The sequence below is a fragment of the Acidovorax sp. SUPP950 genome, assembly GCF_030158935.1.
GTDB lineage: Bacteria > Pseudomonadota > Gammaproteobacteria > Burkholderiales > Burkholderiaceae_C > Paracidovorax.
This window is the reverse complement of sequence record NZ_BQXE01000001.1, coordinates 112,746-169,273: the sequence shown is the minus strand read 5'-3', so window position 1 is coordinate 169,273 and position 56,528 is coordinate 112,746. Positions and strand designations below refer to the sequence as shown.

At 65.4% G+C, this 56,528-nt stretch carries 52 protein-coding genes and 3 pseudogenes (2 of these 55 cut by a window edge); 42 read left to right on the top strand and 13 right to left on the bottom strand.

All coding sequences use genetic code 11. The features are described 5' to 3' along the window. Both AVME950_RS00855 and AVME950_RS00850 read left to right on the top strand, forming a co-directional pair. A protein-coding gene (locus tag AVME950_RS00855; RefSeq protein WP_284428393.1) for a carbon-nitrogen hydrolase family protein crosses the window boundary here: on the top strand, positions 1 to 366 show its end. Its footprint begins 441 nt before the window's first position; only the last 366 of its 807 coding nucleotides appear in the window; its start codon lies off the left edge, out of view; its stop codon occupies positions 364 to 366. Beyond that, on the top strand, positions 363 to 1,742 hold the full coding sequence (locus tag AVME950_RS00850) for a 3-deoxy-D-manno-octulosonic acid transferase (RefSeq protein WP_284428392.1): 1,380 nt from the start codon (positions 363 to 365) through the stop codon (positions 1,740 to 1,742). Before AVME950_RS00855 ends, AVME950_RS00850 begins: the two co-directional genes overlap by 4 nt. Before the next feature lie 255 nt (positions 1,743 to 1,997). On the opposite strand, the gene AVME950_RS00845 is transcribed toward AVME950_RS00850, so the two are convergent. Then, positions 1,998 to 3,854, bottom strand: a complete 1,857-nt coding sequence (locus tag AVME950_RS00845; RefSeq protein WP_284428391.1) for a hypothetical protein — start codon at positions 3,852 to 3,854, stop codon at positions 1,998 to 2,000. A gap of 200 nt (positions 3,855 to 4,054) precedes the next feature. On the opposite strand from AVME950_RS00845, the pseudogene AVME950_RS00840 reads away from it, so the two are divergent. From AVME950_RS00840 to xopAU, 6 genes and pseudogenes are all read left to right on the top strand, one after another. Continuing rightward, positions 4,055 to 4,877 (top strand): annotated as a pseudogene (locus AVME950_RS00840) (IS3 family transposase); the annotation flags it as partial. Between the two features lie 324 nt (positions 4,878 to 5,201). Then, positions 5,202 to 6,137 carry a hypothetical protein gene (locus AVME950_RS00835; RefSeq protein ID WP_284428390.1) on the top strand — a complete coding sequence of 312 codons (936 nt, stop codon included), beginning with the start codon at positions 5,202 to 5,204 and terminating at the stop codon, positions 6,135 to 6,137. Between the two features lie 8 nt (positions 6,138 to 6,145). Next, the gene (locus AVME950_RS00830) at positions 6,146 to 6,619 is read left to right on the top strand and encodes a hypothetical protein (RefSeq protein ID WP_284428389.1); all 474 of its coding nucleotides are present in this window, start codon (positions 6,146 to 6,148) and stop codon (positions 6,617 to 6,619) included. A 180-nt stretch (positions 6,620 to 6,799) separates the two neighbouring features. Next, complete coding sequence (locus AVME950_RS00825; protein ID WP_284428388.1) at positions 6,800 to 9,493, top strand: bifunctional acetate--CoA ligase family protein/GNAT family N-acetyltransferase; 2,694 nt, start codon at positions 6,800 to 6,802, stop codon at positions 9,491 to 9,493. 453 nt (positions 9,494 to 9,946) lie between these two features. Next, a complete protein-coding gene (locus AVME950_RS00820; RefSeq protein WP_284428387.1) occupies positions 9,947 to 10,345 on the top strand; it encodes a nuclear transport factor 2 family protein in 399 nt (132 codons plus the stop codon). Positions 10,346 to 10,507: 162 nt separating this feature from the next. Then, a complete protein-coding gene (gene xopAU / locus AVME950_RS00815) occupies positions 10,508 to 12,046 on the top strand; it encodes a serine/threonine protein kinase (protein ID WP_284428386.1) in 1,539 nt (512 codons plus the stop codon). A 74-nt stretch (positions 12,047 to 12,120) separates the two neighbouring features. On the opposite strand, the gene AVME950_RS00810 is transcribed toward xopAU, so the two are convergent. From AVME950_RS00810 to AVME950_RS00790, 5 genes are all read right to left on the bottom strand, one after another. After that, positions 12,121 to 13,716, bottom strand: a complete 1,596-nt coding sequence (locus tag AVME950_RS00810) for a hypothetical protein (protein WP_284428385.1) — start codon at positions 13,714 to 13,716, stop codon at positions 12,121 to 12,123. Positions 13,717 to 14,027: 311 nt separating this feature from the next. Next, positions 14,028 to 15,359 carry a TolC family outer membrane protein gene (locus AVME950_RS00805; protein WP_284428384.1) on the bottom strand — a complete coding sequence of 444 codons (1,332 nt, stop codon included), beginning with the start codon at positions 15,357 to 15,359 and terminating at the stop codon, positions 14,028 to 14,030. Between the two features lie 72 nt (positions 15,360 to 15,431). Then, complete coding sequence (locus AVME950_RS00800; protein WP_284428383.1) at positions 15,432 to 15,776, bottom strand: rhodanese-like domain-containing protein; 345 nt, start codon at positions 15,774 to 15,776, stop codon at positions 15,432 to 15,434. Between the two features lie 28 nt (positions 15,777 to 15,804). Continuing rightward, positions 15,805 to 16,515 (bottom strand): protein-L-isoaspartate O-methyltransferase family protein, encoded by a 711-nt coding sequence (locus AVME950_RS00795; RefSeq protein WP_284428382.1) that lies wholly within the window; start codon positions 16,513 to 16,515, stop codon positions 15,805 to 15,807. A 31-nt stretch (positions 16,516 to 16,546) separates the two neighbouring features. Beyond that, complete coding sequence (locus AVME950_RS00790; RefSeq protein ID WP_284428381.1) at positions 16,547 to 17,242, bottom strand: TetR/AcrR family transcriptional regulator; 696 nt, start codon at positions 17,240 to 17,242, stop codon at positions 16,547 to 16,549. A gap of 107 nt (positions 17,243 to 17,349) precedes the next feature. Here AVME950_RS00790 and msrA point away from each other — a divergent pair, with 107 nt between their 5' ends. The 11 genes from msrA to AVME950_RS00735 all read left to right on the top strand — a co-directional run bounded on the left by msrA (position 17,350) and on the right by AVME950_RS00735 (position 26,496). After that, a complete protein-coding gene (gene msrA / locus AVME950_RS00785) occupies positions 17,350 to 17,889 on the top strand; it encodes a peptide-methionine (S)-S-oxide reductase MsrA (RefSeq protein ID WP_284428380.1) in 540 nt (179 codons plus the stop codon). Between the two features lie 135 nt (positions 17,890 to 18,024). Further along, on the top strand, positions 18,025 to 18,483 hold the full coding sequence (locus AVME950_RS00780) for a hypothetical protein (RefSeq protein ID WP_284428379.1): 459 nt from the start codon (positions 18,025 to 18,027) through the stop codon (positions 18,481 to 18,483). A 5-nt stretch (positions 18,484 to 18,488) separates the two neighbouring features. Continuing rightward, the gene (locus AVME950_RS00775) at positions 18,489 to 18,689 is read left to right on the top strand and encodes a hypothetical protein (RefSeq protein ID WP_284428378.1); all 201 of its coding nucleotides are present in this window, start codon (positions 18,489 to 18,491) and stop codon (positions 18,687 to 18,689) included. A gap of 138 nt (positions 18,690 to 18,827) precedes the next feature. Beyond that, positions 18,828 to 19,310, top strand: a complete 483-nt coding sequence (locus tag AVME950_RS00770; protein ID WP_284413175.1) for a Fur family transcriptional regulator — start codon at positions 18,828 to 18,830, stop codon at positions 19,308 to 19,310. Continuing rightward, positions 19,307 to 19,978, top strand: a complete 672-nt coding sequence (locus AVME950_RS00765; RefSeq protein ID WP_284428377.1) for an ABC transporter ATP-binding protein — start codon at positions 19,307 to 19,309, stop codon at positions 19,976 to 19,978. The genes AVME950_RS00770 and AVME950_RS00765 overlap by 4 nt, the downstream gene beginning before the upstream one ends. Positions 19,979 to 19,989: 11 nt before the next feature. Then, on the top strand, positions 19,990 to 21,240 hold the full coding sequence (locus AVME950_RS00760; RefSeq protein WP_284428376.1) for an FtsX-like permease family protein: 1,251 nt from the start codon (positions 19,990 to 19,992) through the stop codon (positions 21,238 to 21,240). Between the two features lie 92 nt (positions 21,241 to 21,332). Beyond that, on the top strand, positions 21,333 to 21,593 hold the full coding sequence (locus AVME950_RS00755; RefSeq protein WP_284428375.1) for a hypothetical protein: 261 nt from the start codon (positions 21,333 to 21,335) through the stop codon (positions 21,591 to 21,593). Between the two features lie 109 nt (positions 21,594 to 21,702). Beyond that, entirely contained in the window at positions 21,703 to 22,236 is a 534-nt protein-coding gene (locus AVME950_RS00750; RefSeq protein ID WP_284413182.1) for a DUF3299 domain-containing protein, read from the top strand. Between the two features lie 51 nt (positions 22,237 to 22,287). Beyond that, positions 22,288 to 22,713 (top strand): hypothetical protein, encoded by a 426-nt coding sequence (locus AVME950_RS00745; RefSeq protein WP_284428374.1) that lies wholly within the window; start codon positions 22,288 to 22,290, stop codon positions 22,711 to 22,713. Positions 22,714 to 22,924: 211 nt separating this feature from the next. Then, on the top strand, positions 22,925 to 25,141 hold the full coding sequence (locus tag AVME950_RS00740; RefSeq protein ID WP_284428373.1) for a TonB-dependent receptor: 2,217 nt from the start codon (positions 22,925 to 22,927) through the stop codon (positions 25,139 to 25,141). Positions 25,142 to 25,542: 401 nt separating this feature from the next. Further along, positions 25,543 to 26,496, top strand: a complete 954-nt coding sequence (locus AVME950_RS00735; protein WP_284428372.1) for an AEC family transporter — start codon at positions 25,543 to 25,545, stop codon at positions 26,494 to 26,496. A gap of 51 nt (positions 26,497 to 26,547) precedes the next feature. Here the strand turns inward: AVME950_RS00735 and pdxH are convergent, their stop codons facing one another. Then, the gene (gene pdxH, locus AVME950_RS00730; protein WP_284428371.1) at positions 26,548 to 27,201 is read right to left on the bottom strand and encodes a pyridoxamine 5'-phosphate oxidase; all 654 of its coding nucleotides are present in this window, start codon (positions 27,199 to 27,201) and stop codon (positions 26,548 to 26,550) included. Positions 27,202 to 27,232: 31 nt separating this feature from the next. After that, complete coding sequence (locus tag AVME950_RS00725) at positions 27,233 to 27,829, bottom strand: gamma-glutamylcyclotransferase (RefSeq protein ID WP_284401998.1); 597 nt, start codon at positions 27,827 to 27,829, stop codon at positions 27,233 to 27,235. Positions 27,830 to 27,887: 58 nt separating this feature from the next. Between AVME950_RS00725 and AVME950_RS00720 the strand changes: the two genes are divergently transcribed. Then, positions 27,888 to 28,418: an OmpA family protein gene (locus tag AVME950_RS00720; protein ID WP_284428370.1), complete on the top strand. Its 531-nt coding sequence runs from the start codon at positions 27,888 to 27,890 to the stop codon at positions 28,416 to 28,418. Between the two features lie 101 nt (positions 28,419 to 28,519). On the opposite strand, the gene AVME950_RS00715 is transcribed toward AVME950_RS00720, so the two are convergent. Next, positions 28,520 to 29,488: a threonine ammonia-lyase gene (locus tag AVME950_RS00715; protein ID WP_284428369.1), complete on the bottom strand. Its 969-nt coding sequence runs from the start codon at positions 29,486 to 29,488 to the stop codon at positions 28,520 to 28,522. Positions 29,489 to 29,602: 114 nt separating this feature from the next. Between AVME950_RS00715 and AVME950_RS00710 the strand changes: the two genes are divergently transcribed. Then, the gene (locus AVME950_RS00710) at positions 29,603 to 30,076 is read left to right on the top strand and encodes an Lrp/AsnC family transcriptional regulator (protein ID WP_284427879.1); all 474 of its coding nucleotides are present in this window, start codon (positions 29,603 to 29,605) and stop codon (positions 30,074 to 30,076) included. Here AVME950_RS00710 and gntR read toward each other — a convergent pair whose 3' ends face one another. Further along, positions 30,077 to 31,105, bottom strand: coding sequence for an HTH-type transcriptional regulator GntR (gntR, locus tag AVME950_RS00705; RefSeq protein WP_284428368.1), 1,029 nt, complete (start codon positions 31,103 to 31,105; stop codon positions 30,077 to 30,079). A 161-nt stretch (positions 31,106 to 31,266) separates the two neighbouring features. On the opposite strand from gntR, the gene AVME950_RS00700 reads away from it, so the two are divergent. From AVME950_RS00700 to AVME950_RS00655, 10 genes and pseudogenes are all read left to right on the top strand, one after another. After that, the gene (locus tag AVME950_RS00700; RefSeq protein ID WP_502869341.1) at positions 31,267 to 31,845 is read left to right on the top strand and encodes a gluconokinase; all 579 of its coding nucleotides are present in this window, start codon (positions 31,267 to 31,269) and stop codon (positions 31,843 to 31,845) included. After that, positions 31,842 to 32,402, top strand: a complete 561-nt coding sequence (locus AVME950_RS00695) for a TRAP transporter small permease (protein WP_487090191.1) — start codon at positions 31,842 to 31,844, stop codon at positions 32,400 to 32,402. The genes AVME950_RS00700 and AVME950_RS00695 overlap by 4 nt, the downstream gene beginning before the upstream one ends. Before the next feature lie 10 nt (positions 32,403 to 32,412). Continuing rightward, positions 32,413 to 33,693, top strand: coding sequence for a TRAP transporter large permease (locus AVME950_RS00690; RefSeq protein ID WP_284428366.1), 1,281 nt, complete (start codon positions 32,413 to 32,415; stop codon positions 33,691 to 33,693). A gap of 74 nt (positions 33,694 to 33,767) precedes the next feature. Then, positions 33,768 to 34,778: a TRAP transporter substrate-binding protein gene (locus AVME950_RS00685; RefSeq protein ID WP_284402011.1), complete on the top strand. Its 1,011-nt coding sequence runs from the start codon at positions 33,768 to 33,770 to the stop codon at positions 34,776 to 34,778. Positions 34,779 to 34,907: 129 nt separating this feature from the next. Beyond that, positions 34,908 to 36,716, top strand: coding sequence for a phosphogluconate dehydratase (gene edd, locus AVME950_RS00680; RefSeq protein ID WP_284428365.1), 1,809 nt, complete (start codon positions 34,908 to 34,910; stop codon positions 36,714 to 36,716). Next, positions 36,713 to 37,387 (top strand): bifunctional 4-hydroxy-2-oxoglutarate aldolase/2-dehydro-3-deoxy-phosphogluconate aldolase, encoded by a 675-nt coding sequence (gene eda, locus AVME950_RS00675; RefSeq protein ID WP_284429541.1) that lies wholly within the window; start codon positions 36,713 to 36,715, stop codon positions 37,385 to 37,387. Before edd ends, eda begins: the two co-directional genes overlap by 4 nt. Positions 37,388 to 37,967: 580 nt before the next feature. Further along, the gene (locus AVME950_RS00670) at positions 37,968 to 38,738 is read left to right on the top strand and encodes a DUF6602 domain-containing protein (RefSeq protein ID WP_284428364.1); all 771 of its coding nucleotides are present in this window, start codon (positions 37,968 to 37,970) and stop codon (positions 38,736 to 38,738) included. An 11-nt stretch (positions 38,739 to 38,749) separates the two neighbouring features. After that, positions 38,750 to 42,058: a hypothetical protein gene (locus tag AVME950_RS00665; RefSeq protein ID WP_284428363.1), complete on the top strand. Its 3,309-nt coding sequence runs from the start codon at positions 38,750 to 38,752 to the stop codon at positions 42,056 to 42,058. A gap of 220 nt (positions 42,059 to 42,278) precedes the next feature. Then, positions 42,279 to 42,467, top strand: a pseudogene (locus AVME950_RS24350) (IS5/IS1182 family transposase); the annotation flags it as partial. Beyond that, positions 42,467 to 43,015 (top strand): annotated as a pseudogene (locus tag AVME950_RS00655) (transposase); the annotation flags it as partial. The pseudogenes AVME950_RS24350 and AVME950_RS00655, both read left to right, overlap by 1 nt. A 252-nt stretch (positions 43,016 to 43,267) precedes the next feature. Here AVME950_RS00655 and AVME950_RS00650 read toward each other — a convergent pair. Continuing rightward, the gene (locus AVME950_RS00650) at positions 43,268 to 44,227 is read right to left on the bottom strand and encodes a LysR family transcriptional regulator (RefSeq protein WP_284428362.1); all 960 of its coding nucleotides are present in this window, start codon (positions 44,225 to 44,227) and stop codon (positions 43,268 to 43,270) included. A 96-nt stretch (positions 44,228 to 44,323) separates the two neighbouring features. On the opposite strand from AVME950_RS00650, the gene AVME950_RS00645 reads away from it, so the two are divergent. Further along, positions 44,324 to 45,526 carry an MFS transporter gene (locus tag AVME950_RS00645; RefSeq protein WP_284428361.1) on the top strand — a complete coding sequence of 401 codons (1,203 nt, stop codon included), beginning with the start codon at positions 44,324 to 44,326 and terminating at the stop codon, positions 45,524 to 45,526. 177 nt (positions 45,527 to 45,703) lie between these two features. Here the strand turns inward: AVME950_RS00645 and gloA are convergent, their stop codons facing one another. Continuing rightward, positions 45,704 to 46,120: a lactoylglutathione lyase gene (gene gloA / locus AVME950_RS00640; RefSeq protein ID WP_284402030.1), complete on the bottom strand. Its 417-nt coding sequence runs from the start codon at positions 46,118 to 46,120 to the stop codon at positions 45,704 to 45,706. Next, positions 46,117 to 46,668, bottom strand: a complete 552-nt coding sequence (locus AVME950_RS00635) for a PaaI family thioesterase (protein WP_284428360.1) — start codon at positions 46,666 to 46,668, stop codon at positions 46,117 to 46,119. The genes gloA and AVME950_RS00635 overlap by 4 nt, the downstream gene beginning before the upstream one ends. A 51-nt stretch (positions 46,669 to 46,719) precedes the next feature. Between AVME950_RS00635 and AVME950_RS00630 the strand changes: the two genes are divergently transcribed. The 10 genes from AVME950_RS00630 to AVME950_RS00585 form a co-directional block, all read left to right on the top strand. Further along, positions 46,720 to 47,175 carry a MarR family winged helix-turn-helix transcriptional regulator gene (locus tag AVME950_RS00630; protein WP_284428359.1) on the top strand — a complete coding sequence of 152 codons (456 nt, stop codon included), beginning with the start codon at positions 46,720 to 46,722 and terminating at the stop codon, positions 47,173 to 47,175. 63 nt (positions 47,176 to 47,238) lie between these two features. Continuing rightward, on the top strand, positions 47,239 to 48,537 hold the full coding sequence (locus AVME950_RS00625) for an MFS transporter (RefSeq protein ID WP_284428358.1): 1,299 nt from the start codon (positions 47,239 to 47,241) through the stop codon (positions 48,535 to 48,537). Between the two features lie 98 nt (positions 48,538 to 48,635). Beyond that, a complete protein-coding gene (locus AVME950_RS00620; protein ID WP_284429540.1) occupies positions 48,636 to 50,006 on the top strand; it encodes an MATE family efflux transporter in 1,371 nt (456 codons plus the stop codon). Positions 50,007 to 50,188: 182 nt separating this feature from the next. Further along, positions 50,189 to 51,073 carry a ParA family protein gene (locus tag AVME950_RS00615; protein ID WP_284428357.1) on the top strand — a complete coding sequence of 295 codons (885 nt, stop codon included), beginning with the start codon at positions 50,189 to 50,191 and terminating at the stop codon, positions 51,071 to 51,073. A 21-nt stretch (positions 51,074 to 51,094) separates the two neighbouring features. Beyond that, positions 51,095 to 52,801, top strand: a complete 1,707-nt coding sequence (locus tag AVME950_RS00610) for a ParB N-terminal domain-containing protein (RefSeq protein WP_284428356.1) — start codon at positions 51,095 to 51,097, stop codon at positions 52,799 to 52,801. 30 nt (positions 52,802 to 52,831) lie between these two features. Continuing rightward, the gene (locus tag AVME950_RS00605) at positions 52,832 to 53,461 is read left to right on the top strand and encodes an STY4526/YPO1902 family pathogenicity island replication protein (protein ID WP_284428355.1); all 630 of its coding nucleotides are present in this window, start codon (positions 52,832 to 52,834) and stop codon (positions 53,459 to 53,461) included. Further along, positions 53,458 to 53,709 carry a hypothetical protein gene (locus AVME950_RS00600; RefSeq protein WP_284428354.1) on the top strand — a complete coding sequence of 84 codons (252 nt, stop codon included), beginning with the start codon at positions 53,458 to 53,460 and terminating at the stop codon, positions 53,707 to 53,709. The genes AVME950_RS00605 and AVME950_RS00600 overlap by 4 nt, the downstream gene beginning before the upstream one ends. 52 nt (positions 53,710 to 53,761) lie before the next feature. Beyond that, positions 53,762 to 54,241, top strand: a complete 480-nt coding sequence (locus tag AVME950_RS00595; protein ID WP_284428353.1) for a hypothetical protein — start codon at positions 53,762 to 53,764, stop codon at positions 54,239 to 54,241. Positions 54,242 to 54,305: 64 nt separating this feature from the next. After that, positions 54,306 to 55,961, top strand: a complete 1,656-nt coding sequence (locus tag AVME950_RS00590; protein ID WP_284428352.1) for a hypothetical protein — start codon at positions 54,306 to 54,308, stop codon at positions 55,959 to 55,961. 326 nt (positions 55,962 to 56,287) lie between these two features. After that, on the top strand, positions 56,288 to 56,528 hold the 5' portion of the coding sequence (locus AVME950_RS00585; RefSeq protein WP_284428351.1) for a hypothetical protein. Its footprint extends 194 nt past the window's final position; 241 of the gene's 435 nt are visible here — the first part of the coding sequence; its start codon is at positions 56,288 to 56,290; the stop codon falls past the right edge of the window.

Sequence of the window (56,528 nt, the reverse complement as noted above, 5' to 3'; positions counted from 1 at the left end):
GTGTGCGCCGACACCACGCACCCCGAACACGCCCGCGCCGCACGCGCAGGCGGCGCGGCCCTGTATGCCTGCGGCTCGGTGATCTCCGAAGGCGCCCATGCGCGCGAGACCGCGCAGCTGCAGGGCTACGCCGCCGAGTGGGGCATGGCCGTGCTGCTGGCCAACCACGGCGGGCCCACCGGCGGCTACGCCTGCGCGGGCCGCAGCGCCTTCTGGGCGCCGGGTGGCGCCTGCGTGGTGGCCGCCCCGGGCACGGGCACCTGCCTGGTCATCGCGGAGCGCGATGGCAACGGCGATGGGTGGCAGGGCCGCGTGCTCCCCACAGAACCCAGCCGGCCCGGCACCGCGGGCGTGGCAGGGCAGTGACCCCCGCCCGCGCCCTGTACTCGGCCATCACCTGGCTGGCCCAGCCGCTGCTGCGCGCCAAGCTGCGCCGCCGCGCCGCCACCGAACCCGGCTACGGCGTGGCCGTGGAAGAACGTTTCGGCCACTACCCGCAGGCGATGGACAGCCTGGCCCCCATCAGCACCACCGGCCTGGGCAACCCCTTCGTCTGGGTGCATGCCGTCTCGCTGGGCGAGACCCGGGCCGCCGCCATCCTGCTGGCCGAGCTGCGCCAGTTGCTGCCCGGCATGCGCCTGCTGCTCACCCATGGCACCGCCACCGGCCGCGCCGAAGGCGAAAAACTGCTGCAACCCGGCGACGTGCAGGTCTGGCAGCCGTGGGACACGCCCGGCGCGGTGCGGCGCTTTCTGCAGCAGTTCCGCCCCGAGATCGGCATCCTCATGGAAACCGAGATCTGGCCCAACCTGCTGGCCGGCTGCCGCCAGCGCGGCATTCCCGTGGTGCTGGCCAACGCCCGCCTCAACGCAAAATCGCTCGCCGGCGCACGCCGCCTGTCATGGCTGTCCCGCCCCGCCTACGCGGGCCTGGCCGCCGCCTGGGCCCAGACCGAGGCCGACGCCGAGCGCCTGCGCGCGGCCGGCGCCCGCGTGCAGGGCGTGTTCGGCAACCTCAAGTTCGACGTGGTGCCCGACGCCGCCCAACTGGCGCAAGGCCGCCAATGGCGCGACGCCACCGGCCGCCGCGTGGTCCTGCTGGCCAGCAGCCGCGAGGGCGAAGAAGCGATGTGGCTGGAGGCCTTGCAGTCAAAACGGCCTCCAGCGCAAATAACACCAGGGCATTCTGCTATCAATTCAGGAGTATCCGGCGCAGGGGCCTCGGCGGCAGCCCTGCCCGTGCAGTGGCTGGTGGTGCCACGCCACCCCCAGCGCTTCGCCCAGGTGCGGGAGCTGATCGAGGCCGCCGGCCTGACCGTGTCGCCCCGCAGCACCTGGGGCGCCGCACCCGGCACCGCCGACGTGTGGCTGGGCGACTCGCTGGGCGAGATGGCGCTGTACTACGGCCTCTCGCACGCGGCCCTGCTGGGCGGCAGCTACGCGCCGCTGGGCGGCCAGAACCTGATCGAGGCGGCAGCCTGCGGCTGCCCGGTCGTGACGGGGCCGCACACGTTCAACTTTGCCGAGGCGGCACGGTTGGCTTGCGAAGCGGGGGCGGCGCTGCGGGTGAAGAACATGGCCGAGGGGGTGGGTGTGGCGGAGGCGCTGGTGGGGGATGCGCCAAGGCTGGAGGACGCGCAGGGCAGGGCGGTGGCGTTTACCAGCGCGCACCGGGGGGCGGCGTTGGCGACGGCGCTGGCTGTGGCGCAGATGTTGCGGGTGCAGGTGGGTGCTCAGTTGTAGAACTAACTGGCGTTAGCGGTTGGCAGAGTGTCTGGCGGTGAGTCGATTGCCATTACTGGTTAGTTTGCCTTGTTGACTTCAGTAAATAAGGTTCGTAACGTGCAGAAAGCCCGCGGTCAAGCCATCTGCACGCAACTATTCGCTGATACCAGCTTTGCAGCAGGTGGGTCAGGTCATAGGCATACAGCGTTTTCGCGGCTCTCAGCGACCAGCCGAAAGCCACAAGTTCTCAATAGCCAGGTCGGTAAATATCAATTAATTTTTAACCGGCGCAAGCAGCTTCGAACTGATTTGAGCGCACCCGCCTAAGATCGGACTGCCGTAGTAGCCATCCTTGATGAGTTCCTCGTAATGGTTCTTCCAGTTTTCGTCAATTGCGAAGATATCAACTGATGCAAGTTTCGATATCTCACCAGCTGATCGTCGAGGGGACGCCACCCACACTCGGCCTTTCTCGTCAAGTAGCAAAAGGTCTCCCGGGTTGGTAGTCGGCAAAAAATGAGTTCCGCTCTCGTAAGTAAAACATCCCGCACTAACCATCCTTTTTGCAACGAACCTTTGAAGCTCGCGAAGGGATACGGCAGGATTATCTGTGGGAAAGGGCGGCCACTCGTCTTGCCCGGATGGAGCTGCGAACTGAATGTCTGAGTCGGCGCTGAGTTTTTTCATAAGGCGCTCCCTTTCCTCCAATCGAGGCTCTGTCACCGCTTTACGGAAGGCATCAAGGAAAGGTACGCCAGTCTCATGCCAAACACTGTAATTTGCATCTTCCGTTGCATATCGCTTTCTAGCGTCAGCATACTTAAATTTAGGGGGTTCAGCCTTCCAAATGGCTCTGATAGTCTGGAGGACTTGACCATGATCACCTGCGCAAGTATCGAGTTCTGTCTTATACCAACCAGATGCACGTGTCTTATCCATGGCCAGATATAGCGTCACTGCTCTATCTCCGAGAGAAAATCCAGCATTTCTCGTTCGGGCTATTAAAAGGTTACACGCATTCTTGACATCGTTAAGATCCTTTGCTTTCGACAAAGCCGTCAATTCTGGCTCGAGCAACTGACCCACTGTCGGCACACCTGCTTGATTTGGATGATTGAATACGCTAACGGGAGAAATATCAGTCGGACTTGGCAAACCAGTCTTATCATTCGGCACCCAGTCAAACGCTGTCGAATAATGACTGAAGCGCAATTCAATTGTGAATTCTGGGCTGCGGGGTCTTTGGTCATTTTGAAATTTTGGAATGGCTTGCGCATCGGATTCGCCCGAGCTGGCTATATCCGAAAAAATCGGGAAAACGATTTTATCAATACTACGCAGGGTCTTCCAGCCATAAGTATCTCCATATAATCCAGGAGTCACGCCACTGTTAGAGTTGTCCCATGTTCGCTCAATTTGTTTGAATGCAGGTTGAGCAAGTGCTGAAGTCAGGCCGGCGACAGTAGATGCTGCACCTCCCGTTGCAAAGACAGTAGCAACGCCTAATACCGCTTGAGCGGGCCCTACCAAATTGACTTTGCTTTCGCTTGTGGAGCGAACGGAAAGCTCTATTTTTGGAGAATGCACACTAGCAAGAGGGGGCTCCAAACGAGCCAAAGGAACCAAGGTCATCCCGCCATCGAGAATAGTAAATGGCAGACATCCCCCTGGGTTAGATCGGCCGTCCAGGATTGCGATGGGAATATCTCGCCCTTGAAGTGCAGATGAAATATTGGTCAGTCTTATAGAGACCGTGAGCTGCATTTCCTCTTTTGCAAAAATCTTTAGAAAGCCAGCATTTCCTAGCGGCACGCAGCCGTTCTTCAAGGAACTGATAACTTCTATCTTGACGTAGCCATCATCCCCGCCACCATTTTTAAGCCAAGCAGACTGGTTGGTAACGTCTAGCGGTATAGCGGTAGGTTTAGGTGTAGAAAAAAATATTTGCTTTGCTGAAGCAGGGAAAGAAGAGAAAACAGCTAATGTGATCAAGCAAGCAGCAAATATTACTCTAAAAAAGTCTTGTAGCAAACTTTGGATGATTTTTCGGATTTTCACAATCAAACTGTCGTTGAATAAGAATACTTTTGAATATTTTCGAATATGAATGTAATCCACGAAGTAAGTCATATACCCCCCTGTATAAAAAGTTGATTGAGTTTTTTGCGCCAGTCTCTCACGGCGTTACGAAATGTCAATAGATGTATGCGATCATGACTCGTGAACCTGGGCTTGCTTCAGCCTGACTTTGATACTGAATCGCCCAGAGTTTTCTAGACACCTCGAGCCTCAAACCTGAGGCTCGATAGGAGGTGCCATAGCAAGCAGATATCCCCGAAGAATTCAAAGCTGAAGCGGTCAAGCAGATCACCGAGCGCGGCCACAAAGTGGGCGACATGTCGGCCCAGTTGGGCGTGAGTCAGTACAGTCTTTATCAATGGATCAAGACCCCCCATGCCGGTCGGTGATCGGTAGGCACAGACCCCGCAGCCAGGCGAAACTGCGACGGCTGAAGGCCGAGCTTGAGCGTGTCACCGAAGAGAGCGATATCCCAAAAAAGGCCGCGGCGTCTGTGTCAAGCAGTCCGGGTGAGGTACGCGTTCATAGAGCGCTATGAACGCGAGCACAGCGTGCGCAGGCATTTGCAATGCCATGGCCGTTCATCCCAGCGGCTACTACGCCTGGAAGACCGAGCCGACGAGTCTTCGTGGCAAGGACGATCAACGTCTGTTGGACCTTCTCAAGCACGCTTGGCTGGAGAGTGGCGGCGTCTACGGCTACCGCAGGCTGACGATGAACATGTGCAATCTGGGCGATACATGCAGCAAACATTGCGTGCTCGTCTGCCCAAGCTCGGGGGGCTGCGTCCCAGACGGGCTACAGTCGACTGCCTGCAGATCGTAGAGGCAAGCCTGCTATGGTTGCGCTCGATCACCTGCAGCGACGCTTCATCGTCAGCGAGCCAACCAGTCTTGAGTCACAGACATTACCTAGATCTGCACCCACGAGGGCTGGCTGTACCGGAGCGTGGTGATTGAGTTGTTCTCTCACCACGTGTTCGAGCGGCACCATTTCCAATGGCTCAAAGTGTCTAGGGAAACCGGGGAGATTCAGATGGCTGCCTGTGTGACCCGCTGCTTCCAGCGTTGCCCGGACGACTGGCTGCGCGCTGATTCATTCCTCCACTGGCGCTCGGGGATTTCAGGTTGTCCGAAACACTGTTTTTAAGTACAGTCTTTCAAGTTCTCTCCCATCCTTCGTGGCGCTCTGACGACCTGGGCGGCGCATGGAGCCAGTTCGGCGTGAGACACCCCACCGTACCTCGGCCAACCCAGGCCGTACAAGGGCCGAAACACGTTTTCCACTCCACCGCGAAGCCAACTGTCCCGCCCCTTGGCTCCGCATCCATCGCCCGCCGCCTCACACCTGCCAAGGGGGACGCACGCTGGCCATGCAACCCTTTCAGGAGGCAAAGCAATGCGAGTCAAATTCATGGGATTCCGGTTTGTCCTTCAACCGCAAGGCCCCCTATCGCTGGAGACCTTCGCGCAGGCCCTTTCCGCCCGGGGCTACGATCCCAGCGCGCCCGCGGATGGGCAGCGCCTGTTCTTCCTGAACGATTCGGCGGACCCCGACTACCACGTGGGCGTGGTCATCACCGTCAAGGACCACAAGACCTATTGCGAACTCGTCCGGGCGCCCACCAACATCCTGGTGCGCGTGGCGCAGGTGCGCCGCGACGCCAGCCTGATGGATTTCAACTTCTTCGTGCTGCACAAGCGCACGGGGGCGGGCATGTACCAGTACTACCACCACTCCTGCAGCGTGAGCACCTTCTGCCATCTGGCTGGCACCCATTTCAACCAGTACAAGGAGCAGGCGATCGCCGAGAAAATCGCGGCGGCTGGTGGCAGTGAGTTGACCGAGGCGCGGCGCGTCAAAATCCGACGCGAGCACAATGCCCGCTTCTCCTGGGAAGTGCTGGTGCGGCAAGAGGCGCTGCAGTCCATGATCGAAGAACTGGAGAAGGTGAAGAGTTTCGAATACGTGGTCGCCACGCCCGAGGTGCCGCAGGCGCAGTTCAAGGCCCACACGGCCTACATCAAGAACCGCTCCAGCAAGATCACCTTCGTGGCGGGCACGCCCGGCAAAATGCTGGCGGCGGCCATCCAGGCGTGCGTGAGGGCGGAGCGCCCCCAGCGCGGCCGCATCGAAGGGGTGGATGCCCATGGCGTCGAGAAAGTGATTTCCATCTTGGACAACCCGGAAAATTTCGGCGAATACGACTACGACCAGCTGGCCTCCAGGCTCGACCAGCTGGACGTGACACGCTTTTCCACCGCCTGGGTGGTCGAGGAACTGCTGCGGCAGTGCCGCGAGCACCGCCACATTTTCGAGATGCCGATGCGATGAGGCGGTATGTGCTCCAGGCGCTGCTGTTCTCGGCCGCCGTGGTGGCCGGTGTGGTCTTTGGAGTGCCCGACGCCGATGGGGCCATGCAGTTCTATGGCGAGAAGATCCGCGCCAGCCTGTTCACGGGCCTGCTCACCACGGGCAGCTTCCTGCTGTCGCTCAAGATCTTCATCGTGGTCAAGTTCAAGGAGACGGTGTTCGACACGCCGGGCTACCGCGAGCTGTTCGCGCAGCTGAAAAAGATCGACCCGCGCATCCGGCGCTATGCGCAGGTGCGCAATGTGAGCAACCTGATTTTTGCGTCCATCGTCTCGGCGCTCATCGGGGCGGCGGCGCAGGTCACGCTGGGCCTGTTGGACGTTTTTGCCTGCTTTCTGGCCTGCGTGGCGATCGCCGCGTTCGCCGGGGCCATGCTGTTCCAGACACTGTGGCTGGTGCACGCGATCATCTCGGACTGGCTGGACCGCACGGAGGACCTGTAACGGCCGTTTGACGGCTGCCAGGAGCCACGGCGCGTGCCTGGCGGCGCACATCACCCAGCGCCGGGGCGCCCACGGTGGCCGCGATGCCGCAAAATGCCAGCCACTGGCGCCCATTCGTCCGTCCTGGCCGACCGATGCGATGGATTGCCCGTCTGTCTGCTTGCCCGCTGCCTGCCTGCCATGATCGAAAAACACTACCTTACCCCGCTCTTCGCCCCCAGCTCCATCGTGGTGCTGGCCGGCCGGGCCGATGCGCCCGAGTCGCTCACGCCGTGCGCCCGCGCGCTGCACACCGCGCTGCGGGCGCAGCGCTTCAGCGGCACGCTGCAGTTCCTGGACATCCACACCAGCGGCACGCTGGCCGATCTGGCGCAAACTCGGGCGGACCTGGCCCTGATCGCGCTGCCGCCCGAGGATGTGGTGGCGGCGCTGGAGGTGGCCGGGCGCATCGGCTGCCGCGCCGCGCTGGTGATGTCGCACGGCATGGACGCGGACCAGGCGGCGCGGCTCAAGCACATCGCCCGGCGCGAGGGCATGCACCTGCTGGGCCCCAACTCGCTGGGCCTGCAGCGCCCGCACCTGCAGCTCAACGCCAGCGCGGCCGGGCCGCTGGCGCGGGAGGGGTCGCTGGCGCTGGTGTGCCAGTCGGGAGCGCTCACCGCGTCCATCCTGGACTGGGGCACCAAGAACGCGGTGGGATTTTCCACGGTGGTGTCGCTGGGGCCGAACACCGACGTGGACATCGCCCAGGTGCTGGACTTCCTGGCCAACGACGCGCGCACCCAGAGCATCGTGGTGTACATGGAAGGCATCTCCAGCGCGCGCCGCTTCATGAGCGCGCTGCGCTCGGCGGCCAACGCCAAGCCGGTGGTGGTGCTCAAGGCCGGGCGCAAGCCGGCGGGCAACGAGGCGGCGCACACGCACAGCGGCGCCATCGTGGGCAGCGACGACGTGTTCGACGCGGCCCTGCGCCGCGCGGGCGCGGTGCGGGTGCGGTCGTTCGTGGAGCTGTTCTCCGCCGCCAAGTGCCTGGCCTCGCGCTACCGGCCGGTGGGCCGGCGGCTGGCCATCGTCACCAACGGCGGCGGGCCGGGCGTGCTGGCGGCCGACTGGGTGAACGAGATCCTGCTGCAGTTGGGCCGCCTGTCGCCGGCCTCGGCCGAGGCGCTGGCCCCGCAGCTGCCGCCGCTGGCGTCCCTGGCCGATCTGATCGACGTGTCGGAAGAGGCGGGACCGGAGCATTTTCGGCGTGCGGTGGAGGCGGCCGAGAAGGACCGCCAGATCGACGGCGTGCTGGCCATCTATTCGCCCAAGCCGGGCACCGATGCCGCCGCGGTCGCCACCGCGCTGGCCGAGACCAAGCGCCTGATGGGCAAGCCGCTGCTGGCGTGCTGGATGGGCGATGCCTCGGTGGGCCCGGCGCGCGAGGTGCTGCGCGCGGCCGCCATTCCCAGCTTCCGCACGCCCGAGGCGGCCGTGGGGGCCTTCGGTAATATTGCTTCGTTCTACCAGAACCAGCAGTTGCTGCAGCAGACGCCGCCGCCACTCACCTCGCTGACCAAGCCCGACATCGAGGGCGCGCGGCTGATGATCGAAAGCGTGCTGGCTGAGCGCCGGCACGTGCTGACCGAGATGGAGTCCAAGACGCTGCTGGCTGCGTTCAACGTGCCGGTTACCAAGACGCTGCTGGCGCGCAGCGCGCACGAGGCGATGATGATCGCCACGCAGCTGGGCTTTCCGGTGGCGCTCAAGATCGATTCGCCCGATGTGAGCCACAAGTCCGACGTGGGCGGCGTGGCGCTCGACATCCACACCGGGGCGGCGGCGCGCGATGCCTATACCGACATGGTGCAGCGCGTGGCCCGCCTGCAGCCGGGCGCGCGCATCCAGGGCGTGACGGTGCAGAAGATGGCGCGCGCCCGGCGCGGGCGCGAGATCTGCATCGGCCTGGTGACGGACGACCCGTTCGGCCCGGTGATCACCTTCGGCGCGGGCGGCACGATGATCGAGCTGATCGACGACCGCGCCATGGAGCTGCCGCCGCTCAACCAGTTCCTGGCACGCCGGCTCATCGAGCGCTCGCGCGTGGCCGAAACGCTGGGCGAGTGGCGCGGCGCCAGCGCGGCCAACCGCGAGGCGCTGGAGCAGGTGCTGCTGCGCGTGTCCGAAATGGTGTGCGCGCTGCCGCAATTGCGCGAGATGGACATCAATCCGCTGATCGTGGACGAGCAGGGCGCTGTCGCCGTGGACGCCCGCATCGTGGTCGGCCACGCCGCGCAGTCCATGGGCGGGCGCAGCGAGCATTACAGCCACCTGTCCATCCTGCCGTACCCGGCGCGCTACGAGCAGGTGTGGCCCCTGCGCGGCGGTGGCGAATACCTGGTGCGCCCGGTGCGGCCCGACGACGCGCAGATGCTGCAAAAGCTGGTCAAGGAACTGTCGCCCGAGAGCCGGTACTTTCGCTTCATCTCGCAGATCGCCGAGCTGCCGGCCTCGATGCTGGCGCGCTTCACGCTCATTGACTACGACCGCGAGATGGCGCTGGTGGCGGTGTACCGCGAACGCAGCGCGGGCGAGGACGGCGAGATCATCGGCACCGAGCGCATCGTGGGCGTGTCGCGCTACGTGACCAACCCCGACCAGTCCAGCTGCGAGTTCGCGCTGGTGGTGGCCGACGACTTCAACGGCCGCGGCCTGGGATCGCGCCTGATGCTCAGCATCATGGACGTGGCCCGCGACCGCGGCCTGTCCGAGGTCGACGGGCTGGTGCTGGCCAACAACCCCAGCATGCTCAAGCTGATGCGGCGCCTGGGCTTCGAGGTGAAGGCATACCCGGACGATCCGGATTTCAAGCTGGTGACGCACCAGCTTTGAGGCGCGCCGGCAGCGCCAGCGTGCCTCTCCGCATCACAGGGCCGGACGGGGCCGCGCCGGCCCGCACGCCGCCCGTCCCGCCCCGCGTTCTGGTGGTTCTGCCGGCCCCAGGCGATCAGGACCGGCATGGGCTGCAGAAACGAATGTCCCAACGGCGTGACCGCATCGTCGACCCGGGAATCAGCGCTTTCAGCGCGCTGCAGCGCAAGGTACCGCCGGCTCCCTGCTTGTTCCGCAAGAGCGGACCGGCGAACATCGCAGCACCCGGGCGGCACCCGGCACCCGGCACCCGGCGCTCTGCGATTGGCCCATGGCCCGTCCCTTCTCGCAACCCGTTACCCCAACCGATCCATGAAAACACAGCTCACCCACCTTCTGCTGGCGCTGGCCGCCTCCCTGCCGCTGGCCGCCGTGGCGCAGGTGCCCGTTCAGCCCGCGGCCGACTAGGCGCCGTTGCTGGCAAGCGCGGACCCGGCACTGCGCGCCAACAAGCGGTTGGTCTACGACTTCTGGCGCGAGGTGTTCGAGGCCGGGCAAGTGGCCCAGGCCGAGAAATACGTGGCCGAGTCGTATATCCAGCACAACCCGAACGTGCCCACCGGCCGCTCGGCCATGGTGGGTTTCATCCAGCGGCGGAACCCCACGCCGAAGCCCGTGGAGGATCGCATCAAGGCGCCGCTGGTCTCGATCGTCGCCGAACGCGACATGGTCATCCTGAGTTTCGTGCGCGAGTACGCCGAGCCGAAGGACCCGACGCGCCAGTACACCACCACCTGGTTCGACATGTTCCGCATCGAGAACGGCAAGATCGCCGAGCACTGGGATGGCGCGGTGAAGCCGTCAAACCCCTGAGAGGCGGCAGCAGGGGACAGTGGCCCGACCGTCGGCGCACCTGCTGGGTCCGGGAGATGCGTTCGCCATGCAGCGCATCGGTTCGCGCCGGCGCGGATGGCACCGGCCTGGCTGGGTTGTAGTCAAGGCCCCTGCCGCATCCCCTCCGCACGCTCCCCCTCCATGATCTCTCATCCGCTCTCTGCAAGCCCCCAACGCAGTGCGGCGGAGAGCCGAGAATCCGACAGCCAGGCGACCCCGCCCCCCGCCAACCTGGGCACTCCTGCCCCCGGGGCCAGCCACCCGTCGCTCCTGCTGGAGCGGAGGCGGCGGACACTGGGCGAGCGGGCCAGCGAAGGACTGCGGTTCAATGCGCAGCTTCCCGCGCTGGGCGACCGCATGGCCGGGTGGTTCAGTCCCCGCTCCTTGCCGGGGGTCGGCAGCCCGTTGTCGACGCCCCGGTCCAGCCCGGGCGCGAGGGCGTTCTCCAGCCCGCCTTCGATCCTCACGGCCCTCCTGGACCCACCCACGCCGGTGGCGCGGCACCGGGCGTCCGATTCCTGGAATGCTGCCCTGGCCCTGGGCCAGGAGAGACGGCTCCAGAGCGTGATGCGCTCGACCAGCCCGGGCGTGGTGCTCAGCCCGCGCCTGGTGCGCAAGCTCAGCCAGCAGTGCAGCGCGCCGGACCTGGTGGAAAGACTCGCGGCGATGAAACCGGGCGCGGCGGACATCGGCAACGGCTTCACCGCCGTCGCGCTGGAGCCTTCCGGCGACGGCACTTCCCATGCCGCACAGGGCCTGCGGCGACTGGGCGCAGGCGCCGCGGGCACGGCCTACGCGGTGCGGCTGTCCGAGAACTTCTGGCGCGATGGCAAGGATTGCGGGCGGGATTTCGTGTTCAAGGCCATGCTGAGCACCGATCCTGCCAACCCTGCCTCCCGCACGCTGTACGACACGCTGGGGGAGGGCGCGGACCCGACCGATGCCATCGCGCAGGAAAAGGCCAAGATCCACAAGGAATACCAGGTGGCGGCGGCGCTCGGCGACACCGCCCAGGTCATGCGGGTCTATGGCCTGGTCCAGATCGGCAGCCTGTTCGGGATCCTGGCGGAGAAGATCGAAGGCCCCAAGGTCAGCCAGGTGATCGACTTGTCCCGCCAGGCGCTGAACCAGGGGAACATCAAGCCGCTGGAGTACCTGGCCCTGGCCTGGGAGATGGTGGCCGACGTGCTCATCGGCGCCTCGCGTTTCGCCGACGAGGGGGTGGTGCACCAGGACATTTCGCACAACAACGTGCTCTACGACGAGCGCCAGAAGATGTTCCGGCTGATCGACATGGGCCTGGGGGTCGAGAAGGGCGAGCCCCTGCGCATGGGCACCTGGGGATACGTCGAAATGCGTGCCTCGGCCAGCCACCACAAGCGCGACGTCTACAGCGTGGCCCAGTTGCTCGTGCATTTCCTGAAATCGCCGGACTTCCCCATGGGCCTGATCGGCATCAGCAGCGCGTCTTCGGTAGAGACCTTTCCGTTCATGGATGCGTTGAGGACTTTGCCGGTAAAAAGCAAGGAGGACATCGTGCAGTTCTTCAACCGTATGGTCAACAGGCGGCTGGACGAGCGCGCCAGTGCAGAAGAACTGCTGCGTGCCCCGTTTTTCAGCGAACTGCCGCCACGAGACGAGGTCCATGCCATCTATCAGCGATCAAAGCGCGCGGCTTGAAAGCACACTGCCGAAAGCATTTCGGAAGATTCACTGCGCCAACGTGGGCCCGATACGGGATGGGATGGCCCCGGTCATGGCACTGTGGTGCACCGGCGGCGGCTGGCCAGCTGGCTGCCTGCCCGCCATGTCTGCAATTGCTCCGGCACCCCGTGCAGACGCTGGCTGCAGTACACGTCCAGCCAGCTTAGATGCGAATCGGAGGCAAAGATGGCAACCCCTTCCTCGCGCTGCAGCAGGCTGACGAAACCGCGTCCGGCCTGGTCCTCCTGCCGAGCGACGGTATCGGGAACCCAGGTGAACGCACCCAGCGAATACAACCGGTATCGCTCACGCACGGCGGCAGTGCTGAACGGCGGGTAGACCGCCTCGAACGGGAAGGCGGCGCCCCAGACCACAATCGATCCCGACGGCAGCGAATCCAGTTCTCTGCGCGCCTGTTCGTCCTTGTGCTGCAAGGCTTGCCAAAAGCCGACGGCCATCCAGGCGCCTACCATAGCAGCCACCATCACCGTGGCGAAGACGACGGGGCGCCGTCGATGGCGCCCACCACCGTTGAAGAGCAACGGCGCGACGGTCAGCAGGGCCATCAGCGGCACATACACGCGCAGGACGCCAGGCCGGCCGAGCAGCCCCATCATGAACACGGCAGCGATGCACAGCAACCAGGTCGCGGCCACCTTGCGATTCGGCAGCAGCAGGCCGAGCAAGAACGCTGCGGCCAGCGAGACCCGAAGATCCGGCTGCCACAGCGCGCGAACCCCTTCCCAGCCCGAGGCCAGCGCGTCGGTGCGCAGTGCCAAAAAGCCGACATCGGCCAGCATCGCCTTCAAGGCCATGGGATCGGCCAGGCGTGGGTCGGAGAAGAACCAGTTGCCTACCAAGGCCAGGTCGTTGGCCGTGTAGCCGTGCCGGTCCAGGATCTCGGGACGCGTGATGAGATGTTGTCCGGCGCCGAAATCGGTGAATGCCGCCCGCACCAGGTTCAGGTCGTTGAAATCCTTCCACTCCGGCGCCCTGTAGGCCTGCCAGTCCAGCCATGCGGCAGCCAGCAGGGCCAGGGCGAGCACGGCGAAAGCCCAGCGTGGCGCGTGGCCTCGTGCCAGCGCACGCCAGGGCAACAGGGGCAGGGCGACCAGCATGACCAGCATGCATTCATGGCTGCGCACCATGGCGCTGAGAAACAGCAGGCCGACGCTCAGCCACAGCACCGGCATCTGTCTCGCCTGGGCGAAAACGTTCAAGCAGATGACGGCGGCAACCGCCATCAAGCCCGCGTTGACCGTGAACTGGGGGAGCAGCAACGGCCGGACCAGCAGGAAAACGACCACGCTTCCCCCCAGCAACCAGCCGTGTCCGAGGCTCCGCAGGCCGTACAGCACGGCCGTGCCGACCGCAACGAGAACCGCGAACGTCGCCACCACATAGCCGCTGATGCCGCCCAGCGAAGGGATGAGGCGCACGGTGTGGCCCCAGACCACATTGGAAAAAATCAGGTTCGGCGAGCCGCTGGCGGCCATGCCGTAGCCGTGCGCCACCATCGCCATGCCGACGTCGTCATTGGTCTCCCAGCGTGGGGGATGGCTGGCGCACAGTGCCAGCACCGCCAGGGACACGGCCAGGAACGCGCCCAGCCACCAGCGGTGTGCGACGGGGAGCGGCTCAGCCACGGGCTTCGTTCGGCACGCACCAAGGCGTCCGTGGCAGGTCGGACAGCCGACCGCCCGGTGAACGCAGATGCAGACCTTTCAAACGCCGGGGATGCACCCATGGTGCGTTCCGCCAGGCACGTTGTCGATGCGCAGCGCGGCCGGTGCCACAGCACGCGGCGTTGGGTCGAAGCAGAAAAGTCATATTTTCTCAATGGTGGGGGCGGCACCGCCGATGCCTTCGAACGCCAATGTCCCAGACTCGGCAGCTGCCTTTCAACAGTCGCAATCGCAGGATGCGGACGGTGGACGGGCCAAGGGCCGGCAGCCTCTCAGCGCACCGTCAGCGCGTCGATGGCCAGCAGATCGTCCTGCGACAGCGTGCCCGCCGCCTGGCGCAGCTTGAGCGTGCCCAGCAGCACGTTGTAGCGGGCCTGGGCGAGGTCACGCTTGGTCTGGTAGAGCTGGCTTTGAGAGTTGAGCACGTCGATGTTGATGCGCACGCCTACCTGGTAGCCCAGCTGGTTGGCCTCCAGCGCGCTCTGGCTGGAGGCCTCGGCCGCCTCCAGGGCGCGCACCTGGCCCTGGCCGGACTGCACGCCGTAGAACGCGGCGCGCGTGGCCTGCGCCACGGTGCGGCGGGCATTGTCCAGGTCGGCCAGCGCCTTGTCTTCGAGCGACAGGGTTTCCTTCACGCGGTTCTGCACGGCAAAGCCTGCGAACAGCGGCAGCGTGAGCTGCACGCCCACGGTGGTGTTGTTGGTGCGGGAGTTGACGTTGGGAATCGTCGGCGTGCCCTTGGGGTTGCGCGAGACGCTGTAGCCGGCCTGCAGGTCCACGGTGGGCAGGTGGCCGGTTTCGGCCTTCTTCGTCTCCAGGCGGGCCACGTCGAGCGCGATGGCGGCCTGGCGCACCTGCGGCTGCAGCTCTTCGGCCGAGCGCACCCAGGTGCCCACGTCGGCAGGGGCGACCTCGGGCAACCGCACGGGCTGGGCCAGCGGCTGCGGCGCCACGCCAGGGCGGCCCACCACCTGGTCGAGCGCCAGCTGCTTCACGCGCAGGTCGTTGTCGGCGGCGATCTCCTGGGCGACGACCAGATCGAAGCGCGCCTGCGCCTCGCGCGAATCGGTCACCGTGGAGGTGCCCACCTCGAAGTTGCGCTTGGCCGATGCCAGTTGCTCGGCCACGGCGGCTTTCTGGGCCTGCACGAAGGTGAGGGTGTCGCGCGCGGCCAGCACGTCGAAATACGCCTGGCTGACCCGCACGATGAGGTCCTGGGCTACGCCTTCGAGCTGGGCCTGCGCGATGTCGATGCCGCGCTGGCCCTGCTCGAAGGTGATGCGGTTGGCCGGGCGGAACAGCGGCTGCGAGGCGGTCAGGCCCACGCTCTGGCTGGGGGCGCTCAGGTCCACCGGCGGGCGGTTGACTTCGGTCTTGGCGTAGTTGGCCCCGGCGGAGAGGCCGGCGCTGGGCAGCAGCCCGGCCCGGGCCTGCTCGGCGCGGCTGCCGGCGGCGTCGTACTGCGCCTTGGCGGCCTGGAAGGGCGCGTCATAGCCGCGCGCCATCTCCACCAGTTGGGACAGGCTCTGGGCCTGCGCGCCGAAACTGGCGAGCGCAGCGGCCACGGCCAGGGACAAGGGAATGCACCGAAGCAAGGTCGTCATGAACGTCTTTCAGGAAAAGGAAGGCGTGGCGCCCCACGCTGCCGGGCCCGATGCCGCGGCCACGGGGATCGATCAGTACCGGGGGACCGCCGCGTCGCGCTCGTGCGACCAGGCATCGATGCCGCCGCTGATGTTGGCCACGCGGTCGAAGCCCTGCTGGTCGAGGTAGTTCGCCACGCGCAGGCTGCGCACGCCGTGGTGGCACAGGCAGGCGGTGGGGCGATCGCGGTCCAGTTCGGCCAGGCGCGTGGGCAGCTCGCCCATCGGGATGGCGGCCACATCGAACCCGTCCTCGGCGGCGACGCTCGCGGTCTGCAGCTCCCACGGCTCGCGCACGTCCAGCACCAGCGGGCGGGCACCGACGGGGGTGGCGGCGAGCCACTCGGTGAGCTGGGCGGGGCGGACGTGGTCGATCATGCGGATTCCTGAGAAAGACGAAAAGGGATCAGAAGGTGAAGCGCGATGGCTCGGGGAAGTGCAGCAGGCGCGGGGCGATGGTGTCCCACGGCTGCGTGGTCTCGAAACGGTCGCCGGTGCGGCGGACGATGGTGGCGCGCATCATCGGCTCCTGGCCGACGATGGCGGCGAGCCGGCCGCCTTCGCTCAACTGGGACAGCAGGGCCTGCGGCACCTCGCTCACCGAGCCGCTGAGCACGATCACGTCGAAGGGGCCTTGCGCCGCCGCGCCCTGGGCACCGTCGGCCTGGCGCACTTCGGCGTTCAGCACGCCGGCGCTGCGCAGGTTCTCACGGGCGAACTCGACCAGGTCCGGCTCGATCTCCAGCGCCAGCACCTGCGCGGCCCGGTGGGCCAGCAGGGCCGCCATATAGCCCGAGCCGGCGCCGATCTCCAGCACCCGGTCGGTCGGCTTGACCTGCAGGTCCTGCAGCAGGCGGGCTTCCACGCGCGGGGCCAGCATGCACTGGCCCAGGCGCTGGGCCAGCTCGTTGGAGGCATTGAGGGGGATCTCCATGTCCATGAACGCCATGCTGCGGTAGGCGGGCGGCACGAATTCCTCGCGGCGCACCACGGACAGCAGGTCCAGCACGTCGGTGTCCAGCACGTTCCACGGGCGGATCTGCTGCTCGATCATGTTGTAGCGGGCCTGCAGGATGGGATCGCTGATGTTGGCGGACGTGTTCAGGGGCATGTTCATGGGGTTACTCCGGGCGGGATCGTGGATCGGGTCAACCCTCGATTTTAGGGGCCGCGGGCGGCGCGGCCACCGGCACGGAGAGCCCGCACAGGAGGTTGTCCACCTGCGCGGCGATGAAGCGCTCGGGAGAGAGCCGCTCCAGGTCGGGCATGCAGGCCGTGGAGTGCTTCCACATCGTCATGAAGATGAGCGGCGCCAGCACGATGTGGATGCCGCAATCCATGTCGGGCACGCGGAACTCGCCCCGGTCCACGCCGCGCTGCAGGATGCGGCCGATGAGCCGCTGGCCGGGCTCGACGACCTCGCTGCGGTAGAACGCCACGATGTCGGGAAAGTTGTTGGATTCGCCAAGCATCAGCTTGGTGATGCCGGAGGCGGGTGTGGCGCCGATGCGTTCCCACCACAGCTGGTAGGCGTAGCGCAGCAGTTCGGCGGTGCTGTGGGGGTACTGGTCGATCTCCAGGTCCCACTCGGGGAAGTGGCGGCCGATGCTCTGGCGCACGACTTCCTTGAAAAGGTCTTCCTTGCTCGGGAAGTACAGGAACAGCGTGCCCTTGGACACCCCGGCGCGGGCCGCGACCTCGTCCACCTTGGTGGCGGCGTAGCCCTTCTCGACGAAGAGTTCCAGCGCGGCGTCCAGCAGTTCGCCCGGCCGTGCCTCCTTGCGGCGCTCGCGCTTGGAGGCCTCGGTGGACGGCGGGGGGGCGGGGGAGGGAGACGAATTCATAATTAATGACTGACTGGTTAGTAATGTAGCAATCCCGCAGAGCAGCGTCAACGCGGCAGGACTTCCATAATGGCCCGATCGCCACTTCTTGCCTGTAAGACCATCCCATGACACTGCAAACCATCACCCTGGGCGGCGGCTGCTTCTGGTGCACCGAAGCCGTGTTCGACCGCGTTCGCGGCGTGACCGACGTGGAGAGCGGCTATGCCAACGGCCGCGCGCCCAACCCCACGTACGAGGACGTCTGCACCGGCACCACCGGCCATGCCGAGGTGGTGCGGCTGACTTTCGACCCCGCGGTGATCGCGCTGCGCGACCTGCTGGAGATCTTCTTCGCCACGCACGACCCCACCACGCTGAACCGCCAGGGCAACGACGTGGGCACGCAGTACCGCAGCGGCATCTACACCGAAAACCCCGAGCACCAGGCCGAAGCCGAGGCGATGGTGCGGCAGATGTCGCAGGACAAGCTGTTCGGCGCCCCCATCGTGACCGAGGTGGTGCCGCTCAAGGGCTACTGGCCGGCCGAGGATTACCACCAGGATTACTTTCTGAACCACCCCGGCCAGGGCTACTGCGCCTTCGTGGTGGGCCCCAAGGTGGAGAAATTCCGCAAGACGTTCACCCGGTTCCTGAAGCCGGACTGAGCCGGCGGCGCCCCGGTGGCCTGCGGTCGCGCGCCACCGATTCGACCAGTGGTTACGTAATTCATCGGCAAAATCCTTCGGTTTTTGTCTAGACTTGCGCCCTGTCAAAACAAGGACTCAGGCGGAGGTCGGACCGTGTCGGCAGGTGCAGAGAATGAACCCCGGTGGCTGGACTATTGGCGGGAGAACATGGAGGCGCTCGGGATTCCCGTGCCCGCCACCGCGTTCCCGAATGACGCGTTGATCGTGGGCACCATCAAGACCCTGGTGGACGCCGCCCGGGTGCATGGGCCGCGGGTGACGGTGGGCGAGCTGATCGTCGCCGGCACGCTGCCCGAGCGCCTGGCCATGCTGGGGGCATTGGGCGTGGCCTACTTCGCCGGGGCGGCGGTGGGCAGCGCGGCCGTGGCCACCGGCCGGGTGATCTCGGGCGGCACCGGCCTGTCGGACGTGCTGTTCTATGCGTCGCGCCACGGCTTTCTCAACCCGCAGGTGGGCACGGTGCTGCAGACCCACCCGCAGATCTACCAGCGCCAGCACGCGGGGCGGCTCACCCTGGCGCTGCCTCCGCAAAGCCTGCCTCGGCTGAGGTGAATCCCATGGCTCCATCCCCCTTCAAAGACGGAACGTACTTGCTGGTCACGGCATTGGCGTGCGCAGGCGCATCGTGGCTGGCATTCGCGTATTTCGGGCAGGCGGTGTTCTACGGACTCTTCGGCCTCTCCTGGCTGGTCCTCAGCCTGGACAACGTGCGGTTGCGGCGCCAGCTCCGGAAACTGCAGGACGGGCAGGCGCCGTAGCGGCCGGGTGGGGCAGGCGGGCAAACCGCCAGACCGCCGAATGGGAAGGGTGGCTTGGGGCAAAGCTGCCATAATGCAACCCGTTTGCGTTACCAAGCCATCCCCGGCGCCTTTTGCGCGCGCCGCCGGCCGCCCGCCATGCCCCGTTCTCCCCACCCCGATCCCTCCGCGCCCCGCGCCCTGCCGCCCGGCCTGCGTTCCACCCGCGCCACGCGCGCGCTGCTGGCGCTGATGTCCTCGCAGCCCTCCGTCGCGGTGTCCGGCGCGGAGGTGGAATCCGCCCTGGCACGCCGGGGCGTGGTGGTCAACCGCGTCACGGTCTACCGGCTGCTGGACCGGCTGGCCAGCGCCGGGCTGATGCGCCGGCACATCGATGCCCAGCGCGTGGCCCGCTACACCCTGGTGGGCCACAAGAGCGAGCCGGCCGCGCCGCATTTCGAGTGCAACGACTGCCACCGGCAGTTTCCCGTGACCGAAGGGGCGGCCCCGCTGCAGGCGGCCGCGCGCCAGATGCTGAAGGCCCTGGCCTCGGCCGGCCACGACCGCCTGGCGCTGGACGTCGCCGTGCGCGGCCGGTGCGCCGTGTGCGCGCAAACCGCGCACCCCGGGGACGGCGAGTGATCCGCACGCAGGCGCTGGCCTTCGCCCACGCCGGCACCGCACCGCTGCGGTTTCCCGATGTGGACCTGCCGCAGGGCGGCTGCCTGCTGCTGCAGGGCCGCTCCGGCTCGGGCAAATCGACGTGGCTGGCCCTGGTGGCCGGGCTGCGCCGCGCGAGCGCCGGCACGGTGGAGGTGGCGGGCCAGGCGCTGGACCGCCTGGGTGGCGCGGCGCGCGATGCCTGGCGGGCGCGCCACATCGGCTTCGTGCCGCAGACCCTGCACCTGAGCGCCGCGCTCACCGTGGCCGAGAACCTCGCGCTGCCGTACTTCGCCGCCGGGCTGCCGCGCGATGCCGCCGCCATCCACACCGCGCTCGACCGCCTGGGCGTGGCCCCCCTGGCGGGCCGACGGCCGCATCAACTGTCGGGCGGGCAGGCGCAGCGCGTGGCCCTGGCGCGGGCCGTGCTGCTGTCGCCCCGGGTGCTGCTGGCCGACGAGCCCACCGCCAGCCTGGACGACGAGGCCGCCGCCGATGCGCTGGCGCTGCTCACGGCCTGCGCCGAGGCGTGCGGCGCCAGCCTGGTGGTCGCCACGCACGACCGGCGCGCCGCGCAGGCGCTGGCGGGCCGGCCGGGCGCCCAGCACCTGGATCTGAATGAAATCGGCCTGCAGGGCAATCAACCCTAGGGCATATCGCTATGAAAAATATAGCAAACGTCCTGGGCCTTTCGTGGCGCTACCTGTGGTCGCGCCCGCTGCCGGCCGCGCTCAACCTGCTGCTGCTCGCGCTCGGCCTCGCCGCGGTCACGCTGGTGCTGCTGGTCAGCCGCCAGATCGACCAGGCGTTCGAGCGCGACGTGCAGGGCATCGACCTGGTGGTGGGGGCCAAGGGCAGCCCGCTGCAGCTGATCCTGGCGGGCGTGTTCCACATCGACGTGCCGCCCGGCAACATCGCCCTGGCCGACTTCGAGGCGCTGGCCCGCCAGCCGCTGGTGGCCGAGGCCATTCCGCTGAGCCTGGGCGACAGCTTCTCGGGCTACCGCATCGTGGGCACCACGCCCCAGTACCCCGCGCACTACGGCGCCGCGCTGGCCCAGGGCCGCCTGTGGCAGCAGCCCATGGAGGCCGTGCTGGGCGCCGCGGTGGCGCGCGCCATGGCCAGCGCCGCGCAGGATGCCGCGCCGGGGCAGGGCGATGCGCTGCTGGGCCGGCGGTTCGTGGGCAGCCATGGCCTGGCCGGTGGCGGGCACGCGCACGGCGACCACCCCTACACCGTGGCGGGCGTGCTCGCGCCCTGCGGCTGCGTGCTGGACCGGCTGGTGCTCACCGCCACCGAATCCGTGTGGAAGGTGCACGAAAGCGCGCAGGCCGACGACCCCGACGATCTGGAGGCGCTGCGCCAGGAGCGCGAGGTGACGCTGGCGCTGGTGCGCTACCGCAGCCCGCTCGCGGCCGTGACCCTGCCGCGCTACATCAATGCCAACACCCCCATGCAGGCCGCCGCGCCCGCCGTCGAGGTGACGCGCCTGCTGCGCCTGCTGGGCGTGGGCTCCGACTTGCTGCAGGCCTTCGGCGCGGTGCTGCTGGGCGTGGCGGCGCTGAGCGTCTTCATCGCGCTGTGGAACGCCGTGCGCGAGCGCCGCGCCGATCTGGCCATGCTGCGCATGCTGGGCGCCTCGCCCGCGCGCGTGGGCGGCCTGCTGCTGGCCGAGGCGCTGTGGCTGGCGCTGATCGCCTCGGGCCTGGGCCTGGCCGCCGGCCATGCGCTGGCGGCGGTGGTGGGCTGGATGCTGCAGGCGCAGCACGCCATGCCCGTCACCGGCGCGCTGTGGCTGCCCGAGGAATGGGCGGTGCCCGGCCTCGCGGTGGCCGTGGCGGCGGTGGCGGCGCTGCTGCCGGCCGTGCAGGCGTACCGGGTGGACGTGGCCGACCTGCTGGCGCGGCCCTGACCTGGAATGCCTGGATGCCTCGATGCCTGGACGTCCCCCGAACCCTTTCCCCTGTTTTTGTCACCCACCTCCTGAATGAAAGGACTTCTTCCATGACCGCCACCTCCCGACTCCGCGCCCTGGCGCTCGCACCGATCTTGCTGCTGGCCGCCGTTGCCGCCCAGGCGCAGCAGCATTCCGACGCCGATACCCAGGCCGACATCCAGCGCCACCGCGCCATGGCCGCCGCGCACGAGGCCGCCGCCAAGTGCCTGGAATCCGGCAAGGGCCACGACACCTGCGAGAAGGAACTGCAAGCGGCGTGCAAGGGCCTGGCCATCGGCAAGTTCTGCGGCATGAAGCACCAGCATTGATCGCGATTCGATCCGTCGCATGCGCCCCTGCCCGGCGGGGCGCTGCGACAATCGCACCGGCCGGGCAGGGCGCCCGGCCGCCGTTCGCCGCCTTTTTGAGGACCCCCGCATGAAAGCCATCCCCCTCGCATTCGCCTGCCTGCTGGCCTGCGGCGTGGCCGGCGCGCAGGCGCCGGACGGTGCCGGCGCGGCGCTGTCGTCCCCGCTGGGCGGCGGTGGGCTGCCCCCGGGCAACGGCGCGGGCTACCACAGCCCGCAAAGCCCGATCAAGCCGCTGCCCACGCGCAGCGACGTGGTCCCCTGGTCCACGCTGACCAACCTGCAAAAGAAAACCCTCAAGACCCGCATCGAGCCGGTCTTCAACCCCGAGCAGAAGGCGCTGAACCAAACCGTGCAGCGCGTGCAGGGCTTCATGGTGCCCATGACGGCCAAGCCGCAACAGCGGCACTTTTTGCTCACCTCGGTGCCGCTCACCTGCGCCTTCTGCATTCCCGGCGGGCCGGAGAGCATGGTCGAGGTGAAGGCCTCGTCCCCCGTCACGTATTCGCTCGAACCCGTGGTGGTCGAGGGCCGCTTCGAGACGCTGCGCAACGACGAGTACGGCCTGTTCTACCGCATGGTCGACGCCAGGCCCGTCCCGTGATGCGAGCGCTTCGCTGACACTGCGCCCCGACCCGCCGCCCCCACATTCCCCATGACACCCGCGCGCCCGCAGACACTGCCGCACCGCCGACGCATCGCCGTCTGGTGGATCGCGTTCGCGCTGCTGCTGGCGCCGTTGCTCGGCCGCATGCACCAGGTGGTGCACGGCGGGGCGCCGGGCCTGGCCTCGGCCTCCGTCTCCTGGGCGGCGGGCGTGGCGCACCATGCCACGGCGCCCACGGCGCCCGATGCGCGGCCAGGGCAGGGCGGCGACGCACTCCACGCGTTGTTCGCCGGCCACCATGGCGCCGACTGCCAGTTGCTGGACCAGCTGCTGCTCGGCGGCGCGCTCCTGGCGGCCCTGGTGCTGCCGGCGGCCCACGGCGCCGCGCAGGCACCGCTGCCGGAGCACCCCTCGCACACCGGCACGCGCCAGCGTTCGGCCTTTCTCGCCCGCGCGCCCCCTGCACAGGGCTGAAGCGCGCCCCCGTGCGGCCACCGGCCGCCATGCGGGGCTACTCCTTTTTTGATAGCTACCTGCCCTAGATGAATATGCGCTGGTGGCACTTTTTGGCCTGACTGCCTGCACAGCGATGGGGCCGTCCCGCCAGCCCGGGCGTGGTCCGGGCGGGCGCGGATGGAGCCGCACGTGCGGGCCGCCGCTCTCTTTTTTCGTGAAGCCTTTGTCCATGAACTCCCACACCTCCACCGCGCGCCCCCCCCGCACCGCCGCTTCGCGCCGTGCCACGTTGCGCCCCCTGGCCTGGGCCGCACTCCTTGCGCTGGGTGGCCCCGGCCTGGTGCCGGCCGGGCATGCCCAGTCGGCCGCCGCCATCGCCCAGGCACCTGCCGAACCCGCACCCGCGGGCGTCCCGGCTGCCAGCGCATCCACGCCCACGCCTACCGCCCGCCTGCCCGAGGTGACCGTCACCGGCAACCCGCTGGGCGCCGCCACCGTGATCGCGCCGGCCGCGCAGCTGTCGGGCGATGCGCTCACCCTGCGCACCCAGTCCACCCTGGGCGAGACGCTGGACGGCCTGCCGGGTGTGAGCAGCACCTACTTCGGCCCCAATGCCAGCCGCCCCATCATCCGCGGGCTGGACGGCGACCGCATCCGCATCCTGCAAAACAGCGGCGCCACGCTGGACGCCTCGGCCCTGAGCTTCGACCATGCCGTGCCCACCGAGGCGCTGGTGACCGAGCGCATCGAGGTCCTGCGCGGCCCGGCGGCGCTGCTGTACGGCGGCAGCGCCGTGGGCGGTGTGGTCAACGTGATCGACAACCGCATTCCCCGCGAGCCCATCAACGGCGTGGCCGGCAAGGCCGAGGCGGCGGCCGCCACGGGCAACGGCGAGCGCTCGGGCGGCGCGATGGTGGAGGGCGGCAACGACCGCTATGCGCTGCACGTGGACGTGTTCGACCGCGACACCGACGACGTGCGTGCCCCGGCCGACCTGGCCTGCGAAAAGCCCGGCTCGCCGGGCCTGGCGCGCCGCATCTGCAACTCCGCCAGCCACACGCGCGGCGGCGCGGTGGGCGGCACGGTGTTCTTCGACCGCGGCTACCTGGGCGCCTCGGCCAGCACCTACCGCAACGACTACGGCACCGTGGCCGAGGACGACGTGACCATCGGCATGCGCTCCAACCGCTACGCGCTGGACGGCGAGTGGCGCATCGACGCGGGCCCGCTGCAGAGCATCAAGATGCAGGCCAGCCACACCGACTACGTGCACACCGAATTCGAGGGCGGCGAGGCCGGCACCACCTTCCGCAACCGGGGCAACGACCTGCGGCTGGAGGCCAAGCACGCGCCGCTGGGCGCGCTGCAGGGCGTGATCGGCCTGCAGGCCGAATCGTCGCGCTTCTCGGCGGTGGGCGAAGAGGCCTTCGCGCCCTACAGCCGCAGCCGGTCCACCGCGCTGTTCGCGCACGAGGAACTGGCCACCGGCTGGGGCAAGCTGACCTTCGGCGCCCGCACCGAGCAGGTGAGCGTGGAATCGTTCGGCAGCGCCGACACCGACCGCTTCGACACCGGCAAGCACACCTTCCACCCGCACAGCGCGGCGGTGGGCGCGCTCGTGAACCTGGCGCCCGACTGGCAGCTGACCTCCAACCTGTCGTACACCCAGCGCGCGCCCAAGGACTACGAACTGTTCGCCAACGGCCCGCACATCGCCACCGGCGCCTGGGAGACGGGCGACAGCCGCCTGGGCCTGGAGAAGGCGACCAGCATCGACGTGGGCGCCGCCTGGAAGAGCGGGCCTCAGCGATTCGCCGTCACCGCGTTCTACAGCCGGTTCTCCAACTACATCGGCCTCACGCCCACGGGCGCCAGCCTGACGGAAGAGGGCGAGCGCGTGCCCGCCGGCACGGCCGATGCGCTGCCCGAGTACCGCTACCAGGGCGTGCGCGCCAAGTTTTACGGCCTGGAGGCGAGCGGCAGCGTGCGCCTGGTGGGCGAGAGCGGCCTGGCCAGCGCCACGCTGTTCGGCGACACGGCATCGACGCTCGACCTGCAACTGCGCGGCGACCTCGTGCGCGCCACCAACGAGGACACGGGCGAGCCGCTGCCGCGCATCGCGCCGCTGCGCCTGGGCAGCACGCTGGCCTGGGCCAGCGGCCCGTGGCGCGCCGGCGTGGGCTTTGACCACCTGGCCGCCCAGGACCGCGTGCCCAGCGACGGCACCCGCGCCACAGGCGCCTACACACTCTGGAACGCCTCGGTGGGCTACCACCAGCAGGTGCAGTTCGGCGCCACGCGCAGCAACCTGCTGTGGTATGCGCGCCTCGACAACATCACCGACAAGCTGGCCTACAGCGCCACCTCGATCCTGACCACCACGGCGTTCCCGAAGTCGCCGCTGCCGGGCCGCAGCCTGAAGGTGGGCGTGAAGGCAACGTTCTGAGCGGGCGCCGGGGCCGGGCCGCCGGGCGCCGTCGCACGCCCGGGCGGGCTCCGCCCGGGTCCTTGGGGCATTGGCGCCAGGAATTGCTATGGATTTAATAGCAATATGCCCTAGTGATGATTGCGCCGGAGCCCGTTTTGAAGTATGGCGCAAGGGTATGAGGGCGCCCCTTTCGCCAGTACCGACCGTCTGGGACTGGCGCGGGCCTGGACCATGCGCGCCGGGCCGGGGGCGTGTGCACGCCGCAGCGGCTCACCGGCGCGCGGGCGGCTGGACATCCGCCGGGACAGGACAGGCCGGTGCGTCGAGCCGCCACCCCACGGGACCCATCGGACGCGGCGGTGCGCAGGGCGCGATGCACCGCACCGATAATCGAAGGCTTTGTCCGCAGGATCGCCGCCGTGAACTCCCCCGTCTTCGCCTCCATGATCCCGGTGATCCTGTTCATCGCCATCGGCTTTCTCGCCGGGCGCCTGGGCTGGGTGCGGGCCTCGGCGGTCAAGGACCTGTCCAACCTGGTGTTCCTGGTGCTCACGCCCGCGCTGCTGTTTCGCACCATGGGCACGTCGCGCGTGCAGGACCTGAACTTCGAGCCGGTGGGCCTGTACTTTCTCGCGGCCGGGCTGGTGTTCGTGGTGTCGCTGGCGCTCATGGGGTTCTCCACCCGCTCGGCCGCGTTCGGGCTGGCCAGCATGTTCAGCAACACCATCATGATCGGCGTGCCGCTGGTCGGGCTGGTCTACGGCCAGGAAGGGCTGGTGACGCTGTTCACGCTGATCTCGCTGCACGCGCTCATCCTGCTCACGGCGGCCACGGTGGTGTTCGAGCTGGCGCAGGCGCATGAAAGCCAGCGCGACGGCCGCAGCGCGCCGCGCCCCATGCTGCACACGGTGCTGCAGGCCGTGCGCAACGGCATCCTGCACCCGGTGCCGCTGCCCATCCTGGCCGGCTTGCTGTTCGCGCAGACCGGCCTGCACCTGCCCGAGGTGGTGGACAAGCCGCTGCAGCTGCTGGGCATGGCGCTCGGCCCCATGGCCCTGCTGCTGGTGGGCGTGACGCTGGCGTTCAGCAAGGTGGGCCGCCATGCGCGCGACGCCCTGCGCATTTCGCTGGTCAAGAACCTGGCGCACCCGGTGCTGCTGCTGGCGCTGGCCTGGGCCTTCGGCCTGGGCGGCACCTCGACGGCGGTGATGTTCCTGGCCGCGTCGCTGCCGGTGGGGGCCAACGTGTTCCTGTTCACGCAGCGCTACGACACCATGCAGGACGAGGTGACGGCCAGCATCGCCGTGTCCACCGCGCTGGCGCTGGTGACGGTGCCGCTCATGCTGGTCGTCGCGCAGCGGTTCTTCCACTGAGGCCTGGCGCCCGGTCGGCCGGGCCGACGCGCCGGCGCACGGCGCGGGCGGTCAGGGCGCGAGGCGCTCGCGCACCCACTGGCCGCCATCGGCCCGGTAGCGCAGCCGGTCGTGCAGCCGGCTCTTGCGGCCCTGCCAGAACTCCCATTGCTCGGGCTTGAGGCGGTAGCCGCCCCAGTGCGGGGGCCGCGGCGGGCTGAGCAAAAACTGCGCGCCGTACCTGGCCGCGTTGGCCACCAGCACGCCGCGCCCGGGGATCACCTGGCTTTGCGGGCTGGCCCAGGCGCCGATGCGCGAGTCCAGCGGGCGGCTCTTGAAATAGGCGTCGCTCTCGGCGTCGTCCACCTTTTCCACGGTGCCTTCGATGCGCACCACGCGTTCCAGCTCCACCCAATGGAACTGCAGCGCCGCGAACGGGTTGCCCGCCAGTTGCCGGCCCTTGCGGCTGTCGTAGTTGGTGAACCAGACGATGCCGCGCTCGTCGTAGCCCTTGACCAGCACGATGCGCGTGCTGGGCCGCAGATCGGGCCCCACGGTGGCGAGGGTCATGGCGTTGGGCTCGGGCACCTGGGCGGCCAGGGCCTGCTGCAGCCACTGGTCGAACTGGGCCAGCGGATCGGCCAGGGAGGCGTCTTCGCTGAGTTCCGCGCGCTCGTAGCTCTTGCGCAGGTCGGCGATGGAGGAGGAAAGGGGGCTGCTGCTCATCGGGCGATTGTGCCCCGGCGCGCGCCGCGGGTCAGCGCTTGTGGCCGGGCGCCAGCGCCAGCAGCTTGCCCAGCGCCCGGTCGTGGATGCCCAGGCGGCGCAGTTCGTCGTAGGTGGCCTGGGCGTAGTCGCGGGTGGTGCCGTAGATGCCGGTGGCCTGCTCGAAGATGCGGCGGTATTCGTCGTCCGGCAGCACGCCGGCATGGCTCGGGCTGCGGCGCGACAGCGTGAAGGCGAGGGCGCGCACCGTGCCCTGGGGCGTCTGGCACGGCAGCCAGCGCGGGTCGTACACCGCCAGCGCCATCTCGCGCTGCCAGAGGTTGACCATGGTCTGGCGGGCGTGCTCGCGGTCCACGCGGAACACCATGCCGCGGCAGCTGCCGCCCGAGAGCATGCCGAACACCAGGCCGGGCCGCTCGGGCGTGCCGCGGTTGATGCGGCTCCACATCTTGAGGGCGCGGTGCCAGCCATGCACGCGGGCGGGGCGCTGCTCGGCGAAGTCGAAATCGGGCCGCCAGATCAGCGAGCCGTAGCCGAAGATCCACAGATCGTCCTGGCCGCCCCATTCGTCCAGGGTGCGCTGGAGCAGGGGGGCGGGGTCGCGCAAGGGGGCGGGCAGCGGCGTCATGACTCTACAATCGCGGGTTGTCTTCAGCCCCCATTATTTACTTTACGGAGTTCTTCCCATGGCCTTCAGCAGTTCCGATGACGACAGCCAGCAACGTTTTGCCCTCGGGTTCCTGTTCGCGTTGATTGCCCTGGTGGTGTCCTCGGTGGTGGGCGTGACGGTGTACAAGCAGCGCAGCCTGGCGCGCGCCCCGGTGGTCGAGCCCGCCGCCGTGGTGGTCGCACCCGCCGGCACGCTGGTGGTGGCCGAGGACGAAGTGGCCCGCGTGGTGGTGGATGGCGGCGTGGTCCGCTTCTACTTCGCCACGGGCCGTGCGGACCTGGCTCCCGGTGCCGCACCGGCCCTGGCCGACGTGTCGCGTGCCGTGGCCGAAGGCCGCTCGGTGGTGGTCTCCGGTTACCACGATGCAACGGGCGACGCCGCCGCCAACGCGCAGCTGGCCAAGGACCGCGCCCTGGCCGTGCGCGACGCGCTCAAGACGGCCGGCGTGCCCGAAGACAAGATCGACCTGCGCAAGCCCGCCGTCACGCAGGCCGGCGGCAGCAACGCCGAAGCCCGCCGCGTCGAGGTCACGCTGGCACCGCTTTGATCCGGGCGTGAGGGAGTGGCCGCCGGCCGCGTCCTCCGATCCCTCGACAGCAAGCCCGGTCCGCCGGGCTTTTTCTTTGGGCGCCGCGTTCCGAAATGACCTCAATGCAGCCACTGCACGATCTGCTGCGGGGTGAGGTTGCTGCCGCACAGCACGGTCGCCAGCTTCTGCGAGCGCAGCACGGGGTGTTCCATCACCGCGGCCACGCCGACGATGCCGGCGGGCTCGACCATCAAGCCGGCCGTCTGGAACACCAGATGCATCGCGCGCCGGATGGCCGCATCGCTCACCAGCAGCACGTCGTCCACCAGGCCTTGCATGTCGTCCAGCGCCTGGGGAACGGGCCGCCGGACCGCGATGCCATCGGCGATGGTCTGCGTGGCGGGCCGCTCGATCAGCCGGCGCGCCTTCCAGGAGGCGGCCATGGCATCCGCGCCTTCCGCGCAAACGCCGATCACCCGCGTGGCCGGCGCCTGGGCTTTCGTCCACAGGCCCATGCCATTGAGCAGGGCGCCATTGCCCAGCGGCACCAGCAGGGCATCGAAGGCATCGCGCGCCAGCAGTTCGCGGGCGATGGTGCCGGCGCCTTCGCTGATTTGGGTCTCCAGCCCATCCTCGACCAGCAGCGCGCCGGAGGACGCGCAAAAGCGCCGGGCCTCTTCCTTGGCGGTGTCGAAGTCGTCGCTGTGCAGGCGCACCTCCGCGCCCATCGCGCGCATCCGCTCGACCTTGAAGGCATTGGCCGTGGTGGCGGTATAGACCACCAGCGGCCAGCCGCGGGCGCGGCACGCATAGGCCATGGCCTGCCCCCAGTTGCCGGCCGTGGCGCAGACCAGGGGCCGGCCGGCCAGCGCCGCCGCGTTGTCCTTGAGGAAGAAGTCGGCGCCGCGCCCCTTGAACGAGCGCAGCGGGTTCAGCGTTTCGACCTTGAGCGTCAGGACGGCGCCCAGCGCCTGGCTGAGCGGCTCGCATTCGTACTGCGGGCTGTGGAGAAACACGGGGTCGATCAGGGAGGCCGCGCGCTCGATGTTGCGCAGCGAGAGGCGGTGGGGGGTGTCGATAATGGTCATGCCCAAAGTATGCAAACCGGGGCGGTGGGCCGGGCCGCGATCGCGCCCCCGCCAGCGCCGCCTCGCCGCATTGTGGGCGCCTTCCACGCGGCCTTCGTGCAACCCTCCGACGCCATGCCCCTCGACGCCTTCGACCGCCAGATCCTCGACCTCTACCAGCGGGACACCCGCGTGCCCAGCGAGCAGATCGGCGCGCGCGTCGGCCTGTCCGCCGCGGCGGTGCAACGGCGATTGAAGCGCCTGCGCGAGGCGGGCGTCATCCAGGCCGAGACCGCCCAGCTCGATTGCACCCGGCTGGGCCTGGGCATTACGGCCATCGTGCAGGTCGACCTGATCGACGAGTCGGCACGCGCCACGCGGGCCTTCCGCGAGACCGTGGGACAGCGCGGCGAGGTGCAGCAATGCTACGGCGTGGCCGGCAGCGTCGACTACGTGCTGATCGTCATCGTGCCCGACCTGGCGGCGTACGAGGCCTTCTGCGAGGCGTGCCTGCTGCACGACCCCAACGTGCGCAGCTTCACCACGCAGATCGTTCTGGATGCGCACCAGCGCGGCGCACCGCTGGCCATTCCCGCGCTGGATCGGTGATCAGGTGCTGCCGCGCACGACGAGTTCGTAGCCCAGCTCGACGCATCCCGGCCCGGTGGGCGCGCCGCGCATCAGCCCGAGCAGCATCGCCGCGCCGGCGCGCCCGACCTCGGCGCGCGGCGTGCGCACGGTGGTGAGCGGCGGCACCATCTGGTCGCTGCCCTCCAAGTCGTTGAATCCGGCCACCGCGATCCGCCCGGGCACCGCCACCCCCAGCCGGTTGGCCGCCAGCAGCCCGCCCTGGGCGATGTCGTCGTTGCAAAAGAAGATGGCATCCACGCCGGGCAGGCGGCGCACCACCTCTTCGAACAGCCGCGCGCCCAGTGCGACCGACGAGCGCTCCGGACTGAGCACCTCCAGCGCCGGGTCGTACAGGCCAGCCTCGCGCAGGCAGCGGCGGTAGCCCTCGGCGCGCTGCAGCGTGCGCGGGTCCAGCTGGGCGGCGCAGAAGGCGATGCGGCGGCGGCCCCGGTCCAGCAGGTGGCGGGTGATGGCCGCGCCCGCAGCGGTTTGCGAAAACCCCACGCAGGCGACGTTCGGCGCCGTGCTGGTCTCCATCAGGTGCACGCAGGGCACGCCGCTGCGGGCGATGAGCTGGCGGGCGGTTTCGCTGCGGTCGAACCCGGTGACCAGCAGGCCGGCGGGCCGGTGGGGCAGGTAGGTGCGCAGCAGCAGCTCTTCTTCGGTGGTGTCGTAGTGGGTCACGCCGATGAGCGGGTGAAAGCCCTCGGGAAACAGCGTGCGGTGCACCGCCTCCAGCAGATCGACGAAGAGCGTGTTGGACAGCATGGGCACCAGCACCAGCACCTGGGTGCTGCGCTGGGAGGCGAGGGCGCGCGCCGCCGGATCGGGCACGTAGCCCAGGCGGTCGGCCGAGGCGCGCACACGCTCGGCCAGTTGCGCGTCCACGCTGCGTTCGCCGCGCAGCACGCGCGAGACGGTGATCGGGCTCACGGCGGCATCGCGCGCCACGTCGTCGAGCGTGATGCGGCCGCTGGAACGGCGGGGGCGGCGGGTGGCGTCGGTCAAGGGTTAATCCGGAGCAGTCTGGGTGGCATTGTTTCCTAAGATAGCGCTATCTTTCACAGGGTAAACAAGCATGCGGCGACCGATGGCGCTGTAGCGTGCGGCAAACCCGGCCCAACCACCCGCGGTGCGGCGCCATGCCCCACCGCATTTCTTCGAATTCAATGGATAGCGCTATCTCAATGTTTCGCCCGCAGGCCATCGTCGTGATGGGCGTGTCGGGCTGCGGCAAATCCAGCGCCGGTGAGTCCTGCGCGCAGGCCCTGGGCTGGACGCTGCACGAAGGCGACGCCTACCACGCCCCTGAGAGCATCGCCAAGATGCGGGCCGGCACGCCGCTGACCGATGCCGACCGCGCCGGCTGGCTCGGCCGCCTGGCCCGGTTGCTGGACTCCAGCGAAGGCGGGCCGGGCGTGGTGCTGACCTGCTCCGCGCTGCGCCGCAAATACCGCGACCGCCTGCGCGAGGCGCACCCGGCGCTCGGCTTCGTCTTCCTGAAGCTGGGCTATGACGAAGCGCTGGTGCGCGTGCAGTCGCGGCCCGGCCACTTCTTTTCGCCCGCCCTGGTGGCCGACCAGTTCGCCACGCTGGAATCGCCCGAAGGCGAGCCCGGCGTGCTGACGCTCGATGCCACGCAGCCCATCGCCACGCTGGTGCAGGACGCCGTGGCCTGGGTGCGCGGCCCCGAGGCTTTCACCCCCGAAAAAACAGGCCGCGACACAGCGGCAGGAGACAACGCATGAGCAGTCCGCAGCCGCCGACGAGGGATCTGGCCGCCCCGTCCGCCCCGTCTTCTTCCCCGCACGCGCCACCCCGCCGCAAGCCGGCGCTGCAGCGGCTGGCCGAGCTGTTCATGGTGCTGGCGCTCGCCGGCATGGTGGTGGCGGTGTTCGTCAACGTGGTGCTGCGCTATGTGTTCCACACCAGCATCGTGTCGTACGAAGAGGTCTCGCGCCTGCTGTTCGTGTGGCTGGTGGCGGTGGGCTCCATCGTCGCGGCCTTCGAAGGCAAGCACCTGGGCTTCGACATGCTCACCTCGCGCGTGAAGGGCGGGGCGCGCAAGGGCCTGTTCTGGGTGAGCCAGTTGCTCGTGGCGGTGTGCATGGTGCTGCTGCTGAAGGGCTCGTGGGAGCAGGTGGTGGCCGGCATGAGCAGCTACAGCACGGTGCTCGGCTACCCGCTGGCGCTGGCCGCAGCCGCCACGCTGGTGCTGGCGGCAGGCCTGCTGGTGGCCCTGGTGTTCGACCTGCTGCGCGGCGAGCCGCCCACGCCGGCCGGCCCGGCGGGCGACATCGAATAAGGGGCCGGACATGATCGTGACCGCGATTTTTCTGCTGGTGCTCATCGGCGGCATGGTGATCGGCATGCCGATCGCCCACGCGCTGGTGCTGACGGGCGTGGCCCTGATGTGGCACCTGGACTTCTTCGACTCGCAGCTGCTCGCGCAGAACCTGCAAGCCGGCTTCGACAACTTTCCGCTGCTGGCGGTGCCGTTCTTCATCCTGGCGGGCGAGCTGATGAATGCGGGCGGGCTGTCGCGCCGCATCATCGACCTGGCGCGCGCTTTCGTGGGGCACATCCGCGGAGGCCTGGGCTTCGTGGCCATCGGCGCCGCGGTGCTGCTGGCCTCGATGAGCGGCTCGGCCATCGCCGACACCGCGGCCCTGGCCACCATCCTGCTGCCGATGATGCGCCAGCAGAACTACCCGCCCAGCTACAGCGCGGGCCTGCTGGCATCGGGCGGCATCATCGCGCCGATCATTCCGCCGTCGATGCCGTTCGTGATCTACGGGGTGACGACCAACACCTCCATCAGCAAGCTGTTCCTGGCGGGGGTGTTTCCGGGCCTGATGATGGGCATCTTCCTGATCCTGGCCTGGTGGTGGATCGCCCGCAAGCACCAGCTGCCGTCCATGGAGCGCGTGGAATGGGGTGCGCGCATGAAGGCGCTGGTCAACAGCTTCTGGGCCATGATGATGCCGGTCATCATCCTGGGCGGGCTCAAGGGCGGCATCTTCACGCCGACCGAAGCCGCCGTGGTGGCCGCGGTCTACGCCCTGTTCGTGTCGATGTTCGTCTACCGCGAACTCACCTGGGCCCAGTTGTACGAGGTGTTCCTGGCAGCGGGCAAGACCACCGCCGTGGTGATGTTCCTGTGCGGCGCGGCCACCGTGACGGCCTACATGATCACCCTGGCCGACCTGCCCGCCATGCTGGCGGACAGCTTCTCCGGGGTGATGGGCAATCCCATCGTGTTCATGGCGCTGATGATGCTGTTCCTGCTCGTCGTGGGCACGGCCATGGACCTGACGCCCACCATCCTGATCTTCGGGCCGGTGTGCCTGCCGCTGGCGGTGAAGGCCGGCATCGATCCGGTGTACTTCGGCTTCATGTTCATCTATGTGGGATCCCTCGGCCTCATCACGCCGCCCGTCGGCACGGTGCAGAACGTGGTGGCGGGGGTGGGTGGTCTGCGCATGGAGACCGTCATCAAGGGCACCACGCCGTTCCTGCTGATGTACGTGGTGCTGCTGGTGCTGTTCGTGCTGTTCCCGGTGCTGATCACCGGCCCGCTGCGCTGGCTGCACTGAGCCGCCGCCGGCCCCGATTTCCAATGGTTTCGTTTTCCCTCTCTCTTCAGCGCTTTCAATACAAGGAGACAAGCATGCGTATCCGTTTCGCTCTCGCCGGCCTGGTGGCCGCACTGGTGGCCGCCGGGGCCGCCCAGGCCCAGGACTTCAAGCCGCGCCTCGTGCGTTTCGGCTATGGCCTGGTCGACGATTCCAATCAGGGCCGCGCGGCGCGCCTGTTCGCGCAGGAGGTCGAGAAGGCCTCCGGCGGCAAGATGAAGGTGCGCACCATCGGCAACGCCGCCCTGGGCTCCGACACCCAGATGCAGCAGGCGCTGATCGGCGGCGCGCAGGAGATGATGGTGGGCTCCACCGCCACGCTGGTGGGCATCGCACCCGAGATGGCGGTGTGGGACACGCCGTTCCTCTTCAACAACGTGAAGGAGGCCGATGCCGTGCTCGACGGCCCGGTCGGCGAAAAGGTCAAGGCCAAGCTGGAGCCCAAGGGCATGGTCGGGCTGGTCTACTGGGAGAACGGCTTTCGCAACCTCACCAACAGCAAGCGCCCCGTCAACAAGCTGGAAGACCTGGGCGACATCAAGCTGCGCGTGATGCAGAACAACGTGTTCCTGGACAGCTTCAAGGCCCTGGGCGCCAACGCCGTGCCGCTGCCGTTCTCGGAACTGTTCACCGCCCTGGAAACGCGCGCGGTCGATGGGCAGGAGAACCCGTTCAACACGGTGGTGTCCAGCAAGTTCTACGAAGTGCAGAAGTACCTCACGGTGACCAACCACGTGTACAGCCCGTGGATCGTCACCGTCAGCAAGAAGTGGTGGGACACCCTCTCCGCCGCCGAAAAGAAGGTGCTGCAGGACGCCGCCGTCAAGAGCCGCGACTTCGAGCGCAAGGACACGCGCGAAGAAGCCGCCAAGGCCCTGGCCGACCTCAAGACCAAGGGCATGCAGGTCAACGAACTGCCCGGCTCGGAAGCCAACCGCATGCGCGAGAAGCTCGCCAGCGTGAACACCGGCATCGCCAAATCGGTCGGCCAGGAAACCTGGGACGCGGTGAACGCGGCCGTCAAGCAGGCGCGCGGCGCGCAGTAACCCGGCACGCATGGGCTCGCCCCGCGGCCACGGGCCGGGGCGGGCCGACACATGCCCTTTGCCTACAGACGGAGCGGCCTGCGGGTTTACCATGGGCGCTCCGCCAGCCCGTTGCCAACACCCGCCAGCATGCCCATCCACGACACCGTTGAAGCCGTTACCCGGCGCATCCGCGAGCGCAGCGCGCCCACCCGCGCCGCCTACCTTGCCCAGCTCGAAGCCCATGCACACCGCGACCGCGGTGCCGACCGACTGGGTTGCGCCAACGTGGCGCACGCCTTCGCCGGCATGCCCGGCAACGACAAGCTGCGCGTGGTGGCCCAGAAGGCACCCAACGTTGGCATCGTCAATGCCTACAACGACATGCTCTCGGCCCACGCGCCGCTGCAGCACTACCCCGATCTGATCAAGGACGAAGTCCGAAAGCACGGCGCCACCGCGCAGGTCGCCGGCGGGGTGCCCGCCATGTGCGACGGCGTCACGCAGGGCACGCCCGGCATGGAGCTGAGCCTGTTCAGCCGCGACGTGATCGCCATGGCCACGGCGGTGTCCCTGAGCCATGACGTGTTCGACGCCGCGCTCATGCTGGGCGTGTGCGACAAGATCGTGCCCGGCCTGCTCATCGGCGCGCTGCAGTTCGGCCACCTGCCCACCGTCTTCGTGCCGGCCGGCCCCATGACCTCGGGCCTGTCGAACAACGCCAAGGCCAAGGTGCGCGAGCAGGCCGCGCAAGGCCTGGTGGGCCGCGCCGAACTGTTGGCCGCCGAATCCGCCGCTTACCACAGCGAAGGCACCTGCACGTTCTACGGCACCGCCAACAGCAACCAGATGCTGCTGGAAGCCATGGGCCTGCACGTGCCCGGCACCGCCTTCATCAACCCCGGCCAGGCGCTGCGGCAGGAACTGACCCGCGAGGCGGCACGCACCGTGCTCGGCCCCGCGTGCCCGCCCATCGGCAAGGTGATCGACGAGCGCGCCATCGTCAACGCCATGTCGGCCTTGCTCGCCACGGGCGGCTCCACCAACCACCTCATCCACTGGGTGGCCGTGGCGCGTGCGGCCGGCATCGTCATCGACTGGGACGACTTCGCCGCGCTGTCGCACGCCGTGCCGCTGCTGGCCCGCGTGTACCCCAACGGTAGCGCCGACGTGAACCAGTTCCAGACCGCGGGAGGCCCGGGCTACGTGCTGCGCGAACTGCTCGATGCCGGCCTGATGCACGAAGACGTGCTCACCGTGCGGCCCGGCGGCATCCGCGAATACACCCGGCTGCCCCATGGCGACGCCGAAGGGCGCCTGGGCTGGACCGACATCGGCGCCAGCGGCGACGACGGCGTGCTGCGCCCGGCCACCGCGCCGTTCAGCGCCACCGGCGGCCTCAAGCTGCTGCAGGGCAACCTGGGGCGCAGCGTGATCAAGGTCTCTGCGGTGCCGGAAGACCGCCACGTGGTCGAGGCGCCCGCCGCCGTGTTCGGCTCGCAGGCCGAACTGCAGGCCGCCTTCCAGGCCGGGCAGCTGGACCGCGACGTGATCTGCGTGGTGCGCTGGCAAGGGCCGCAGGCCAACGGCATGCCCGAGCTGCACAAGCTGACCCCGCCCCTGGCCGTGCTGCAAGGCAAGGGCTACCGCGTGGCGCTGGTGACCGATGGCCGCATGAGCGGCGCATCGGGCAAGGTGCCCGCGGCCATCCACGTCTCGCCCGAAGCCAACGCCGGCGGCGCGCTGGCGCGGGTGCAGGACGGCGACATCATCCGGCTGGACGCCGTGGCGGGCACGCTCGACGTGCTGGTCGATGCCGCCACCTGGCAGGCCCGCCCGCCCGCCGTGCTGCCGCCCGCACAGGCCGAAGACAACGCCCACGGCTGGGGCCGTGAACTGTTTGCCGGATTCCGGCGCAACGCGCTCAGCGCAGAAGAGGGAGCCTGCTCGTGGCTGTGAACGACGACGACACCAACCAGCAGAACCACGGCAACGCGGCCTTCACCGCCGTACAGGTCATGCGCGACGCGCCGGTCATCCCGGTCATCGTGCTGAACGATGTGGCCCACGCCGTGCCCATGGCCCGCGCCCTGGTGGCTGGTGGCATCCGCATGCTGGAGGTGACGCTGCGCACCCCGCAGGCCCTGGCCTGCATGGAAGCCATCGCCCGCGACGTGCCCGAAGCGGTGGTCGGCGCCGGCACCGTGCGCAGCGCGGCCGACGCCCAGGCCGCCGCGCGCGCCGGGGCCCGCTTTGCGGTGAGCCCGGGCTTCACCCCCGCGGTCGGCCGCGCCTGCCGCGACCTGGGGCTGCCGCTGCTGCCCGGCGTGGCAACGGGCAGCGAAATCATGATGGCTCAGGAAGAAGGCTTCAACGCGCTGAAGTTCTTCCCCGCCGTTCAGGCCGGCGGCCTGGCCATGCTCAAGGCGTGGCAAGGGCCGTTCGGCGATGTGGTCTTCTGCCCCACGGGCGGGATCCAGCCGGGCAATGCGGCGGAGTTTCTGGCGCTGGGGAATGTGGCCTGCGTGGGCGGGTCGTGGCTGGTGCCAGGGGATGCGCTGGCGCAAGGGGATTGGGCGAGGGTGACCGAGTTGGCGCGGGGGGCCGTGGCGCTGCGCGCGAAGGTTTGATTCGAATGGGCTGCTGGCGCTTACGGGTAGGTGCTCGCCGCTGTCCCAAAAACAGTCGGAGGGTGGCGGTTTATTTTTGATCGCCGCAGCTATCTCCGTATCCGGCAAACAATTGCTACCACGACAGCGACCAGCTGGGAGCTAGCAATTGCCACGGCTTCTGATCAGCTGGTTTAGGTTGGACGCGGCTGTTCGTTCTCGTCCCAGCGAACAGGTACTATCCTCCTGCCAGCGAGCATTGAAGTATCGGTGGCAGAGCTCATATCCAGCCGATTTCATGCGACTGGGTCACCTTGGAGGTCGATGTGAAATCGCTCATAAACGTTATCCGGAAATTGCCGGATGCCCGCGACGAAGCCACGCTAGGTTTTGGACACACCCGCACTGGAAAGCTGACAGCGCCGGTCAGTTCCCGGCGCTTACGAAGGGGGAATAATGGAGCGTAGTGCGCGAGAGTTCGATAGCTACGGCTTTAAAAATGCGACCTGAATTTAGACTCGACCTGTAACTGTGAAGCTTGTCTAGCAAGGAAACGCTAGCACTCAGCCTCCGGCCTAAACAATCATCAAGAGGGGGAGCAATGCAAAAGGCATCTGCGCCGAGTGTTGGCGCTTACCTGGAGTCTTGGGGATTAGAACTGGCCGCAAGGCAAAACCGTGTGCGCCTTTTAATCGGAGATGCGCACTGGCTATCTGACGGGCACCACAAAGAAGAGATTCTGCGCGACTTCTTAAAGCGCTACCTACCTAGCGAGGTCGTGTGCTCGACTGGCTTTATACGGTCTGCGTCCGAAGACAGGCAATGCTCCCGCGAGGTGGACATTCTTGTCTACAGTGGCCGCATACATCTTCCCTATTTTGCTGAAGGCGGAATTAGCATTGTTGATCCGGCATCAGTACTTGCAACTCTAGAGATCAAGTCCAGCTACAGCACCGATGCCTTAAGGGATGCTTTGCAAAACACCAAAGAATCCCGAGCGCTCGCCATGCCTGAGAAGCCAGCGGCTGAGAATCTATGGAGTGGAATATTCTTCTACGATCTTGATGCGTCCAGAACTCTGGAATCTGCCGTCGCAACGCTGGCAAGCACATTGACTGAGATACTTGATCCAGACAAGGAACGAAATCTTTATCCCACCTGCGTAGTGCTGGGAAAGAACCTATTAGCATTTCCCACCTCCGACGGCACCAAAGTTCGAATCCGGGCATTCGAACGCACGGACTGGGGCTTCGCTTGCGCGATCTGCGATCTTTTCTCAAGCATCATCAGCCAGATTGATGGGCTCAAACTCTCGGGATTCGAAGAGTGGGGAGCCAGTGGAACGTTCAAGATGCACGAGAAAACTTTCTAAGAGGAACCGGTGTGAAAGAAATCGGCCTTGACCAATTTGGGGAGGAACTTGCTTCTCTTACTATGCGCCCAGGGCTGCTGTTTGGCCCTGGGGTAACCCGAGCGCCGGGTATCCTCGCAAACGAGTTTCATACGGTTTTTGACAAGCTCGGCTTGGTGGATCTATTGCCTAGAGACGCCAGCGATTCGGACTATCCTGCCGCTGTCGATGCGGCGTTTGAGAGAAGACCTGATAAACAAGAATTGATCAGGGATGAGCTAGTTTTAAAGATCAAAGGCATTGAGCCTTCCTTGGATCTTCGCCACCTTGTGCGTGCTGGTTGGTCTGCTTACGTGTCTTTGACTGAGGACTTACTGTTAGAGGAAGCGCTTAGAAACTACGCGGACTCTCAGCCCTCCTCAAGAGCGGTGACAATCATCGACCACACGTCGATTACTCCACCCGCGCGGTCTTATCCGATTTACAAGCTACTAGGTAATGCGACCAACGCAGCAGAAGACTCGTGTGTTTGCCTAAGCGACGTTGACCTCGCGCTCAGAAGGCAGGTGTGGCCGACTCTCATTCGGAGTATCGCTAACTACCTACGAGAAGCTCCTTTGGTAATTCTCGGATTCTCTTCAACAGTGCAGCGACTCCGCGATGCACTCGCATTACTCGCAGGCCAAGCCAGTCCACGTGTCACCAAGCTTAGGCTTTTGAAAAATGATCCATGTCTTCAAGATCCCACCATCAAGGGTCTATTAAAGAAATTCGATGTTGCGTTGATTGACGCTGACATACGCGATCTATCCGAACGTGTCGGACGTGCAAACCTCCCGGGATCAAAGCGCGCATCGATAGGTCAGCAAAAGAGTGCCCTCCGCGCAATGCAGGATGCCGCTTCTCGGTACGACTCCCCCATTGCAGTTGTACCTCCTGCTGGGATCGCGCCTTTAAGTTTAAGTCGCATGGAGCTGCCAGTCGCTATCGATAGCCTCTTCCGGCCAGCCGCTTTGGATTGGAAGCCTTTTGAAGCCGCACTCGATCTAAGGCGTGACTGCACTGATCAGATAGTTTCTGAAGTCCGGGCGCAAACAGATCTGTCCACCGTTGGGCATCCTCGCCTGTACATGCTAGTAGGTGAGGCTGGCGTCGGGAAAACCAGTATCGCGAAGCGTGTGGCGCTGGAAGTTGCTAGTGACTCGACGCTTGTGTGCTGGTGTCGTCGCATCGACGCAGGCGGATGGATCAAAACTTTCCGAGAATGGCTTCCGTCAGCATTTGCATTGCTCAACAAGGAGTACCAGGGCCATTACAAGAAGTTGGTGCTGATGTGTGATGACCCGTGGGGCCTTCGTATAGATGCATCTGATGCTCTTGTTGCTCTGGAAAAATCTCCGATTCCGGCCGTTCTGGTAGTCAGTCTGAGAAACACAGATCGCTATGTAATCGATCTTCGATCAACGGTAGCGACGGCGATGGCGCACAAAGAGATCGACATCCCGTTTGAGCTATCTGATGGGGAGTTGGATCGCCTTGCAGTGACGCTTCACAAGATTGATGCTGTAGCCACAATTGAGCGCGGTCATGAATTGGTTCGGACTGTCTACAGCAAGAATGCTCGCGACATCCTTTGTAGCCTCTGGTATCTCATTCCTGAGACCAAGTCACAGTTAGCAGAATCTCTGAAGAGTGAGTATTTCAGGCTTGGCGAGCTACTGCCCGTTGCCGATCTCGCCCAGCGAACTCACGTTAACGGAGTAGTCGCACACAAAGCTTATGAGTTCGTCACGGTGTGCAGCCGCCTCGATATCGGCCTACCCATCGAGATCTTGGTAAATGCATTGGGCATCGATTACTCTGAGTGGATCGGGTCTCTTGAGAAAGGCCGTCCTCTTTGGGGACTACTGTACGACACGATGTCTGAAGACGGCTCAACGGTTGTCTACTTCACGAGAAATGAAATCGTAACGCGAGTCCTTATTGATCTCGTGAACGGTGGTTTGCACGGACACAATGGCGAAGCTCGCGTCCTAAAGTCGCTAATTTCTGATTCAATCAATGCCGGAAAGTATCGGAACTTTGTGATTGATATTCTCGTTCGTGCAAGATCGAAGATCACGGATATCTTTACCTATGAGCAAGGACGCGATCTATATGAGGCTGCGTTGGCAGGCTTAGCGACCGAGGATCGGTTAATCGAGCATCATTTCGGTATCTGGATCCAAGACAAGGGCCCCAAGGATGGTACGGCATACAGGCAACTGGAGAAAGCCCTACATAGCTCAGCAGCCTCAGGATCAGATCGCGATGCGCCTAGAGAGCATATTCATGCATCTATGGCTGCTGCAACCCTCGCCCAGATTCGAGGCGGGATGCTCGATTGGAATCAAGGCGCCGAACGCGTTAGACACCATCTTCACCTAGCTTCAAGCCCCACTTTCTTCAATGCTCATGGTTCGCATGTTGCAGCCAACTTACTAGTTGAAGCCGCTCAATTGGCCGCGCAGAAGCAGGACCGTGAGACGGCAGATAAATTCACCATCGATGCTTTCGAGGAAATCGAAAAAGCTTATCAGACAGTAGGAGCAAAGGCGAGAGCTTCTTTTCAGTACAACAAAACGTTGGGAATGCTTGAGGATCTGCAGCGTAGGATCCTAGGACTGATTCCTGACGCAAGTCAGCTTAGAACCTTAGCTCAAGATATCTTTTCAAAAAGCGGTCGGCAGACTGGATTTGAGCTCGCTGCCCGCCGCCTTCTTGTAGAGGCAAGAACGAGTGGAAAGGGTAAAGACTTCAACGAGGTCAATGACTATCTCAACGAATGCATGGAGCAGATCGAGCAGGCCAAAGCCTATCCATCTGCGAGTCTATTGGCTGTCCGTATAGATCTGATGATCAGATGGAAATTGCACGGTCTCAAAAAAGTAAATTGGGAGGCATTTAGGGACGATTTGCTCGATGTTCTGAATAATCCGAAGTTTAGAGACGATGCACTGAGGAGGTTCTTTCTCGCAGTCGCATATTTTCATTTGGGCGAAAGCACCGAGTCGAACGCAGAATTTGCGCAATTGCGGCGCGACAGCGCAACAAATCACAAACCCAATGACATTCGCGCCTACTTCCAGGACAGCAATGGCAATGCACGGAGAGTTCAGGGAACCGCGAGGTATGTAAATAGCAAAGGGATGATTTCTATCCCTGAGCTGCAACTCGACGCCCCGCTACGTAACGGCTCTCGCGTCGGGACCGGGCTCACTCACGTCTACATCGGTTTTTCCTTCAACGGGCCTATTGCCGTTGGTGATGCCCCGGAGGAACAGGATCTGATACTCAATTGATGTGCGTCTTGCACGCCGTGCATACAAGTTCGCCTAAATGCGGCAGCTTGTTGCTGCTGTGCTTGAGTCGCGCGTGTGCCCGGCGGCTTGCTGATTTGTTGTGCACATTCATGCTGCCCGAGTACATGTCAGCAACCGCTAGAGGCTGTATGAAAACCCTTTTCGCGGCTTGCCGGATGGACCAGTAAAGTCTGTCGGCATCTTGGACACCGGTATCAATATGTCCAGATACATCGAGGGTCAGGACCGGCATCAGGTCACATTGCTGCCAGAGAGCCTGGATGACTTCATTGCACAGGACAACACGGTTCGAATCGTTGATGCCTTCATCAACGAGTTGGACCTGGCGGCCCTGGGGTTCCATGGTGCAACACCGGCTGCAACCGGCAGGCCCTCGTACCATCCCGCGCCGACCGTGGCTACTAAAGCGGCCCTGGACTCAAGACTTGCGAGGATGCTGGCGTTGCCGCGCTTGTTCCCAAGCCCATGACATCCAATGCCAGATTCGAAGGCCGGTTCGATAAAACCGACTTCATCTGTGTCGCTCGCGACGATGAGTACTAATGTCCAGCGGGCCAGCGAGCGATCCGCCGCTTCAGCCGAGAAGAAGCTGGATTGCAGATCAGCATCTACTGGTGCAGCGCCTGCCCCACCTGCGCCATGAAAGCGCAATGCACAACGAGTCAGTACAGGCGCATCAGGCGATGGGACACGAGGAGGAGGGTTCAGCAACGGTTGGACCGGATGCCTCACGCCATGACGGTGCGCAAAAGCACAGTCGAGCATGTCTTCGGCATCCTCAAGCACTGGATGGGCTGGACGCACTTCCTGACCCGAGGCATTGAGAACGTGACCACCGAAATGAGCCTGAGCGTGTTGGCGTACAACTTCAAACGCGCGCTCCGTATTCTAGGCTTCGAAAACACAATGAAGGCAATGCGCCTCTCGGGCGCATAGGAGTCCGAAAGGGTCTTTGTAAGCGGGAATCGGTGGCCCGAGGGCATCTCAAAGACCACTCAGACGAATCGCAGACTCGGCCAATTCGAGTAAACCACTGTGGGCCTCAAGTAGCGCTGCAGTGGGGCAAGTTCTCCGCGCGTTATCACACAGCCTCGCTGCGCAGCCGACAACCCACACGTCAAAGCTGAAAAGCGGTAGTGGGCCTAACCCCTCGTATTGCTCGAGACCGCTCCCCGCATGAATCCCATTTCAACGCACGCGCAACTGCTCCGCCAAGTGGCCCAGCAAGCTATCCACCTTCGGCAGCAGCCGCTTGCTGCGCGGCCACACGATGTGCAGCGGTAATCCCTCCAGATCGTAGTCCGGCAGGATCGGCACCAACTGCCCTGCACGCAGCGCGTCCCCCGCCAGCCAGGTCGCCAGTTGCGCGACACCCAGGCCCGCCACCACGGCGTCGAGCTGCGCCTCCCCATCGCCCACGACGATGCGGCTGTCCACCGCGCGCCGCTCGGTCGGGCTGGCTCCCTGGGAAATGAGCCAGGGGCTTGCCGTGCCGTCCGCGCGGCCGTAGGTGATCGCGTCGTGCGAGGACAGCAGCAGGTCGTCCAGCGTGGCGGGCACGCCCTTGCGCTCCAGATAGGCGGGTGAGGCGCAGAAGATCAGGCGCTCCTTGCCGAGGAACCGGTGCCCCAGGTTGGCGGGCCAGGTGTCGGCGCCGCCGATGCGCACGGCGACATCGATGCCGTCATCCACCACGTCCACGAAGCGGTCGGTGAACGAGACGTGCAATTGCACCGCGGGGTGATCCACCGCGAAGGCCATGAGCCAGGCCATGACCTGGCGGCGGCCGAAGGTGGCGGGCACGTCCACGCGCAGGCGGCCGGACGGCTCGGCGGTGTCGGATGCCAGCACGCGTTCGGCCGATTCGATGTCTTCCAGCACGCGCAGGCAAACCCGGTGGAAGGCGGTGCCGGCGTCGGTCAACTGCAGCTTGCGGGTGGTGCGCTCGAACAGCCGGGTGCTCAGCCGCGCCTCCAGCCGTGCGATGGATTTTCCGACGGCGGAACCGGTGAGGTTCAGCCGGTCTGCCGCGGCCGCGAAGCTGCCGGCAGCGGCGACGGCGACAAACACGTCAATGCCTTTGAGGCGTTCCGAGCTGTTCACGATGGCGGGGCACTCCTGAGGGGCGATTGCAGAATTTTCCTCCATTGAATCAGGAAAAAGCATCCAACAGAAGAAACCCTGGATTGAATAAGCTGGCGGATCAGCCAGAAGAAGGCTTTTCCCATCGTCATCCCCATCCGTATGCCCACGCTCGCCACAGAACCCATCACCACCGAACCCACCGGCACGAAAGCCGGGGCATCGTCCATCGTCGTCCTGGCGGTGGCCGCGTTCGTGATCGTGACCACCGAATTCCTGATGGTGGGGTTGCTGCCGGCATTGGCCCGGGATCTGGGTGTGTCCGTTTCCACGGCCGGCCAGTTGGTGACGCTCTTCGCCGTGGTGGTGATGCTGTGCGGGCCGGTGCTGACGGCGTGGCTGGGCCACATCGAGCGCAAGCGCCTGTTCGTGGCGGTGCTGGTGCTTTTTGCCGTGTCGAATGTCGTCGCGGCGATGGCGCCCAATCTCTGGGTTTTGGCGATCGCGCGCATCGTGCCGGCTCTGGCCTTGCCCGTGTTCTGGGGCACGGCCAGCGAGACCGCCGCGCAACTGGCCGGGCCGCAGCGGGCGGGGAGGGCGGTGTCGACAGTCTACCTGGGCATCTCGGGCGCCATGCTGTTCGGCATTCCGCTGGGCACCCTGGTCGGCGATGCGGTGGGGTGGCGCGCTGCCTTCTGGATCCTGGCGGCCCTGTCACTGGCGGTGGCCGCGCTGCTGCAGATGGCCATGCCCCGCATGAAAGCCGGCCAGCGCGTGGGCTTGGCGGCGCAGGCACGCCTGCTGCGCCATCCGGCGTTCATCGCCAATGCGGTGCTGTCCGTGGTGGTGTTCACCGCGATGTTCACCGGCTATACCTACCTGGCCGAGCTGCTGGAGCAGGTGGCGCAGGTGCCGTCATCGCAGGTGGGCTGGTGGCTGATGGGCTTTGGCGCGGTGGGTTTGATCGGCAACTGGCTGGGCGGCCTGTGGGTGGATCGCAGGCCCCTGGCGACGACGGCCGCGTTCAGCGCGATGCTGGCGGTGGGCATGGTGGCGGTCATGTGGTTGGCGCGACAACCCCTTGGGTTGGTCGCCGCGCTGGCGGTCTGGGGCGTGGCCAATACGGCGCTCTATCCGATCTGCCAGCTGCGGGTGATGAAGTCGGCGCCGGATGCGCAGGCGCTGGCCGGAACGGTCAACGTGTCGGCGGCCAATGGCGGGATCGCGCTGGGCGCCATGCTGGGGGGCGCCAGCATTTCGCTCTGGGGTGTGGGCAGCGTGGCGCTGACCGGCGCGGTGGTGGCCCTGGTGGCCGTGGCGGCGTGCCCGTGGGTGGCACGGTGGGCCCGCAAGCGGCAGACCTAGCCGCTGGAGCCCAAGGCCAAGCCTGCCCGCGCGGACGGGCAGGCAGGGGCCGATGGGCCAGGAAAGCGGATCATGCCGCCCGTCCACTCGGTGGTTTTTCGATCCAGGTCAAATCGGTGCCCAGCGCATGTTTCACTAGGGCATTGCGCTATCAAAAATATAGCGATCAGTCCGCCGTCAGCGCAAACCGGTTCCCGCGCCCACGTCGTTCTTGCGTTCGATCAGCTCGATCTTGTAGCCATCGGGGTCGGTGACGAACGCGATCACCGTCGTGCCGCCCTTGACCGGCCCCGCCTCGCGCGTGACGTTGCCGCCGGCGGCCTTGATCTTTTCGCAGGCCGCATAGGCGTCCGGCACGCCCAGGGCGATGTGGCCGTAGGCCGTGCCCAGGTCGTAGCTTTCGGTGCCCCAGTTGTAGGTCAGCTCGATCTCGGCCTGGCCGGGGTTGCCGCCGTCGAAGCCCAGAAAGGCCAGCGAGTATTTGTACTCAGGGTTCTCGGACTGGCGCAGCAGCTGCATGCCCAGGACGTTGGTGTAGAAATCAATCGAGCGCTGGAGGTTGCCAACGCGCAGCATCGTGTGGAGGAATCTCATGCCCGCGATTGTGCCGGCATCTCGAAGACCAGGCACGTCGTCGTGGCGTGGGCGTAGAGCGTGCCGTCCGGTCCCACCAGCCGGGCGTCGGCGGTGGCCAACTGGCGGCCGCAGTGGATCACGCGGCCTTGGGCGCGCACGCGCGGCACCTTGGGCGTGAGGGCCTTGACGATGTTCACGCTCAGCTCGGCCGTGGTGTAGCCGCGCCCCACCGGCATGCGCGTGTGCACGGCGCAGCCCAGGGCGGAGTCGAGCAGGGTGGCGAACCAGCCGCCATGCACCGTGCCCATGGGGTTGAGGTGGGCCGTGCCTGGCGTGCCCTGGAAGATGGCCGCGCCGTCGTCCACTTCGATGAGCAAAAAGTCCAGCGTCTGCGCGATGGGCGGGTAGGGCAGTTGGCCGGCCAGCATGGACTGCATGACCTCCAGCCCGGTCTTGCCGGCGATCTGCGCCGGCGTGGCAACGCCGGCACCTGGGCCCGCGTTCATTCGCTCCATCACGGCCTGTTCCTGCGCAAGCCACTGCGCCAGGGTGTCTTCTTTCGCCATCGGCATCTCCTTTGATTGCACCTGCAATTGTTGTAGATACAATCATATGCCATGGATGCACCCCAGAAACCCCGAGGCTGTACGAACCTCAAACTGCGCCAGGTCACCCGCCTGGTCACGCAGCACTACGACACCGAGGTCGGCAAGACCGGGCTGAAGACCACGCAGTATTCGCTGCTCTCGCACATCCAGAACCTGGGCCCCGTGCGGCCGGGCGATCTGGCGCGTGCCATGCGCATGGACGCGTCCACGCTCACCCGCAACCTCCGGCCGCTTCAGGACGCGGGCTGGGTGGAGGTGGCGGCGGGAGACAACGCCCGCAGCCGCAGCGTGCAGCTCACCGAATCGGGCCGCGCCAAGCGCCAGGAGGCGCAGCGCCATTGGCGCATTGCGCAAGAGGCGCTGAACGAGCGCTTGGGCGTGGCGCACGTGGCAGCCCTGCACGCGCTGCTCGACGAAACGGTGCGCTTGCTGGATGTCGGCGCGGCTGCTGGCGTGCAGCCCTGATCGGTTTCGACCGAACGGCATCCCCGCTATCACCCCACACCTTCTTCAACCAAAGGCCCGCCCATGCTGTCCCAATCCGCCGCACGCTGGCTGCAGCGCCATGGCATCCACTACGGCTGGCTGGTGGCCGGCATCACCTTCCTGACCATGCTGACGATGTCTGCGGCGCTGGGCCTGCCGGGCGCAATGTTGCAGCCGCTGTCCAGGGAGTTCGGCTGGACGACGGACCAGATCTCCACCGCGCTGGCATTGCGTTTTGCGCTGTTCGGGCTGATGGGGCCGTTCGCCGCCGTGCTGATGGAGCGGTGGGGCCTGCGGGCGGTGATGTGCCTGGGCCTCGCTCTGGTGGGCACCGGCATGGCGCTGGTCACGCTGGCCAGCCAGCTGTGGCAATTGTTCGTTCTGTGGAGCCTGCTGCTGGGCCTGGGCACCGGCCTGACGGCGCTGGTTCTGGGCGCGGTGGTGGCCAACCGCTGGTTCGTCGCACGGCGCGGTTTGGTCGTCGGGCTGCTGACGGCCAGCGCAGCGACGGGGCAACTGGCTTTCCTGCCCTTCGCGGCCTGGATGATCGAACACTGGGGTTGGCGCTCCGCCATCGCGCCGATCTTCATCGCCTGCGCGGCAGTGGGCATGCTGGCGCTGGCCTTCGTGCGCAACCGCCCGTCGGACCTGGGACTGGCAGCCTATGGCGACACGGCGCCGGCCGCGGCGACGCCCCCGCCACCGGCCATGGCGATGAACTTCGCCACGCCATTCAAGGCATTGGCCGAGGCATCGCGCAGCGGCACGTTCTGGATTCTGTTCGCCACCTTCTTCATCTGCGGTTTGTCCAACAACGGGCTGCTGCAGACCCACTTCATTTCGCTGTGCGCGGACAACGGCATGGGCGCCGTGCCCGCCGCATCGGTACTGGCGATGATGGGCGCGTTCGATTTCGTGGGCACGGTCCTGTCGGGCTGGCTGTCCGACCGGTACGACAACCGCAAGCTGCTGTTCTGGTACTACGGCTTGCGTGGCCTGTCGCTGTTCTGGCTGCCGCATTCCGAGTTCACGTTCTACGGATTGGGCCTGTTCGCCATGTTCTACGGGCTGGACTGGATCGCCACCGTGCCGCCCACCGTCAAGCTGGCCGGCGCCACGTTCGGCCCGCAAAAGGTCGGACTCGTCTTCGGGTGGATTTTCGCGGCCCACCAAATCGGCGCGGCCGTGGCGGCCTGGGGCGCGGGCCTCACGCGCACGCTGCTGCTGACCTACACCCCGGCGCTCTACGCGGCGGGTGCGGCCTGCCTGCTGGCGGCCGGCCTGGTGCTGCTGATCCAGCGGCCGGCCCGGCCCGCAAAAGCCGTGGCACAGCCCGCCTGACCGGAGTCGCCATGTCTTCCACCGCCACATCCGCCTCTGCCCTGGCTTCGGCTTCTTCGGCGTCAGAGCCGCCCCAGCTGGATCCCCGCACCCGCCGCATGCTGGAGGCGCCGCTGGCGCCCTTGCTGTTGCGCATGGCGGCGCCGAACGTACTGATCATGGTGGCGCAGGCTTCGGCGGGCCTCATCGAAACGTGGTTCATCGGCCGCCTTGGTACTGATGCGCTGGCTGGCATGGCGCTGGTCTTTCCCATCGTCATGCTGATGCAGATGACGTCTGCCGGCGCCATGGGCGGTGCCATCGCGTCCGCCATCGCCCGCGCTTTGGGCCGCCGCGACCTTGCGCAGGCTGAATCGCTGGCGTGGGCCGGGCTGGTGATTGCCATCGCCTTCGGCTTTTTGTTCACGGTGGTGCTGTGGTGGGGCGGGGCGGCGCTTTACCGTTCGATGGGCGGGGAGGGCGCGTCGCTGGAGGCAGCGCTCACCTATTCGCACACAGTGTTTGCCGGCGCGGTGCTGGTGTGGCTGTTCAACGCATTGTCGGCGGTGGTGCGCGGAACGGGAAACATGGCGCTGCCAGCCAAAATCACGACCGCCGGCACGGTGCTGCTCGTGCCGCTGTCGCCCGTCCTGATCTTCGGCTGGGGGCCGATTCCCGGCCTGGGCATTGCCGGGGGCGCGCTGGCGCTGGTGTTGTATTACCTGGGCGGAACGCTGGCGCTGTGCGCGTATCTGCGTTCGCGTCACAGCTTGCTGCGGCTGTCTCGCCAAGGGCTTCAATGGCGCGGCGCCTTGTTCGGCAGCATCTTGCGGGTTGGGCTTGCAGGCGCCGTATCGACGCTTGCCACCAATCTCACCATTGGCATCGCCACGGGACTGGTCGGGCACTTCGGGCCGGCCGCCATTGCAGGCTATGGCACGGCATCGCGGCTGGAATACATCCTCGTCCCCTTGGTGTTCGGACTGGGGGCGCCACTGGTCACACTGGTCGGCACATGCCTGGGCGCTGGCGACCGCGCCCGCGCGCTGCGCGCGACGTGGATCGGCGCAGCCGTCGCGTTTGTACTGACCGAGGGCATCGGCGTGACCGCCGCGCTGTTTCCCCATGCGTGGCTTGGCCTGTTCGGTTCCGATCCCGCGATGCTGGAAGCCGGCGCCCAATATTTGCGGATCGTAGGACCGGTCTACGGCTTTTTCGGACTGGGACTGGCGCTGTACTTTGCGTCACAAGGCGCCGGACGGCTGGCTTGGCCGGTGGGCGGAAACGTTGCGCGGTTGATGGTCGCTGGCATCGGCGGCTGGTGGGCGATGGAATCCGGCGGAACGCTGACCCAAGTGTTCACGGCCCAGGCGGTAGCGCTGGTGGTGTATGGGTCGATGAATGCAATGGCCATCGCGGGCGGCGCCTGGTTCGGCCGCGTGGGTTGGCCCAAGCTACATATGGCGGCCAAGACAGGATCGTCAGGCTGACGCGGGACAGGAATGGGTCGACGCAAACTCTCAGCACTGATCCATAACTAGATACGATGTATATTATCTGACGAATACGTCAACTTGACGGCACTTGCCTGCAGTTGTCTACGTTTGCCGGATTTTGCCAAAGTGAGATCCTCCAGATTCCGTTGTTTGGTTAACCAAGCAACGAGGATCAAATGCTTACCATCACCGTCGTGTCCACCAAAGGTGGCGTAGGAAAAACCACCCTGGCAGCCAACCTCGGAGGGCTCCTCCGAGACATCGGCCTCCGCGTCCTGCTCGTAGACGCGGACATCCAGCCGTCGCTTACCCGGTACTTCTCGCTTGAGGTTGAGGCTCCTAAAGGTCTCACTAGCCTGGTCCAGACTGGGGTGCTGACGCCAGATTGCATCTCGACGGTGCAGTTGCCCCCGCCTGGCTACAGCGCAGCCGTGGACAAGATCCCACAGACGGAAGAGGGATCCCTTCACCTCGTCAAGTCCGACACCCGTGACGGCCGTCTGCAGGACTGGATCGCCCAACGCCTGGATCGACTGGTGCGCCTTTCCATGCCGCTTCGCCAAGCGAGCGTCGCGCAAGCCTACGACGTGGTGCTCATCGACACGCAAGGGGCCGTCGGGCACCTGCAGGATGCCGCCGTGAATGCGGCAGATCTGCTGCTCGTCCCCACCTCGCCCGACATCGTGTCCGCCAGGGAGTTCCTGGACGGCACCCGCGAGCTTCTGGATCGTCACGAGTCCACAGCCAACTTGGGTTTCAAGGTCCCGCAGATGAAGGCGGTGATCAACCGGACGGAGAACACGAAAAACAGCCGGCTCATGGCCGACCTGATTCGCGAGAACTTCATCGCAATGCGAGGGCGCGTCGACGTGCTCGGAACGGTCATTCCCTCGGCCGTGGCCTACCGCAACGCTGCTACGGCTCAGGTGCCAGTCCATTGGGCTGATCCCATTAAAGCAGCGTCATCCATGCATGAGCTCATGTGGGAGCTCATACCCAACGTCAGCGGCTTTCGAGCCTCCACCTTTAATCCGCCAGCCAATCAAGCATCTGCCCTCTGACGAACGAACGTGGAGGCAGTAATGCGAACCCCCGAAACGCTCACAGCGGTGGAGCGGGCTGCGCGGCTTAAGCAGCAAGGTTCTTCCGCTACAGCAGGAGAGCCTGTCGGCCCTCCGCCAGCCGCACCCCCTGGTGCCAAAAACATGAATGCTCAAGAAAAGATGCGGCAGTCCGCCCGCGATGCCCTTATTAAAGGGTCCGCCAACGCCACAGCCGGTCTCGACCCACTGGAGGAGATCGACGGGTCAGTGACAATCCTTGATATTAAAAATATCGACCCCTATAAATACAACCCTCGCACCAAGCCAAATCCTGCCCGCGCAGAACTGAAGGCAAGCATTAAAGCTGAGGGAATCACCAACCTCATTACCGTCACTCGCCGCTCTCCCAAGGAGAATTATTTTCCATATGGCGGTGGCAACACGCGTGTCGAGATCGCAAAAGAACTGTATGCCGAGGGCGATCAGCGCTTTTCTACGCTCACGGTGGTTACTAAGAAATGGCCTGGCGAGGCTTCAGTAATCACCGCTCACTTGAGCGAAAACGATAATCGCGGCGACATTTCTTTTTGGGAGCGGGCACAAGGTGTTTCTTCCTTCAAGCGTGAGTTCGAAAAGGATGCCGGACGCCTTTTGACCGCCTCGGAGATCAACAAAGAACTGAAAGATCGAGGTCTCAACTACGGTCTGAAGATGATTCAGAACTTTGCTTTTTCCACGGAGTTTCTGTACCCGATTGGTCCTTGGCTTCAAACGAAGGAAGTGAATGAGGTCATCCGGCCACTGATCGGTGCTATTCAGGAGCTAGCGCGCAAACGCGATGCAGTTGGCCCGGTCAAAGCTGCGATCGACGAGATTTTGCTGATGCACGGCCAAGATCTTGAAGCGTTGGAACTCGCCAATCGAGAGGTTGATCCGGCGGACCGGTGTGATGTGAGGGTTGATTCGGAGAGTTTGGTCACCGATCTGCAAAACGTCGCAGCGAAAGCACTGAGCGTGCAGATGGAGAGAGTCCCCGCGATTATAAAAGCGGTTATTGAAAATCCTAAGGCATCTATAGATGAATTGATTAAAGTTGGGCCCGAGAACCAGCCTAAAGCAAAGGCCACGCCGACCAATAAATTACAAATCCCTTTGGGTCCTATGCTTGGAAGCGTGCCCCGTCATGAAAAGACGCCGGCGGCAGCTGAGGTCACCACAGATGCCAATTCAACGGATATGCAAGATCGTGAGTCCAGGATCGCCGCATTCGGACGACAGCTGACCACCGATTTCATTGCCCTGAATGACGTGGTGCCGATCTCGGATTTCATCAAGCCTGAGCCCGCACTGCCATTTGGATTTCTCATCGACTTTCCGGAGGCCAGTGATGCAATCGCGGGGCACCCTCTCTCCGAAGAGCAGGCCACGATGCGTGAAGCGGTGTGGCCCATCCTGGCTGCGATCAGTGGTCAAAGCAATCATGCGCTGGTAGAGCGCTGCGGCGCCGAAAGCGCTTGGATTCAAACCGTTGGCCAGGGCCAGGAAGCGGTAACGCAGCGCTGCGCACAAATACGCGTGCTCTTTCGCAATGGTGTGATCTACGTCACCTCCGTCCACATCCTTGTGGCCCTGAGTGATAAGCGGGTTGGGCCTGCACTGTCTGCAGTTCTGAAAACGATTTTTGATTTTCACAAAGATCACCCTGAGTTGACAAAAACTCCGTTCCAGCAGCTTTTCGTGAATTAATTATCTGGTGCCCATATGGTTGATCGCAGAATGCCTATCGAAGTCCAGGCCAATGACCAACTCAATTATTTATTGCTCACTGAGTTGATTCGCCTCATCGAAACGGAGGACGGGCTGGTGCAGTTGTTGGAGCATGGGTGCGACGCAGAGCTCATCGACGGGCTTCGACGACGCACCTCCCGCGACCTCCTTGATTTGGCCTCACGGATGCGCCAGTGGCGTGTTAGTTTTTCCCCTTGGGAAATGCGGCAACATCTCGAAGGCATTGACCGCCAGCGCCGAGACGATGAACTCTGTGAATATTTCATTAAGCACGGCGCTTCGCAGCCTTTGATTGCGCGGTTATTCAGTCGATCGGCGATGGAAATCCGCAAGCTCCGCGAAATTTTGGTAGGGGGAGGAGCCAGGGGGCGGAGTCGCCTTCCAAGTGACCTGGGCGTGCGTGACGAAATTCATCGGGCGTGGTACGAAATCACCCGACCGGGATCTGGCGTGATGTCTTTGCGTGACAACATTTACCGTCTTCACGTTAAGTTTTCAGATTACTCAATAGACACACTCTACTCAACTATTCGTGAGTTTGAGCGGGAGGACACGTGTCGTAGCCGTCGTAGTGGCGAAGCGAAGTTGTCTATTAATCAGATCGGTACGACCCAATGACAGTCGAATATTTTTTGATTGACGCGCCACACACCGTACCCGATGAATATGCCGCATGGGTCCAGGCCAAAAACCGGCACCACGCGCTTTTTTTGGAGTTCATAACGAAATGCAAAGGCCGCACTGATGCAGACGCTCTGGCGATGGAGACGCTGGCCCTTGCTGCTGCAGCTGAAGCACAACGGCTGGAAATAGTCGCACGCCAAGCCTGGGCGAAAAAATTCCATATTCAGCGTGATTCAATATAGAAGATACCAATATTCAAACTGCGATAAATCAGGCTTTGGGAAGTGACAGCGCATGACAACTGATAAAAAAATAACTGATTCTCACGGCGACATACTGTCCGCGATGCTATTGGACTGGGTCGGGCAAGCTCCAGTGACGATCCATCGGGCGTTTATCGACCTTACCGGCAATGTGTTGTGCGCGCTCTGGCTCACGTACGCTCTAGACAAAGGCCGCGCTTGGGAACGAAGCGTTGGGCACGAGGGAACCGTGAAGATCGAAATGACGTCCGCCGAATGCGAGCGAGACACCGGCATCACCCGAGCCCAGCAACAAACATGTCGCCGGCTGCTTCTGGACTTGGGGATATTGACGGAGGCGGGCGGCCTGGGGCGTGCGATCGAGTACACCCTCGACACGCGGCATCTGCTGGATCTGCTGATGCGTCAGGCCCAACCTCTCGCGGATGCCCTTCGTGCAAGCCGTGGCCTCGGTGAGTCGGAACGCGCGGAGGGTCCGGGTCGGGCCACGGCATCGCGCCTGGCCCGGTGAAGTGAGGTTCGACCTGGTGCGACCAAGCTCACTTCTTCACGACGCTTCGGCGAGTGGTCGTCATTTGGACGACTCTGAATCGCTCATTCAGGAGCAGATCCTCCTGCACCTGGATGAGCGCGGCTACGTCCCTTTCCATCCGCTGCTGGCAGAGAGGTTCGGTCACAAGGCGGCCGTGTTCGTCGGGCTCGCCTTGTACTGGACGAGGCACAGCCTGCGCAACCATCCGCAACGCGGCGGATGGTTCAACATGTCCATACAGCAGTGGCAGACGGCCATCGGCATCACCAGGACCGAGCAGACGACAGTTCGTCAGATCCTCGCTGAATCCGGAGTGCTTGAGGAGATGCTAGTCGGGCGGCCCGCCGTCATGCACTACCGGCTGAATGTCGGCGCCTTGGCCTCGGCGTTGGCGCGCTCCAGCGAGAGCAGCGCGCCGTCGTGGGACACCGTTTCAGGTTGGTTCCGCGGCTACCACAACTACTACAAGCCGCTGGCCGACATCGCGGGCAGCATCGGCGCTGGCTTGTACCTGTCCCTACTACTGCAGCGACACCGCGCAGCGTTGGTGCGGGGGCAACTAGCCAACGGTTGCATCGAGGTCAGCCAGGACGAGATCGGCGATGCGTTGTGTCTTGGGCCGAAGGTGCAGCGGAACGCGCGCACGCGGCTCAAGAAGGCAGGGCTTATCCAAGAGGCAGGCGCAGCGGGTGTTCTCATACGCGTGAATCTGGACGCGGTGCTAATGTGCCTGCGGGGGCAGACGATCAAGCCTCTCAAGGGCATCGCGCGACAGTCCGCGCCTGCGGCCGAAGCGCCCATGCATCTAGCGGTGGTGCAGCCCGTTCCGAACCCGCCCGAAGAGAAGGGCACCGCAGCGGTCGATCTGTCCGCACTCGCAGCCACCTTCCGCCAATTGCCCCTCGGGATTCAGGATCGCAGCCGACCCGCTACCGCGAGCCGACCGCGTGACTTGTTCATGTCCATCCTGACGTCTGGTGATCTTCCGGAAGTTGTCGGATTTCGACAGGTTGCCTCGACTGATGGCCATGCCCACCACGACACGCTCCAGAGAGAAAAATCCAAGCGCGACAGGCACTTACTGTGGCAACTAACTGCCTCGCTGGAGGAGCCGGCTAAGTCTGCGAAGAATGCCGTTTCCTGCAAACTTGAGAGCCCGCGGATTGCCGAAACCTGCAATCAAGGTCTGCCGTTTCCTGCAACACATATACAAGGGGGTTCAATACAAACTACTACTACAGGTAGTAGTAGTGGCTCGGAAAGCGACACGAGCCGTGTGGAGCTCTCCAACGGCCTCGTGTTCCCGGAATCCCTCACAACGGCCCAGGTTGCCTCGATTCATCAGCTGCTGGAACGTGTGCCGGTTGCTGATCGGCAGTTCGTCCTCGATGAACTCTCTGGCCGGATGCGCGGCCATTCACCGCTCAAAAGCCCGGTTGGTTGGCTCAGCGGTCTCATCAAACGCATGGACGACGGCCCCGTCGTTTTCGCTTACGCGGATGAGGTCGCAATGACCCGCCGGATGCAAGCCAGGTTGCAACGGCGTGCGGATCCCTCATCGCCGCCTCCGATCGCTCCTGAGATGCGGGCAGAACCCGTTGATCCAGCAGTAGCTGCACGCATCGCCGCACAGCGAGCGAAAGCACGCGCGCTAGCCGACGAGATGCGGGGCGCCCGATTTAACGGGAGAGCGAAATGATGCGCGCGGGTCCCTGCATCCAATTCCAAAAACTGAAAGCGAACCAGGCTTTGCGCCGCATCCTGGCTTCAACTGAGCAGCACTGCGGGCTGGACCCTGAACACGGTGACGGCGTAGGGCCTGACCAATTCCACGTAACCCCAAACGGGTTACGTGGTACGCGTTACCACGTAACCCAAAACGGGTCACCTGGTACCCGTTGCCACGTAGGCCAAAACGACTCACCTGGTACCCGTTACCACGTAGGCCAAAACGACTTACCTGGTGAGCCTCGCGAAGTGGCACTCATCGTGAATGAGTCCAAAAATCATCTAACTGGAGTCCTTATGACAGGCAATCAACTCTTTGCACAGCTTGTGCAGCGATTTCAAAACTATTCCGATGCCGCCGTTCTTTGGATCCTGCTTAAAGAGGAGGCAGATAAGCGAGATTATCAAACGACTGCTTGGAGCATGGCGGCAGAGCAGTTGTGTCAAACGATTTCGCCAAAGACAGTGCAGCGGTCTTTTCGCCACCTGACTGAAATGGGATTCGTCACCGTCCGGACGCACAAAAACACAAGGACGC

What these genes read in the sequence shown, in the direction of transcription:
- AVME950_RS00845 (WP_284428391.1), bottom strand. Translation starts at nt 3,854, where the DNA reads ATGACTTACTTCGTGGATTACATTCATATTCGAAAATATTCAAAAGTA.
- AVME950_RS00835 (WP_284428390.1), top strand. Translation starts at nt 5,202, where the DNA reads ATGCGAGTCAAATTCATGGGATTCCGGTTTGTCCTTCAACCGCAAGGC.
- AVME950_RS00825 (WP_284428388.1), top strand. Translation starts at nt 6,800, where the DNA reads ATGATCGAAAAACACTACCTTACCCCGCTCTTCGCCCCCAGCTCCATC.
- xopAU (WP_284428386.1), top strand. Translation starts at nt 10,508, where the DNA reads ATGATCTCTCATCCGCTCTCTGCAAGCCCCCAACGCAGTGCGGCGGAG.
- AVME950_RS00805 (WP_284428384.1), bottom strand. Translation starts at nt 15,359, where the DNA reads ATGACGACCTTGCTTCGGTGCATTCCCTTGTCCCTGGCCGTGGCCGCT.
- AVME950_RS00800 (WP_284428383.1), bottom strand. Translation starts at nt 15,776, where the DNA reads ATGATCGACCACGTCCGCCCCGCCCAGCTCACCGAGTGGCTCGCCGCC.
- AVME950_RS00795 (WP_284428382.1), bottom strand. Translation starts at nt 16,515, where the DNA reads ATGAACATGCCCCTGAACACGTCCGCCAACATCAGCGATCCCATCCTG.
- AVME950_RS00790 (WP_284428381.1), bottom strand. Translation starts at nt 17,242, where the DNA reads ATGAATTCGTCTCCCTCCCCCGCCCCCCCGCCGTCCACCGAGGCCTCC.
- msrA (WP_284428380.1), top strand. Translation starts at nt 17,350, where the DNA reads ATGACACTGCAAACCATCACCCTGGGCGGCGGCTGCTTCTGGTGCACC.
- AVME950_RS00775 (WP_284428378.1), top strand. Translation starts at nt 18,489, where the DNA reads ATGGCTCCATCCCCCTTCAAAGACGGAACGTACTTGCTGGTCACGGCA.
- AVME950_RS00770 (WP_284413175.1), top strand. Translation starts at nt 18,828, where the DNA reads ATGCCCCGTTCTCCCCACCCCGATCCCTCCGCGCCCCGCGCCCTGCCG.
- AVME950_RS00760 (WP_284428376.1), top strand. Translation starts at nt 19,990, where the DNA reads ATGAAAAATATAGCAAACGTCCTGGGCCTTTCGTGGCGCTACCTGTGG.
- AVME950_RS00755 (WP_284428375.1), top strand. Translation starts at nt 21,333, where the DNA reads ATGACCGCCACCTCCCGACTCCGCGCCCTGGCGCTCGCACCGATCTTG.
- AVME950_RS00750 (WP_284413182.1), top strand. Translation starts at nt 21,703, where the DNA reads ATGAAAGCCATCCCCCTCGCATTCGCCTGCCTGCTGGCCTGCGGCGTG.
- AVME950_RS00745 (WP_284428374.1), top strand. Translation starts at nt 22,288, where the DNA reads ATGACACCCGCGCGCCCGCAGACACTGCCGCACCGCCGACGCATCGCC.
- AVME950_RS00740 (WP_284428373.1), top strand. Translation starts at nt 22,925, where the DNA reads ATGAACTCCCACACCTCCACCGCGCGCCCCCCCCGCACCGCCGCTTCG.
- pdxH (WP_284428371.1), bottom strand. Translation starts at nt 27,201, where the DNA reads ATGAGCAGCAGCCCCCTTTCCTCCTCCATCGCCGACCTGCGCAAGAGC.
- AVME950_RS00725 (WP_284401998.1), bottom strand. Translation starts at nt 27,829, where the DNA reads ATGACGCCGCTGCCCGCCCCCTTGCGCGACCCCGCCCCCCTGCTCCAG.
- AVME950_RS00720 (WP_284428370.1), top strand. Translation starts at nt 27,888, where the DNA reads ATGGCCTTCAGCAGTTCCGATGACGACAGCCAGCAACGTTTTGCCCTC.
- AVME950_RS00715 (WP_284428369.1), bottom strand. Translation starts at nt 29,488, where the DNA reads ATGACCATTATCGACACCCCCCACCGCCTCTCGCTGCGCAACATCGAG.
- AVME950_RS00710 (WP_284427879.1), top strand. Translation starts at nt 29,603, where the DNA reads ATGCCCCTCGACGCCTTCGACCGCCAGATCCTCGACCTCTACCAGCGG.
- AVME950_RS00700 (WP_502869341.1), top strand. Translation starts at nt 31,267, where the DNA reads ATGGATAGCGCTATCTCAATGTTTCGCCCGCAGGCCATCGTCGTGATG.
- AVME950_RS00695 (WP_487090191.1), top strand. Translation starts at nt 31,842, where the DNA reads ATGAGCAGTCCGCAGCCGCCGACGAGGGATCTGGCCGCCCCGTCCGCC.
- AVME950_RS00690 (WP_284428366.1), top strand. Translation starts at nt 32,413, where the DNA reads ATGATCGTGACCGCGATTTTTCTGCTGGTGCTCATCGGCGGCATGGTG.
- AVME950_RS00685 (WP_284402011.1), top strand. Translation starts at nt 33,768, where the DNA reads ATGCGTATCCGTTTCGCTCTCGCCGGCCTGGTGGCCGCACTGGTGGCC.
- edd (WP_284428365.1), top strand. Translation starts at nt 34,908, where the DNA reads ATGCCCATCCACGACACCGTTGAAGCCGTTACCCGGCGCATCCGCGAG.
- AVME950_RS00670 (WP_284428364.1), top strand. Translation starts at nt 37,968, where the DNA reads ATGCAAAAGGCATCTGCGCCGAGTGTTGGCGCTTACCTGGAGTCTTGG.
- AVME950_RS00650 (WP_284428362.1), bottom strand. Translation starts at nt 44,227, where the DNA reads ATGGAGGAAAATTCTGCAATCGCCCCTCAGGAGTGCCCCGCCATCGTG.
- AVME950_RS00645 (WP_284428361.1), top strand. Translation starts at nt 44,324, where the DNA reads ATGCCCACGCTCGCCACAGAACCCATCACCACCGAACCCACCGGCACG.
- gloA (WP_284402030.1), bottom strand. Translation starts at nt 46,120, where the DNA reads ATGAGATTCCTCCACACGATGCTGCGCGTTGGCAACCTCCAGCGCTCG.
- AVME950_RS00635 (WP_284428360.1), bottom strand. Translation starts at nt 46,668, where the DNA reads ATGGCGAAAGAAGACACCCTGGCGCAGTGGCTTGCGCAGGAACAGGCC.
- AVME950_RS00630 (WP_284428359.1), top strand. Translation starts at nt 46,720, where the DNA reads ATGGATGCACCCCAGAAACCCCGAGGCTGTACGAACCTCAAACTGCGC.
- AVME950_RS00625 (WP_284428358.1), top strand. Translation starts at nt 47,239, where the DNA reads ATGCTGTCCCAATCCGCCGCACGCTGGCTGCAGCGCCATGGCATCCAC.
- AVME950_RS00620 (WP_284429540.1), top strand. Translation starts at nt 48,636, where the DNA reads ATGCTGGAGGCGCCGCTGGCGCCCTTGCTGTTGCGCATGGCGGCGCCG.
- AVME950_RS00615 (WP_284428357.1), top strand. Translation starts at nt 50,189, where the DNA reads ATGCTTACCATCACCGTCGTGTCCACCAAAGGTGGCGTAGGAAAAACC.
- AVME950_RS00610 (WP_284428356.1), top strand. Translation starts at nt 51,095, where the DNA reads ATGCGAACCCCCGAAACGCTCACAGCGGTGGAGCGGGCTGCGCGGCTT.
- AVME950_RS00605 (WP_284428355.1), top strand. Translation starts at nt 52,832, where the DNA reads ATGCCTATCGAAGTCCAGGCCAATGACCAACTCAATTATTTATTGCTC.
- AVME950_RS00600 (WP_284428354.1), top strand. Translation starts at nt 53,458, where the DNA reads ATGACAGTCGAATATTTTTTGATTGACGCGCCACACACCGTACCCGAT.
- AVME950_RS00595 (WP_284428353.1), top strand. Translation starts at nt 53,762, where the DNA reads ATGACAACTGATAAAAAAATAACTGATTCTCACGGCGACATACTGTCC.